The following is a 55,884-nucleotide window of genomic DNA, read 5'->3' on the forward strand; positions in this document are numbered from 1 at the left end:
CGTGAATCAGAAAACCGTCACCGTGTGAATCCCTGATGATTCAGCTCGGCTGAAAAACGCTCTAGCTAAATTAACTTGGAATGCACAAAGCGCACGCTGCCGGAACGGAAGCCTTGCGTTGTTTCCGCTGTTCATTCGGATGAACTGCACGTTTTCTGCCTGTGCCAAGTAGGGCGAGAGACATGGCGCGGCGCAAGCCGACGACCGGACTGTACGGCGGACATTCCACAAACGGATACTGATACGGTACATCGGTTGTGGATCGTTGCGTTGCCGACACGGAACGGCCGGTCGCTTCCCTCGTTGGGGCGAGGTATACGGGGGAACATGATGAACGGCGACGGACAACGGACACCGATCGGCTATGGCCGGTTCGCGGCGATGGTGGTGATCGTCATGGCGTTGGTCGGCGTGGCGTTCGTGCTCGTCGAACTGACGCGGCTGATGATGCTGGTGTTCGCGTCGGTCGTGTTCGCGGTGGTGTTCGACGCGATCGCGGTGCGGCTGCGGCGGTGGACCGGGATGCCACGCGGACTGGCAATCGTCGCCGCCGTCCTGCTGCTGCTCGGCGTCTTCTTCGGCGTGTTCACGATGTTCGGCGCGCAGCTCATCGCCGAATTCGATGAAATCCGCGACAAGTTTCCAGCGGCGCTGGGCGCGATCGAACAGCAGCTTGACCGCTGGGGGCTGGGCGAACCGGCACGCAACCTGATCCAGCAGGGCACGAGCGACCTGTCGACGCTGGCGTCGCGGGCGGGCGGATACGTCATTTCGGCGGGCAGCGGCCTGTCGGACGTCGTGCTGGTGCTCGTCGGCGCGATCTTCTTTGCTGCCGATCCGGCGGTGTACAAGCGTGGGGTGCTGTTGCTGATGCCCGCATCGGCGGAACCGACCGCGCGGGCGGCATTGTCGGACGTGACCGGTGGCCTGCGCGGCTGGATGCGGGGGCAGGGCGTGTCGATGGTGGTTGCCGCGGCGATGACCAGCCTCGGCCTGTGGCTGCTCGGCGTGCCGGCCTTTGCCGGGCTGGGACTGATCGCCGGGCTGCTCGATGTCATTCCGTTCGTGGGTCCGGTGATCGCGGCGATTCCGGCGGTGCTGCTCGCCTTCACCGTATCGCCGATGACCGCGCTGTGGACGGTCGCGATGTTCATCGTGATCCAGCAGATCCAGGGCAATTTCCTGCAACCGATGATCCAGAAACAGGCGGTCGACGTGCCGCCCGCGATCCTGTTGTTCGCGGTGCTGGCGTCGGGCACGCTGTTCGGCTTCCTCGGCGTCCTGCTTGCCGCGCCGGTCACGATCGTCGCCTATGTCCTCGTCCAGCGGATCTATGTGAAGACGCTGCTCGGCAAGGACATCAAGGTCGCCGGGCGCGAAGAGGGGGCGGCGGACTGACGGCGTAGCAACGCTCCCGGTTCCCGGCACTGGCCGGTGGCCGCTAGTCCCTCGGCCGGGTCCACAAGACCGGATCGCGCGGCACCACCGCCGGTCCCCTGGTCAGCCGGGCCTGCAGGAAACTCCGCCCGATCGCGACCAGCTTTTCGGCCTTCGACGTAGTCTGGCGCCGGTCCCATGCCCCGTCGCCGGCCGCCGCGACCTTGCGCGCGATGCCGCCATAGATATCCGCCGCCGCCAGCACCGCCCAGCGCGAACGCCATGGCAGCCGGGCCGCGCCGATCCGCGCGCTGTCCTCGTGCAGCCGCGCCCGCGCGGTCATCCGGCGGGCGAGCATCGTCAGTGCGGCGCGGTTCGCCGGGGCCATGATCGCGTCCTGCGCGATGCCGGTTTCCGCCAGCCAGTCGGTTGGCAGGTAACACCGCCCGGCCGCCGCATCCTCGCCCACGTCGCGCGCGATATTGGCAAGCTGGAACGCCAGCCCCAGATCGCAGGCGCGGTCCAGCGTGTCGGTATCGGCGGGATCGACGCCCATCACCACCGCCATCATCCCGCCGACCGCGCCCGCGACGTGATAACAATACTGATACAGATCCGCCTCGGTGCGCGGCCGCCAGTCGTCGGCGTCGAGCTGGAACCCGTCGATCACGTCGTAGACCAGCGCGTGCGGCAGGTTCGTTTCCGCCGCCACCACGCCAAGCGCATCGAACGACGCATCGCCCGTCGCCCGACCGGCCAGCGCCAGCGCGGTGCGTTCGCGGATCAGCGCCAGCCGGGCCGGGGCGTCGTCCACCCGCTGCATGCCGTGGCCCAGTTCCTGTCCGTCGGCCAGATCGTCGCACGCCCGGCACCATGCATAGAGCAGCCACGCCCGTTCGCGCGTCGCGGGATCGAACAACGTGCTCGCCGCCGCGAAACTCTTCGATCCGCGCGCGATCGTGTCGCGCGCTGCCGCGACCAGCGCGGGGCGATCCGCGATCAGAGGTCGGCGCTCGACATGCGGATGATCGGCACCGTCGGCTGGTACGCCGCCATCCGGTCGAGCAGCACGTCCAGCGTATCGGCGACGATCAGGATGTCGCGATGGACCGGACGCAGGAACCCGACCTCGCCCATTTTCGCCACGAACGCGATCAGGTGATCGTAATAGCCCGCCGTGTTGAGCAGCCCGACCGGTTTGGCGTGATAGCCAAGCTGCGCCCAGCTCATCGCTTCCCACAATTCGTCCATCGTGCCGGTCCCGCCGGGGATGGTGACGAACCCGTCGGACAGGTCGGTGAACGCCTGTTTACGCTGATGCATCGTATCGACGACGTGCAGTTCGGTCAGGCCCTTGTGCGCGACTTCCGCACCGACCAGCGCGGTCGGGATGACGCCGATCACCTCGCCGCCCGCCGCCAGCGCGCCATTGGCGACCGCGCCCATCAGCCCCAGCCGACCGCCGCCATAGACGACGCCGATTCCCCGCGTCGCCAGCGCATGGCCGACCGCTCGGGCGGAATCGATATAGACGGGATCGGCGGGGGTCGCGGACCCGCAATAGACGGCAAGGCGGTTCATGCGAGCGTCGGTAGGCGATGGGCGGGAGGACGACAAGCGCTTCCCGGTCGACCCCGGACCCGTTCGGTTCGAGCAGCTTCGAGCGCAGTCGAGAAGCGTCCGTCGAGAACGCTCAGCCAGCGGAATCCCGTTCTCGATACGCGCTCTCGACTACGCTCGATCGCTACTCGAACCGAACGGCGTGTGGGTGAGGGAAACCCTTACCCCTCGTCGCCCAACATTAGCCCCGCCGTCGCCTTAGCGCTTCCGACTACGCCCGGAATGCCTGCGCCCGGATGCGTTCCCGCCCCCACGACATACAGGTTCGGGATATGATCGTCGCGATTATGCGCCCGGAAATAGGCGCTCTGCGTCAGGATCGGCTCCAGCGAGAATGCCGATCCGTGATAGGCGTTCAGATCCTGCGTGAAGTCGCTCGGCATATAGCTGAACTTGGTCACGATCCGGTCGTGAATGTCGGGGATCAGCCGCCGCCCGACTTCGTCCAGAATACGCTTTTCTAGGATCGGGCCGATTTCGTCCCAGTTCACCGGGAACTTGCCGGTGTGGGGCACGGGGCACAGCGCATAGAAGGTGGAATGCCCCTCGGGCGCCATTGACGGATCGGTGACGGTCGGGTGGTGGAGATACAGCGAGAAATCCTCGCTCAGCACGCCATGGTCGTAGATGTCCGCGAGCAGCCCCTTATAGCGCGGGCCGAACAGGATCATGTGGTGCGGAATCCCCGGCCACGTGCCCTTCACGCCGAAATGGACGACGAACAGCGACGGCGAGAACCGCTTCTTTTCCAGCCGCTGCGCCGTGCGCTTCGCACTACGCGAACCGGACAGCAGGTCGCGATAGCTGTGGACCAGATCGGCATTGGTCGCGACCATGTCCGCACCGATCTTCACGCCGCTTTTGGTCGTCACGCCGGTCGCGCGGTCGCCCAGCGTATCGATGCTCGTCACCGGATCGCCCAGCATCATCGTACCGCCCAGCTTTTCGAACAGCCGCACCATGCCCGCCACCAGTTGATTGGTGCCGCCCATCGCGAACCACACGCCGCCGTCGCGCTCCAGCTTGTGGATCAGCGCATAGATGCTGCTGGTCTTCATCGGATCGCCGCCGACGAGCAGGGTGTGGAACGACAGTGCCTGGCGCAGCTTCTCGTTCTTCACGAACGACGACACGATCGAATAGACCGATCGCCACGCCTGATATTTCGCCAGCGCGGGCGCGGCCTTGATCATCGACGCGAAGTCGAGGAACGGCACATGGCCCAGCTTCACATAGCCTTCCTCATACACCCCTGCGGAATATTCGAGAAACTTGGCATAGCCCGCGATATCGCCGGGATCGAGCTTCGCGATCTCCGACCGCAACTGCGTATCGTCGTTGGTGTAATCGAAATTGGTGCCGTCGGGCCAGTTCAGCCGATAGAATGGCAGCACCGATTGCAGCGTCACGTCCTCGGCCATGTCGCGGCCGGTCAGCTGCCACAATTCCTGCAACGATTCGGGCGCGGTGATGACGGTGGGACCGGCATCGAACACGAACCCGTCGCGTTCCCAGTAATAGGCGCGGCCGCCGGGCTTGTCGCGGCCCTCGACCAAGGTCGTCTGTACCCCTGCCGATTGCAGGCGGATGGCCAGCGCGAGGCCGCCGAAACCTGCGCCGATGACGGCTGCCGTCTTCATGTCCGTTTCCCTGCCAATGCCCGCACCGCGCGCCCGATCGGCACCGGCGGTTTTCCGATAAGTACGCGCGCCTTGTCGATCATCGTCGAGCGCCCCGCATAAAAGCGCCCCACCAGCCCCGCGTCCAGCCGGTAGAAGCGTTCGAGCACGCGGTAGCGTTCCGCCGGTTCCGCCGCACGGAACAACATGGTCGCCAGCGTGCGAAAGAAACGGCGTTCACGCCACAATCGCGCGGCATGATCGTGCGTCAGCGTGTGCAGCGCGCCGCCCGACCAGTCGCCCGATTCCGCGACCAGCTGTGCCAGCCGCACCGCATCGGGCAGCGAATAGCCGGTCAACGGATGGAACAGCCCCGCGCGCATCCCGCCCTTCGCCACGCGATTGCCGCCCGAGCGCCAATATTCCTCGAAATCGCCGCCCATCGCCACCGGCAGCACGCCGGTCTCGGTGCGTCCGACCCGCGCCAGCCGCCATTTCTTCGACAGCGCATATTGCGTGATCCGCCCCGCCAGCACTTGCGTGTCCAGATCGGGGGTGTCGCTGTAATAGGTATCCTCGACGAACAGCGATGTGGCGGTGAAGGGCAGGGTATAGACGAAGCGATAGCCGTCGACCTGTTCGACCGTCGCGTCCATCACGATCGGGCGCTCGACATCGTGCAGCCCGCCGAGCTCCAGCTCCATGCCCATGAACTTCTGCCAGCCCAGATCGAGCAGCGACAGGTCGCCGGGGCCGCGACAGTCGATCACGCCCTGCGCCTCGACCCGGTCGCCATCGGCCAGCACCACGGCGGTCGGGCTGGTGCCCAGCACGCGCGCGCCGGTCATCAGCGCCTGTGCCGGCAACTGGTCGCGCAACACCGCGTCGATCCGTTCGGACGTGATCGAATAATAGGCGGTGTCGAGCGTGCGGGCGTGACCCGGAAACGCGATGTCATAGCCGCGCCAGCCATGCGCGATCAACGGCGCGACCAGCGCGCGGTTCGGATCGGTGACATCGCTGGCAAAGAACGACCACACATGGTTGCCGCCGAACGTCGCGTTTTCCTCGATCAGCCGGATCCGCGCATCGGGCCGCCGCCGCGCCGCCGCCAGCGCGATCAACGCGCCGGAAAGACCCCCGCCGACGATGGCGAGGTCGCAGTGATGAATGGTGGGCATGTCGCCCGACCTAGGGTGCGGACCGGTAAACGGCAATGGCTGTATTGGCCGGATTGGCGGGCGGGGCGGGAACGAAACGCCTTGCCGGACCGGCCGGATTTCCAACGGACCTCAAGGAGATGACGCGGCATGTCCGCGAACCGCTGGTCGGCGTCGCCACGAACCGCTACAGCGACGCGATGACCGTCGCGCTCGCCATATTGCTGTCCGCCGCCGCGATGACGTTGATCGTCGGGGTTCGTTACCTGCTGGCGTCGGCCGGGTTCGCCTTTGCCACCCGCGCGCGGCATCCCGGGCTGTATCGCGGGCTGGATGCACAGATCGCGAAGGAGATTCGCTGGTCGCTGCTATCGGCGGCGATCTATGGCATTCCGGCGGGCGTCGTCGCATGGGGGTGGCAGAATCGCGGCTGGACCGCGATCTATACTGACACCCATGATTGGCCCCTGTGGTATCTGCCGCTGTCGGTGCTGACCTATCTGGTCGCGCACGATACGTGGTTCTACTGGACGCATCGGTGGATGCATCAGCCGAAATGGTTCCGCATCGCGCATGCCGTCCACCATGCCAGCCGCCCGCCCACCGCATGGGCGGCGATGGCGTTTCACCCGATCGAGGCGCTGACCGGGGCTGTTGTAATTCCGGCACTGGTATTCGTTATTCCGATCCATACCGGCGCGCTGGCATTGGTGCTGACGATCATGACCGTTATGGGGGTCACCAACCATATGGGCTGGGAGATGTTTCCGCGTTTCCTGTGGGGGGGAAGGGTCGGCGGCTGGTTGATTACGGCCAGTCACCATCAACGCCATCATGAACGCTACGGGTGCAATTATGGGTTATATTTCCGGGTGTGGGACCGGCTTTGCGGCACCGACGGCGGGTTGGGCGACTTCGAAAAGGAACGCGCGCGGGCGGATCGTCGCGCGGCGCGCGCTGCTGTCCGTGGCGGCGATGGCGACGTTGCCGGGGGCCATGCCGACCGGCACGCTTGACGTCCGGCTGACCGACCTGCGCTCGACCAAGGGCATGATCCGGTTGTGCCTGACTGCCGATCCGAAGAATTTTCCCGGCTGCATCGACGATCGCAACGCCGTTACCCGCAATTTCCCGGCCGAGGATCGCGGCATCCGCATCGCCGGCATCGGGCGCGGCGATTATGCGGTGTCGGTGATCCATGACGAGAACAACAACGCGAAACTCGACACCTTTGCCGGAATACCCCGCGAAGGCTTTGGTTTCTCACGCAATCCTGCAATCGGTTTCGGCCCGCCCAAATTTTCGGCCGCCGAGTTCCCGCTAAAGGGTGATGCGACGATGCAACAGGTTCGAATTCGCTACCTGCTCTGACCGCAATCATGGACCGAACCGCGCCCAGCCACGTTACGCGGGTGCAACATTTTTCGGAGCCACGCCCTTGCGCGCCATTACCGCCGCCGTCCTGACCGCGACCTTCATCTTCGCCACCCCCGCGCTGGCGCAGGACGCGACTGGTTCCACCCCGCCGGCGGTCGACGCCAATGCCGACACCGGCGGCGACTTTGCCGTCGTCGGTCTGGGTGCTGCCGTCCTGCCCGATTACGAAGGATCGGACGACTATTCGTTCAGCCCCGTGCCGGCCGCAACCGGTCGCGTGTCGGGGTTCAACTTCCTGCTCGCCGGCAACCGGCTGAGCGTCGACCTCGTCCCCGATGGCATCGGGCCGACCTGGGATTTCCAGGCGGGTCCGATCGCGGTCCTCAACCTGAACCGCAGCAGCACCAAGGGCATCGACGACGCGCAGGTCCGCGCGCTGGGCAAGGTCGATACCGCGATCGAGTTGGGCGGCTATGTCGGCATCGGCAAGACCGGCGTCATCACGTCGCAGTTCGACCGGCTGTCGCTGTCGGTCAGCTATCGCAAGGACGTAGCCGGCGGGCACAAATCGACCGTCCTCGCCCCGACCGTCAACTATGTTACCCCGCTCAGCACCAAGGCGTTGGTAGGGCTGTTCGTATCGGGCGAACGCGTCGGCGAAGGCTATGCCGACAGCTATTTCTCGATCACCCCGGCGCAGTCGGTCGCCAGCGGCCTGCCCGTTTATAACGCGCGGGGCGGGTGGAAGAACTGGACCGTCGGCGCGCTGGCCGGCCGTTCGCTGACCGGCGATCTGACCGGCGGCCTGCAACTGTTTGGCACCGTCGTGTATCGCAAGCTGCTGAACGACTTCGCCGACAGCCCGATCGTGTCGCGCAATGGATCGACCAGCCAATGGCTCGGCGCGCTGGGCATCGCCTACAGCTTCTGATCCTTCGCCCCCTCTCCATTCGCGTGGAGAGGGGGCGACCGCCGCGCCGCATTGCTAGGCGCGCAAAACCGGCTCATAACAGGAACATGGCCGGCGAAGTCCGCAAGATCATCCATGTCGACATGGACGCCTTCTTCGCGTCGGTCGAACAACGGGATGCCCCCGAACTGCGCGGGCTGCCGGTCGCGGTCGGCGGGTCGAGCGGGCGGGGCGTCGTTGCCGCCGCGTCGTACGAGGCGCGGCGCTTCGGCGTGCGGTCAGCGATGCCGTCGGTCACCGCACTGCGCCGCTGTCCCGACCTCGTCTTCGTCCGTCCCCGGTTCGACGTGTACAAACAGGTCAGCCGCCAGATCCGCGCGATCTTCCTCGACTATACCGATCTGGTCGAACCGCTCTCGCTCGACGAAGCCTATCTGGATGTCACCGCCAACCGCCGCGCGCTGCCCAGTGCCACCGCGACCGCGCAGGAGATTCGCGACCGCATCCGTGCCGACACCGGCCTGACCGCGTCGGCGGGCATCAGCTACAACAAGTTCCTCGCCAAGCTGGCGTCCGACATGAACAAGCCGGATGGACAATGCGTCATCCCGGTCCGCGCCGGCCCCCGCGTCGTCGCCGCGCTGGAGGTGAAGCGCTTTCATGGCATCGGCCCCAAGACCGCCGAACGGATGGCCGCAATGGGCATCCACACCGGCGCGGACCTTGCCGGCTGGGATCTGCCCGCGCTGCAACGCATGTTCGGCAAGGCCGGGCGCTGGTATCACGCCATCGCCCGCGCAGAGGATCACCGCCCGGTCCAGCCCGACCGCCGCCGCAAATCCTCCGGTTCCGAAACCACCTTCGGTCAGGATCTGACCGACCGTGCGGCGGTGGAGGAGCGCGTGCTGGCGATGGCCGACGACGTGTGGGATTGGGTCGAACATGCCGGGCAGCCGGGGCGCACCGTCACGGTGAAGGCCAAATATGGCGACTTCCGCATCGTCACGCGCAGCCGCACGCTGGGGACGCCCGTCGCCGATCGCGCGACGCTGCACCGCGTCGCGCTGGCGCTGATCGCGACGCTGTTCCCGCTGCGCATGGGGTTGCGGCTGGTCGGCGTCACGCTGGCGGGGTTCGGCGAAGCATCGCCCGTGCACCCGCAACTCGATCTGCTTTGACGACCGCCTCCGCGCCGCGTACAACCCCGTCATCCCCGGGGGAGCGTTTCGTCACGCTTGAGAGGAAGGCCGCAGCCTTCGACCCGCTGAACCTGATCCGGCTGACACCGGCGTAGGGAGGGAGCGGCATCGCCCGTATCCCTCCGCATGGAGTGGAATATCATGGCAGACATCCCCGCACGTACCGAAATCGGCGTTACCACCGGCCCCATTCGCGGCAGCCGCAAGATCCATGTCGGTCCCCTGCGCGTCGCGATGCGCGCGATCGACCTCGATCCGTCGTGCGGCGAACCGCCGCTCAACGTGTACGACCCGTCCGGCCCCTATACCGATCCCGCCGCGCGGATCGACATCATGGCCGGCCTGCCGCAACTGCGCCGCGACTGGATCGTCGCGCGCGGCGACGTGGAAAGCTATGACGCGCGCCAGTTGCGGCCCGAGGATAACGGCCAGCTCGGCCCCGACCGGTCGGGCGGGGTCCAGCCCTTTCCCAACGTCGTCAAACGTCCGTTGCGCGCGAAGCCCGGCGCGAACGTCAGCCAGATGCACTATGCCCGTCGCGGCATCATCACGCCCGAAATGGAATATGTCGCGACCCGCGAAAATCTGGGGCGCGAGATGCTGCGCGACTATAAGCGCGACGGCGAAAGCTTCGGCGCGGCGATCCCCGATTACGTGACGCCCGAATTCGTCCGCGACGAAATCGCACGCGGCCGGGCGATCATTCCCAACAACATCAACCACCCCGAAACCGAACCGATGGCGATCGGTCGCAATTTCCTCGTCAAGATCAACGCGAACATCGGCAATTCGGCGGTCGCGTCGAACGTCGCCGCCGAAGTCGACAAGCTGGTCTGGTCGATCCGCTGGGGTGCCGACACGGTCATGGACCTGTCGACCGGGCGCAACATCCACGACACGCGCGAATGGATCCTGCGCAACTCGCCGGTGCCGATCGGCACGGTCCCGATCTATCAGGCGCTCGAAAAGGTCGGCGGCATCGCCGAGGAACTGACGTGGGAGATCTTCCGCGACACGCTGATCGAACAGGCCGAACAGGGGGTGGATTACTTCACCATCCATGCCGGCGTGCGTCTGCCCTACATCCCGATGACTGCAAAGCGCGTGACCGGCATCGTGTCGCGCGGCGGGTCGATCATGGCCAAATGGTGCCTGTCGCATCACCGCGAATCGTTCCTGTACGAACATTTCGACGAGATTACGGAGATCATGAAGGCGTATGACATCGCCTATTCGCTGGGCGACGGCCTGCGCCCCGGATCGATCGCCGACGCCAATGACGAAGCGCAGTTCAGCGAACTCTACACGCTGGGCGAACTGACCCACCGCGCATGGGCGCAGGACGTTCAGGTCATGATCGAAGGCCCAGGCCACGTGCCGATGCACAAGATCAAGGAGAACATGGAAAAGCAGCTCGAAGTCTGCGGCGAAGCCCCCTTCTATACACTGGGGCCGCTCACCACCGACATCGCGCCGGGCTATGACCATATCACCAGCGGCATCGGCGCGGCGATGATCGGATGGTACGGCACGGCGATGCTTTGCTACGTCACGCCCAAGGAGCATCTGGGCCTGCCCGACCGCGACGACGTGAAGGTCGGCGTGGTGACCTACAAGCTGGCCGCCCACGCCGCCGATCTGGCCAAGGGGCACCCGGCGGCCCAGATGCGCGACGACGCGCTGTCACGTTCGCGGTTCGAGTTCCGCTGGCGCGACCAGTTCAACCTGTCGCTCGATCCCGACACTGCGGAAAGCTACCACGACCAGACGCTTCCGGCCGAAGGGGCCAAGACCGCACATTTCTGTTCGATGTGCGGCCCCAAATTCTGCTCGATGAAGATCACGCAGGAAGTCCGCGACTTCGCCGCCAAGCAGAATGCACCGGCCGACACCTTCCTCGCCGTCGACAAGGCGGACGCGGGGCGGGCGGCGTTCGCGAACGGCCCGGCATCGGTCGCCGCTGCGGAGGCCGGCATGGCGGAGATGAGCGAGAAGTTCCGGGAGAAGGGCAGCGAGGTATATCTGCCGGCGGAGTGACACATGATATTTTCCGCTCTACCGAACCTGCTCCGTTTCGTTGAATAATAGATGAAGTCGGCCAGCCTATTCTGGTTGGTCGACTTCAAGGTGGGCTGGACGAGCTACGGATTCGGCTTATATTCCCCCGGCAGACGGGGGCTTGAATGGTATTACAGACAATCAGTTCAGGCGCGATGGCGCTTGTACAATTGTACGGCTTCGACACGGTCGGCGGGTTTGTTCTAAGCCATGTCGAAACCCTGAAGGCGTCCGAGAACGCGTTGGCAAATCGGTGTGGAGAAGTCCTTGATGCTGTCCATGCCGGTTTCGGCGTTGGTGGCGAGAGTTCACTCATCGTGATTGCACTGGGAAGAACCCTGCTTGGCGGCGGCCTTGCTCCTGCCGCGGGTGTTGCAACACTGACCAATCCGGTTACGCTGACCTGCGCAGCCATCGGCGCCATCCATTATGGTTGGAATGCGCTTAGCGAGAATGAGAAGGCGACTGTCCTAGACGCAGTCAGCAAAGCCTTCAGCGTTGGCAAGGAACTGGTGCGTTCGATCGCAGGGTTCGCATTGCGAACGATAAAAGATCTGCTCTCGAAAGAGAATCTTGCTGAGTTGCGGCGAGCGCTGTCCGATGGTGCTTCCGCGTTTGGCCAGCGATTGGGCGATATAACCCGAACCATTGCTGATCGGTCGCGGGATTTTTACGCATCAGGAAGCTTGGCGGTGGTCACTCTCACCGATACGATACCGGCAAGATTGCCCTTTCTGCGACGATCTTCGGCGTCAGTTGAAATTGAACCGCCTCAATAATGATACCGGCACTGCGCCACCTGCAATACCTGTTCAGCCCCACTCCCGGCGACCCGGTACACCAGTCGATGTTCCTGACTGATCCGCCGCGACCACCAGCCTGAAAGATTGCCCCCCAGCGGCTCCGGCTTGCCGGTGCCCTTGAACGGATGCCGTCGACATTCCTCAATCAGTGCGTTGAGTTTCGCGAACAACTTTGGGTCTGCGGTATGCAGGTCGAGATACTCACCCCATGACCGCGACGAAAACCTGACGTTCACGAACGGAAAAGCTCGTGCTCCTCGCCGCCGCCGGCTTCCAGCTCGGCGATGCTCTCCAGCAGCCGCGAGGCATTGGCCGGAGAGCGCAGCAGGTACAGCGTCTCCTCGATCGATGCCCAGTCGCTCGCCGAAATCAGGACAGCCGCTTCGCCGCGCTGACGGGTGATCGTGATCGGCGCGTGATCGGCGACAACCTTGTCGATCATCGCCTTCAGGTTTTCGCGCGCATCGGAATAGCTGACCGTTTCCATGCGACCGAATTGTCCAGTAATCTGGACAATGTCAATCATCCTGACGGATGCCCATCCGCCACACCGTCCCCCGAAAAGCGCCACCAGCCGCAAAACCGCTGTCCTACAGCCCCGCACCCATGATCCTTCCCCGGTCCATGGACAGCATGCAGCCCCGGCTCCCCGAGCCTTCGCCCGCGCCCGTTCCGGCGCACGCCTCCTCCAGCGACCTGACGGTCCCTTCCGACACGCCCTATCTCGACGCCAACGGCTATGACCCCGCCGCCTATCGCTGGGTGCCGGTGCGTCGCAAGCCGCGCGCCGATGGCTGGAGCGACAGCAAACAGCGCGACTTCATCGAAGCACTGGCCGATAGCGGGTCGGTCAGCGACGCGGCGCACGCGGTCGGCATGTCGCCCAGCACCGCCTATCGCCTGCGCCGCTCGCCCGGTGGCGAGGCCTTTGCCGGCGCATGGGACGCAGCGGTCGCGCAGGCGGTGGGCATGCTGGTCGACGTCGCCTTCGATCGGGCGATCAACGGCACCGTCGAACCGGTGCTGGACGCCGAAGGGCGACGGGTCGGATCGAAGCATCGTCCCGGCGACCGGATGCTGATGTTCCTGCTGACCGCGCACTTCCCCGATCGCTATGGCAAGCAGCGCGGTCGCCGGCGCAAGGAAGCGGTCGTGCCGACCGTCGCCGAGGCACTGGAACGGCTCGCGCCGGTCGCGCCGGCCGAGCCGGAGGCGCTGATGCCCCCCGAGGAGTTCGACGTCGCGATCGAGGTCGCCGATATGGCCGACGGCAGGCTGCCCGGCTGGTACGACCCCGACCGGCGCGACGAACCGGTCCGATCGCCGATCGACCCGTCGATCGACCCGCCGATCGGGGAACCACTGCCCGATCATCTGGCGGAGGAGCTGGACCGGCATGACGATATCCATGTGCCCGAACCGGGCGTCATGGGCTTGGCGTTCGAGGTCGAACTGGCGCTGGCCAAACGCGGCATCGCCGTGCGTCCGCCTCGAAAACGTCCATCGCGGAAAACGCGGCGAGTGTGACTTTCGTGACCTTTGGACGCAGAAAGGGCGCCGCATGATCCCACGCGGCGCCCCTTCCGGTCCGGTATTGCTGCGGTGTGTTGCGCCTTACAGGGCGTTCTTCACGGCTTCCTCGACCTGGGCGTTGTCGTTGTCGTCGGCCTTGTCGGCGGCGTCGTCGCCCATTTCGCGGACGTTGTCGGCACGATCTTCCAGCGCGTCCTCGACCTGCTCGTTGCTGGTCAGATCGGCCTGATCCTCCAGTGCGTCGGCACGGTTCTCGGTCATCGCCTCGATGTTGTCGGCAGCCTTGTCGTCGGCATTGCCGCCGCACGCGCCCAGCAGCAACAGGCCGGCCATGCCGGTCGCCTTCAGAATCGTCTTCATTCGGAACCCCTTGTCATGAAGCCCATCGCATGGGCAGCCGCCATCAATGACCGACCATCACGAAGGTTCCGCCAGCGTATCGACCGGGGGTAGCGACCAGTCGATCGACCCACGCCCATGCGCGGTCAGGAACGCGTTGGCTTGCGAGAAAGGCCGGCTGCCGAACCACCCGGTATGCGCCGACAGCGGGGAGGGGTGGGGGGCTTTCAGCACCAGATGGCGTCCGCCCGCCGCGATGTCGGGCACGAACCCCGCCTTCTTCTGGGCATGCGCGCCCCATAACAGGAACACCGTCGGCGCGTCCTGCGCCGCCACGGCATGGATCACCGCATCGGTGAAAGCTTCCCATCCGCGCTTCGCATGCGACGCCGCCTGCGCCTGTTCGACCGTCAGCACGGCATTGAGCAGCAGCACCCCCTGCCGCGCCCAATGCTCCAGAAAGCCGTGACCGGGCGGGGCGATCCCCAGATCGGACTGCAATTCCTTGAAGATGTTCACCAGGCTGGGCGGCACGCGCACCCCCGGCCGGACGGAGAAGCTCAGGCCATGCGCCTGCCCCGGCCCGTGATACGGGTCCTGTCCGAGGATCACGACCCGCACCACGCCCAACGGCGTCAGTTCCAGCGCGCGGAACCAGTCGCGCGAATGCGGAAAGATGCGCTTGCCCGCCGCCTTCTCGGCGGTCAGGAACGTGCGCAGCGCCGCCATCTCCGGCCCGGCCAGCACCGGTTCCAGCGCGGGCAGCCAACTGTCGTCGATCGCGGGCGTCACCGCTTGCGGACGAATTCGGCGCGCAGGACCAGCCCCTTGATCCCGTCGAACTTGCAGTCGATTTCCTGCGCATCGCCAGTCAGGCGGATCGATTTGATGACCGTCCCGCGCTTCAGCGTCTGCCCCGCGCCCTTGACCGTCAGATCCTTGATCAACGTCACCTGATCGCCATCGGCCAGCACGTTGCCCACCGCATCGCGCACGACCGTCGCGTCGTCGTCCGCCGCCACGCCGCCAGCCGCCAGTTGCAATGCCGGCACCCACTCGCCGCTCGCCTCGTCATACACGTAATCGTCGTCGCTCAACCCCGGTCTCCTTCCCGACCGGCGCTACTCCGTCCGCACGGTTCAGAACAGCCCCGGCACGTCGCGCTGCGGCACGGTCGGCCGGTCGGGCTGCAACAGCGTCTGTCCGCCACCCGCGACCGCGCGCAGCCCGGCCTCGCCGCCACGGGTCGATGCGGTGGCGCTGGCGCTGGCCCCGATGCGGCTGCACTGCCGCCCGGCAAGGAAGTCGAGCGCGCGCGCCACCGACGCCTCGCGCGCGTCGCCCAGCGGGAAGTTCAGGTCGTCGCCCGCCTGACAGCTGTTGGGCACCGTCGCGGCGAGGCCGTCATAATAGGCGGCGGACCGTGCGGAGTTCTGCACCGCAATCGCCACGACGCGCAGCCGGTCGTCGCATGCGGGCCGGTCCAGCGCGATCTGTCCGACCGGCTTGCCAAAGGTGTTGGTGCCGACCAGCGCCATGTTGTTGCCCAGATACGGGACGAACGCGTTGATAACCAGTTCGCTGGCCGATGCCGTGCTGCCGGTGCCGATGAACGCGACGCGCGTCGGCGCCACCGACTGTGCGGTCGGTGCGAAATAGCGTGTCTCGTTCTCCGCCGCCTTTTCGGGGCGGAAGGTCGTGTAGCTGTACACTTCGCTGGTCGTGCGGTTGCCGCCCATCAGGTCGCCGACCAGATCCGCGACCGAAATCAGCCCGCCGCCATTGTAGCGAAAATCGATGACGAACTCGGTGATGCCCTGCGCCCGGAACCCGGCGAACGCGTCGCGCAGCGGCTGGTTGGCGGTGGTGATGAAGGTGCGCAGGTTGATGTACCCGACCCGCTTCGCCCCGTCCTGCAACACCTTGGCGCCGTATCGGCTCGATACCGGCAACAGCGTGTAATCGGTCTTGGCGACCGTCGCGGTGCGGGTCGTGCCGTCGATCGTGCGGAACTCGAACACGCGGGTGGTGCCCGGCGTATCGGGGCCGAGCGCGGTGGTCAGCCCCGCAGTCCCCTCGCGGTCGATGATCGTCGATACCGGCCGCAACCCGGCGGACGTGGTGCCGATCTGCGTGATCTCGCTCCCGCGATCGATCCCCGCCGCCAGCGCGCCGGCCCCCTCGAACGCCTCGGTCACCAGCAGCCGTCGTCCGGTCGGGTCGAGCGCGAAGCGTACGCCGAACCCGGCGGTCGTGCCCGAATTATAATAGGCTTCCTCTTCCGCGATCGATTCGCGGTGGGTGAAATACCGGTCGCGGCGTTGGGCGCGGGCGGTGGCGGTCAGTGCGTCTATATAATCGTCTACGCTGGTGTAGGGCGTCGGGTCGAGCGATGCGGGGAGCGTTTCGGGGAACAGATACCATTCGCGCAACTGCGCCGCCGCCCAGTCCTGCCGCTCGCGCAGCGAACAGCCCGCGACCGCCGTGGGCGGCGGCGTGACCCCGCCGGTCGAACCGGGGGTGGTTCCTCCGACGGGGCCGGCGACGCTGCCATTGCCCCCGCCGCCGCCGCATCCCGCCAACATCGCCAGCACACCCAGTGCCGCTCCGAACCGACCACGCATCACACCACTCCGCCTATCGACTTTCGCCGGAGCCTGCGACGCGCGCGGACGAAAGGAAAGGGGTATCGCGATGCAGGGTCGGTAGCGTGCCGGGAGTTTCAGCCCTTCATCGCGTCCAGCAGCTTCTTGACCTCCTGCGACCGGCCTCGCGGCAGGATCAGCACGTCGTTGCCGCTGGCCACGACGATCAGGTCGTCCACCCCGGCCATCGCGATGCGGATGCCATCGGTCCGCACCAGACAGCCGGTCGAATCGATCAGCGTGACATCGCCGCCGACCGCATTGGCCGAATCGTCGCGTTCGCTGATGGCGTGCAGCGCGTCCCAGCTACCGACGTCGTTCCACCCCATCGCCACCGGCGCCACGGCGACGCGGTCGTCGCGCTCCATCACGGCATAGTCGATCGAATCGGACGGGCACCGCGCGAACGCGTCGGCATCGGGCCGGATGCACACTCCGTCGCGGTCGGCGCGGTCCATCGATTCCTGCGCCGCCGTCAGCATGTCGGGTACGAACCGGCCCAGCGCTTCGAGGAAGCGGTCGGCGCGGAACAGGAAGATGCCGCCGTTCCACACGTGATCGCCCGACGCCAGCATCGCCTGCGCCGCATCCAGCGGCGGCTTTTCAACGAAGCGTTCGACCCGGTGCACCCCGGTCGACAGCGGGTCGCCGACCTTGATCCAGCCATAGCCGGTTTCGGGGGCGTCGGGCGTGATGCCGAACGTCACCAGCCAGCCGTCGCCGACCAGCGGCAGCGCACGCTCGATCGCCGCCCGGAACGCGTCCAGATCGGCGATGACGTGATCCGACGGCATCACCAGCAACGGCGCATCGCCCCCGCCGGCCGCGATCGCCGCCAGCGCGATGGCCGGCGCGGTGTTGCGGCCCATCGGTTCGAGAATGATCGACTGCGGCGCCGACCCGACCTCTGCCAACTGATCGGCGACGGCATCGGCGTGCGCGGCATTGGCGACGACGATCGGCGCGGCATAGCCATCGCCCGCCGCGCGCCGCGCGGTCAGCTGCAACATCGTTTCCGCTGCGGTCAGCGCAAGGAACTGCTTGGGCCGTTCGGGCCGCGACATCGGCCACAACCGCGTGCCCGATCCCCCGGACAGGATGACCGGGACGATAGCAGGCTGTGCGGACATGGATGCGGTTCCCCGATAGAGCGCGGACGAGCGAAGACGCCGGCCGACGATGGTCGTTACGACGCTATAACGAGGATCGTCGCCAAGCGTATCCCGCCATTCAGTAATTCTTTGCGCTTTCGTCCCATATGGGCAGGGTGTCGGTCTGCCTTACACCCGCGGGACGCCCAGTATGATTCGGCTGTTCAAGCATTACGTGCCCAACGCCGTTCTTCTGCTCGGCGTTCTCGATTTCGCGATGCTGCTGGTCGCGGCCGAACTCGGCTGGGTGACGCGCGCGGCTCAGATCGGCATGGCGGTCGAACCGACGCATACCCGTATCCCGCAACTGTTGAGCTTCGCCGTGAGCCTCGAACTCGCGATGGTCGCGGTCGGGGTGTACGGCACCGACGCGCTCCAGTCGCTGCGCTTCGCCGCCGCGCGGCTGGCGGTCGCTATCTCGCTCGGTATTATCTTCCTTGCGCTGCTGTTCTTCCTGACGCCGTCGATCACCTTCTGGCGATCCAACCTGCTCTACGCGATGGGTTTCGCGACCGTGCTGCTGTTCGTGCTGCGCATCGTGACCGGCACGCTGCTGGGGGGACAGGCGTTCAAGCGGCGGGTGATTGTGCTGGGGGCGGGGCCGCGCGCGCAACGCCTGAAGCTGCTAGGACAGGGCGCGGGCGCGGGGTTCGTCGTCGTCGGCTATGTCGCGATGAACGAAACGAACCGCGTGATACCCGAAGCCATTTCGCGCGATGCGATCCACAATCTGGCCGACCATGTCGTCCTGCTCAACGCCGCCGAAGTTGTCCTCGCCCTGGAGGAGCGCCGCAACGCGCTGCCGCTCAAGGACCTGCTGCGGATCAAGACCACCGGCGTCCATGTGAACGACATATCGAGCTTTCTGGAGCGCGAGACGGGCCGCGTCGACCTCGACAGCGTCAACCCGTCGTGGCTGATCTTTTCCGACGGATTCTCGTCGGGCCGGATGCTGTCCAGCGTCACCAAGCGGCTGTTCGACATCATCGCCAGCCTGTTGCTGCTAACGCTGGCGCTGCCGCTGGTCGCGCTGGCGGCGATCGCGGTCAAGCTCGACAGCCGGGGACCGGTCTTCTACCGCCAGCGCCGCGTCGGGCTGTACGGCGTCGCGTTCGACATTCCCAAGCTGCGGTCGATGCGCACCGACGCCGAAATCGCGGGCACCGCCTTGTGGGCGGAAAAAGACGACCCGCGCATCACCCGCGTCGGCCGCGTCCTGCGCAAGACCCGCATCGACGAACTGCCGCAATGCTGGAGCGTGCTGAAGGGCGAGATGAGCTTCGTCGGCCCCCGTCCCGAACGCCCGCAATTCGTCGCCGATCTGGAAGAACAGCTACCCTATTACGCCGAACGGCACATGGTGAAGCCTGGCATCACCGGCTGGGCGCAGATCAACTATCCCTATGGCGCGTCGATCGACGATTCGCGGCAGAAGCTGGAATACGACCTGTACTACGCCAAGAATTATTCCCCGTTCCTCGACCTGCTGATCCTGTTGCAGACGCTGCGCGTGGTGATCTGGTCCAGCGGGGCGCGCTGACGCGATGCTGGCGGGTATCCTGATCTGGAGCCATGCGCTGGCCGCGTTGCTGTTCGGCGTGCTGGCGGCATGGACGATCCGCCGCGACGGGGCCGATGACGACGGGCTGCCGCGCGCGCTGCTGGCCGGGGCGTTGGGGACGACCGCGCTGTGGCTGCTGGCCGCCGCCGGCATCGGGACGACCCGGCCGGTGACGCAATTGTTCGAAGGCGCGCGGACGATCGCGTGGCTGTTGCTGCTGGTCGCGATCCAGCGGCGGGCGCGGATCGGCCGCGCCACCGGACTGGTCGCGATGCTGGCGCATGCCAGCGTCGTTGCGGTCGTCGTCGCGCAGATGCTGTTGTCCATCGCCGCCGCCGCGACCGGGAATGCCGCCGCCGCCGCGATGTCGGATGCCGCCGCGCTGCTGCGCGTGCTGACGGCGGTCGGGGCGCTGGTGCTGTTGCAGGCATCGTTGCCGTTCGCGGCTTCGGCATCGGCGCGGATCGTGCTGATCGCGGTCGGCGGGCTGTGGCTGATCGATGCCAACCTTGCCATCGCCGCGCTCGTGCTGGGGACGCCATGGGTCGAATTGTCGGCGGCGCGGGGCGTGGCGGTGGCGGGGCTGGCGGTGATGATCGCGCTGGCGCTGTCGCGGCGCGGCGATCCGGGATTGCAGCTGTCACGGACGGCGACGTTCCATTCGCTGTCGCTATTGGGGCTGGTCGCCTATTTCTCGATCACCATCATGGCGACCAGCCTGATCGAGGCGCTGGGCGGATCGCATGCCCGCATCGCGCAGACCGCGTTCGTGTTCGGATCGACCGCCGCCGCGCTGACCATGGCATCGTCGGACTGGCTGCGGGCGTGGATCAAGGTCAAGCTGGCGAAACACCTGTTCCGCCACCGCTATGATTACCGTGCCGAATGGACGCGGTTCACTGAAACGCTGGGCGAACCCAAGGGCGGCGCGCCGCTGGACGAACGGCTGATCAAGGCGGTCGCCGACCTGACCGATGCGCCCGCCGGCCTGTTGCTGGTCGCCGATGACGACGGGCTGGCGGTACAGGCGTCGTGGCGCTGGGACGGCGCACCGGTCGATGCCGGCGGCGCGGCGCTTGCGGCGTATCTGGCGCGGACCGGCCGGATCGTCGAACTGGACCGCATCCGCGACGGCGATGGCGACGATGACCGAAGCGACGACGGCGTGGGCAGCGATGCCGAAGCGGTGCCGCCCGCGATGCTGGCGCATGACGACGCATGGGTGATCGTGCCGTTGCCGCATCGCGAACGATTGACCGGTGCGATCCTGCTGGCGCGTCCGGTGCTGCCGCGTGCGCTCGATTGGGAGGATTTCGACCTGCTGCGGATCGCGGGACGGCAGGTCGCCAGTTATCTGGCCGAAGCGCGGGCGCAGGACGCGTTGGCCGAAGCGCGCCGGTTCGAGGAATTCAATCGTCGCTTCGCGTTCATCCTGCACGACGTGAAGAACATCGTCAGCCAGCTGAGCCTCGTCGCGCGCAATGCGCAGCGTCACGCCGACAACCCGGAATTCCGTGCCGACATGGTCATGACGCTCAACGAATCGGCGACGCGCCTGACCGATCTGCTCGCGCGGCTGTCGGTCCGCGAGCCGCAACGCGGCGAACCGCTGCGCGCGGTGGCGATGGTGGGCATCGCCGCACAGTCGGCGGCGCGGTTCCGCGCATCGCACGGCGTGGAACTGGCGGGCGATCCCGGCATCCATGCCGTTGCCGACCCGGTGCGATTGCAACAGGTGGTCGACCATCTGGTCCATAATGCGATCGAGGCGGGCGGGACCGCGCCGGTACGGATCGTCACCGGCGGCGACGGCGACAGTGCATGGGTCGAGGTGATCGACGCAGGCGCGGGCATGACGCAGCAATTCGTCCGCGACGAACTGTTCCGGCCGTTCGTGTCGTCCAAGCCAACCGGTTTCGGCATCGGCGCGTTCGAGGCGCGGCAGCTGGCGCAGGCGATGGGCGGGCGGATCGAGGTCGACAGCCGTGTGGGGCACGGCACGCGCTTCCGCGTCACGCTGTCCGCCGCGCCGGTCCCGATGGAGCATGCCGCATGACCGATCCCCGCCGCCTGTTGATCGTCGAGGACGATGTGGGCCTGCAACGCCAGTTGCGCTGGGCCTATGACGGGTATCGGATCGCCGTGGCGGGCGACCGTGAATCGGCGATCGCCGCCGTGCGCGCCGAGGAGCCGCAGGTCGTGACGCTCGACCTCGGCCTGCCGCCCGACCCGGACGGCGTCGCCGAAGGGTTCGCGACGATGGCGGCGATCCTTGCGATGAAGCCCGATACCAAGATCGTCGTCGCCAGCGGACATGGCGACCGTGCGAGCGCGCTGCGGGCGATCGAACTGGGCGCATGGGATTTCTATGCCAAGCCGATCGATATCGACGCGCTGGGCATGATCGTCGACCGTGCGTTCCACGTCCATGCGCTGGAAGCCGAGAACCGCCGGCTGGCGGATCGGATCGAGGGGCAGCGTGTGCTCGGCGGCATGCTGACCGCCGCGCCCGAAATGCTGAAGGTGACGCGGACGATCGAACGGGTCGCCCCGGCCGACGTGTCGGTGATGCTGCTGGGGGCGTCCGGCACCGGCAAGGAATTGCTGGCGCGCGGGCTGCACGATGCGTCGCCGCGCCGGCGCGGCAACTTCGTCGCGATCAACTGCGCGGCGATCCCCGAAACGCTGCTGGAAAGCGAGTTGTTCGGGCATGAAAAGGGCGCGTTCACCGGCGCGATCCGCACGACCGAAGGCCGGATCGAACAGGCAGCGGGCGGTACGCTGTTCCTCGACGAAATCGGGGATGTGCCCTTACCGCTGCAGGTCAAGCTGCTGCGGTTCCTGCAGGAACGGGTGATCGAACGGATCGGCGCGCGCAAGGCGATCCCGGTCGACACGCGCATCGTGTGCGCGACGCATCGGGATATCGATGCGATGGTCGCCGATGGCCGCTTTCGCGAAGACCTGTATTACCGGCTGGCGGAAATCGTCATCCGTATTCCGTCGCTGCGCGAACGGCCGGGCGATGCCGGGCTGCTGGCGCGGGCGTTCCTCGATCGTCACGTCGCGCAGATGGGGTTGGGTGCGAAACGCTTCGCCGCCGATGCGCTGGCCGCGATCGACGCATGGGGCTGGCCCGGCAATGTCCGCGAACTCGAAAACCGGGTGAAGCGCGCGGCGATCATGGCCGATGGCAAGTGCGTCACCGCCGCCGATCTCGACCTGCCGCAGAACGGCGAACCGGACGGGCCGATCAACCTGAAGGCGGTGCGCGAGGCGGCCGACCGATCGGCGATCCGCCACGCGCTGGCCCGGGCGCAGGGCAATATCTCCGGCACCGCGCGCCTGTTGGGGATCAGCCGGCCGACGCTTTACGATCTGATGAAAAGCTATGACCTGCAACCCTGACCGTCCGTTGCGCGCGCTGTTCGGCGTCGCCGGGTTGGCCATGGTCGGCGCGGCGCTGGCGTGGACCCAGCCCGCGCGCGCCGATGCCGCCGACGCGCGCGTCGCGATCGCGCAGGCGCTGGGACAGTTCGAACGCGGACACTGGACGGCGGCGCGCGACCGGGCGCAGGCCGCGACCGCCGCCGACCCCGACTGGGGCTTTGCACAGGCGGTGCTGGCGTGCACCCACCTCGCGCTGGGCGAGGGAGCGGCGGCCGAAGGTGCGATCGACCGTGCGATCCGTGGCGGGTTCGACGCGGCCCGTGCGCATCAGCTTCGCGCGCATGCCCGGCTGTTGCAGGGCGATACGTCCGGCGCGATCGCCGAGGCGGACCGGGCCGCCCCGCGCTATCGTGGCTATGCGGTGCGGGTCAAGGCGCAGGCGCTGGCCGCGCAGGGCGACGTCGCCGCCGCGCTGCCGCTGTTCGACCGGGTGCTGGCGGAACGTCCCGGCGATGCCGGGGCGTGGAGCGCGCTGGGCCGGGTACGGATGACGGCGGGCGACATGGCGGGCGCGATCGATGCGGCGGCGATGGCGGTGCGGGCCGATCCCGCGTCGCCCGACGCGCTGGAACTGCGCGCGGAAACGGTGCGCGCGCAATATGGACTGGTCGCGGCGCTGCCATGGTTCGAAGCCGCGCTGCGCCGCGACCCCCGTCATCACGACACGCTGATCGAATATGCCGCGACGCTGGGCGATGCCGGGCGCAACGTCGCCATGCTGACGGCGGTGCGGCGCGCGATGGCGGTGCGGCCCGAGAGCGCGCAGGGATACTACCTCCAAGCCGTGCTGGCCGCGCGGGCAGGCGACATGGCGACCGCGCGCAGCGTGCTGCAACGCGCGGGCGATCGGTTGTCGGGCGTGCCGGCGGCGCTGCTGTTAAGCGCGTCGATCGACCTGAACGAAGGCGCGCATGCGCAGGCGGCGGCGACGCTTCGCACACTGGTCGCGCGCCAGCCGACGAACGTCACCGCGCGCAAGCTGCTCGCGCTCGCGCTGTTGCGCGGCGATGCGGCGCGCGACGCGCTGGCGTTCATCCTGCCCGCCGCGCAGCGGGACGACGCCGACAGCTATACGCTGACACTGACCGCGCGCGCGCTGGAACGGATCGGTGACCGCGCCGGGGCGGCAACGATGCTCGATCGGGCGGCGTCCGCCGCACGCGGGCGGTCGACCGCTTTCGCACCCGATGCCGCCATCGGCGAACTGGCGGCTCGTGCGCGTACGACGCCGGGCGATCCCGCCGTGGCGGTGCCGTATATCCGCGCGCTGCTGACGACCGGCGACCTCGCGCAGGCGACCCGCGCGGCGCAGATCGTCGCCGATGCCAATCCGGGTGCGCCCGCCGCGCAACTGGTGCTCGGCGATACGCTGGCGGCGGGCGGGCGGTTCGCGGCGGCGGCGACCGCCTATGCCCGTGCGGCGACGACGCGGTTCGACGAGCCGACGATGCTGCGGCTGGTCGACGCACGCAACCGCGCCGGACAGCGGCGCGAGGCGAGAGCCACGCTGTCGCTGTTCCTAGGCCAGAACCCGAACAACGTCACCGCGCTGCGGCTCGCGGGGCAATGGCAACTGGCGGCGGGCGATTCGGCAGCGGCGGTCGATACGCTGGAAACGCTGCGCACCATGGTCAGCGACCGCGATGCGGCGCTGCTGGCGGACCTGTCGGCGGCCTATGCGATGGCGGGACAGAGCGGACCGGCGGTCGACTATGCGGCGGCGGCCTATGCCCTTGCCCCCGCCAATCCGCTGGTGGTCGATGCCTATTCCCGGGCGCTGGTCCGGGCGGGGAATGCCGGGGCGGCGCTGCCGCTGGCGGTGAAGGCGGTGCGGCTGGCACCCGGCCATGCCGGCATTCGCCTGCATCTGGCCGAAATCACCAGAGGGTGACCCGATCATTCCCTCGCGCCCCCGATCGGGCTAGGCCGGGCGGATGACCGATCCCCTGCTTCGTATCGCCGCCGCGCTGGACCGTATCGCGCCGCCCCCGCCGCCCGCCGCCGATCCGCTGGCGCATCCCGCCTATGGCTGGGACGGAGCGACGTTGCGCGCCGCGCGATCCTTTGCCCCGGTGCCGATCGAACGGCTGGTCGGGATCGACGCGCAGAAGGCGGCACTGACCGCCAATCTCGACCGGCTGGCAGCGGGGGCGGCGGCGCACGACGTGCTGTTGTGGGGCGCGCGCGGCACCGGCAAGTCGGCGCTGGTCAAGGCCGGGGTCGGCGCGGTGCAGGCGGCGGGCGGCGCGCTGGCGCTGGTCGAGGCATCGGCAACGTCGCTCGACCGGCTGCCCGGACTGTTCGCGCTGCTGGATGGCGTGCCGCGCGCGTTCGTCGTGTTCCTCGACGATCTGGGCTTCGATACGCCGGCCGACGGCCGTGCGCTGCGCTCGCTGCTGGAAGGCGGTGCCGAGGGACGCCCGGCCAACGTCCGGCTGGTCGTCACCGCCAACCGCCGCCATCTGGTGCCGCGCGACCTGTCGGAACAGGAAAGCGCCATCAACCCGCGCGACGTCATCGACGATTCGCTGGCACTGGCCGACCGGTTCGGCCTGTCGCTGGGGTTCCATGTGGTCGATCAGGACCACTATGTCGCGATCGTCGAACGCTACTGCACCGCGTACGACCTGCCGTTCGACGCACATGAAGCCGTCGGCTGGGCCACGAAGCGCGGCAGCCGGTCGGGGCGGGTGGCATGGCAATATGTCACCGACCTTGCCGGGCGGCACGGTCGGGCGGTGTAGTTCAGACCACCGCCTCGGCTGCTTCCGCCAGTGCCAGCCAGCGTTCCTCCGCCGCGTCCTTGTCGGCCCGCGCCTTCTCGATCTGCGCGTTGAGCAGCGCGAACCGCTTCGGGTCTTTCGCATAGAGCGCGGGATCGGCCAGCAAGGCTTCGTCGCGTTCGATCGCCGCTTCCAGTTCCTGTACCCGCGCGGGCAGGATTTGCAGATCGCGCTGGTCCTTGTAGCTCATCTTGGACGATTTGGGCTTCGGTGCGGTTTCGGTCGCCTTGGTCCGGCCTTTCCCCGCAGTGCGTTCGCGGCGCTTGGCGACCCAGTCGGCATAGCCGCCCGGCACGACGTCGACCGTCCCGCTGCCATCCAGTCCCAGCGTCACCGTCACCGTCCGGTCGAGGAAGTCGCGGTCGTGGCTGACGATCAGCACGGTGCCGGCATAATCGCCGATTACTTCCTGCAACAGGTCGAGTGTTTCGAGATCGAGATCGTTGGTCGGTTCGTCGAGGACCAGCAGGTTCGACGGCCGTGCGAATTCGCGCGCCAGCAACAGCCGCGAGCGTTCCCCGCCCGACAGCGTCGCGATCCGCGCTTCCGCGATCGACGGATCGAACAGGAATTCCTTGAGATAGCCGTGGATGTGCTTCTTGACGCCGTTGACGTCGAGCCAGTCGCCGCCATCCGCCAGCACTTCGCGCACCCGCTTTTCGGGGGCCATCAGCTTGCGTTGCTGGTCGATCACGATGCCGTTCAGCGTCTTCGCACGCATCAGCTTGCCGCTGTCGGGTTCCAGATCGCCCATCAGGATGCGCAGCAGCGTGGTCTTGCCCGCACCATTGCCGCCGACGATGCCGATCCGGTCACCACGCCGCACCCGCAGCGTGAAATCCTTCAGCACCATGCGGTCGCCGAACGATTTGGAGACGTGCTCGGCGTCGATCACGACCTTGGTCTTGGTATCGTCGGCCTCGACCTGGATCTTCGCCGTCCCCTGCGGTCCCTGCATCGCCGCGCGCTCGGCGCGCAGGTCGTGCAGTTTTTCGAGGCGGCCCATGTTGCGCTTGCGCCGCGCGGTGACGCCCCGGTGCAGCCAGTGTTCCTCGATCTTCAGCTTGGCATCCAGCCGCTGCGCCGCGCGTTCCTCTTCCGCCGCAGCCTGTTCCATCCACGCCTCGAACCCGCCAAAGCCGATTTCGGCCCGGCGGATGCCCCCGCGATCGAGCCATAGCGTCGATTTGGTCAGCCGCGTCAGGAAGGTGCGGTCGTGGCTGATGACGATGAACGCGCCGTTGAAGCGGTTCAGCCATTCCTCCAGCCATTCGATCGCCGACAGGTCGAGATGGTTGGTCGGTTCGTCGAGCAGCAGCACGTCGGGACGTTCGGCCAGCGCGCGCGCGATCGCCGCGCGCCGCCGTTCGCCGCCCGACGCGGTCGATGCCTCGCGGTCGAGGTCGATGCCAAGCTGGTCGGCGATCGCGTCGACCTCGTGTTCGGCCGGCGCGCGCGGTCCGCGCAGCGCGAATTCGCGCAACGTGGCATAGCCTTCGACCTTCGGATCCTGTTCCAGCAGCACGACGTGCGTGCCCGGCACGATCGTCCGCCGCCCTTCGTCCGCATCCAGCGCACCCGCGATCAGTTTGAGCAGCGTGGTCTTGCCCGCGCCGTTGCGCCCGATCAGCGCAAGGCGATCGCGCGCGCCGACATGGATGTCCAATCCACGGAACAACCATCCATTGCCCTGGACAACGCCAAGGCCTTCGTACGACAAAACAGGTGCAGCCATGTGTGGCAGGTAAGCCGCACTCGGCCCGCAAGCAAGTTACCGCAGCCTGTCCGACCTATTCACAGGCTGTTCAACGCATTTTCCCTATGCCACCCCCTATGACGATGTTCGTTCGGATCCTTGCGGCATGGTTGGTGGCTTTACCGGGCGTCGCGCAGGCGATCCCCGCACAGCAGCTGCGCGACCATCAGGCGGCGCGCGCCGCGCGGACGCAGGGCAAGATATTGCCATTGCGCGAGATCGAACGTCGCGTCGTGCCGCAGATGCGCGGCGCACAGTATCTGGGCTTCGATTACGATCCCGACACCGGCATTTACACGCTGAAGTTCCTGCGCGATGGGGCGGTGATCTGGATCGACGTCGATGGCCGGACCGGTCAGGTGATCGGCCGCAGCCGATAATAACAGGGAGAGAGCGATGCGCGTTTTGATCGTGGAGGACGAGCCCAATCTCGGCCGTCAGCTGCGCGCCACCCTAGAGGGCGCGGGCTATGCCGTCGATCTGGCCACCGATGGCGAGGAAGGGCATTTTCTTGGCTCGACCGAGACCTATGACGCGATCATCCTCGATCTGGGCCTGCCCGAGGTCGATGGACTGACCGTGCTCGACCGCTGGCGCAAGGAAGGTCGCAGCGCGCCCGTGCTGGTGCTGACCGCGCGCGACAGCTGGTCGGACAAGGTTGCCGGGCTGGATGCGGGTGCCGACGATTATGTCGCCAAGCCGTTCCAGACCGAGGAACTGATCGCCCGTCTGCGCGCATTGATCCGGCGCGCCAGCGGCAACGCATCGGCCGAACTGACGGCGGGCGACATTCGCCTCGACACCCGGTCGGGCAAGGTCACGCGCGCCGGCGAACCGGTCAAGCTGACCGCGCAGGAATACAAGCTGCTCAGTTACCTGTTGCATCACAAGGGCAAGGTCGTGAGCCGCACCGAGTTGATCGAACATATCTACGATCAGGATTTCGACCGCGATTCGAACACGATCGAAGTGTTCGTGACGCGTATCCGCAAAAAGCTTGGCGCCGACGTCATCACCACCATCCGTGGCCTTGGCTACAGCCTCGACGAACCGGGCGCGCCGAAGCCGGCGGGTGCCGAAGCCTGAACGACCCGCGATGACGACCGGCGATCCCGCGCCCCGCGCCTATGTGCAGGTGACGGGATCGCTGTCGCGGCGGATGATCGTGATCGCCGCCTGCTGGATCATGCTGTTGCTGGCCGGCGGCGGCTTCGCGCTCGACAGGGTGCTGACGTCGTCGGTGACGCGCAATACCGATGACGGGCTGGAATATTTGCTCAACTCGCTGATCGTGTCGGCCGAGATCGGCCCGGATGGCGAGGTGCGGTTCAACCGTCAGTTGAGCGACCAGCGGTTTCTGGAACCCTATTCGGGGCTGTACTGGCAGGTCAGCGGCGCGGGGTACGAACCGTTTCCGTCGCGATCGCTGTGGGACGACCGGCGTTTGCCGACCGGGAGCAAGCACCGCGACACCGAAATCCACTTGTACGACGCCAAACCGTTTCCCGAAGAAACGCTGCGGATCGTCGAGCGTGACCTGACATTGCCCGGATCGCCGACGGTATGGCGGTTCCAGGTCGCCGAATCGCGCGACGTGCTCGACGGACAGATCGGCGCGCTGCGCAAGACGCTGGTGCGATCCTTCGCATTGCTCGGGCTGGGGCTGATCGTGATGGCGGCGTTGCAGACATGGTACGGGCTGTTGCCGCTGCGCGCGGTGCGCAACGCGATCGTGCGGCTGCGCGCCGGGCAATCGGCGCGGGTCGAAGGATCGATGCCAGCCGAGGTCGCGCCGCTGGTCGAGGAACTGAACGCGCTGGTCGAACATAACGACCGGCAGGCGGAGGAGGCGCGGCGTCATGCCGGCAACCTTGCCCATGCGCTCAAGACCCCGCTGACCGTCATCATGAACGCCGCCGCCGCCGGGCAGGACGATCTGGCCGACACCGTGATCCGCGAGGCGCGGACGATGCGGCGGCAGGTCGATCACCATCTGGCGCGTGCACGCGCGGTGGGGCGGCGCGGATCGGCGCACAGCCGTGCCGATGTGTGGACATCGGTCGAGGCGGTCGAGCGCGCGGTTGGGCGGCTCTATCCCAACGTCCGTATCGACGTGGACGGACCGAAGGACATGGTCGCACGGATCGAACGGCAGGATCTGGACGAAATCCTCGGCAATCTAGTCGAAAATGCCGCGAAATACGGCGGCGGGAGCGTGTTCGTGACGGTGCGCGCCGATATGGGCTTCGTCGAACTGCTGGTCGAGGACGACGGGCCGGGCATCCCGGAGGCCGACCGGCTGCGCATCTTCGATCGCGGCGTGCGGCTCGATTCGGGCAAGCCGGGAACGGGGCTCGGCCTCGCGATCGTGCGCGACGTGGCCGAAATCTACGAAGGCACCGCTTCGCTGGAGGAAAGCGAGGATCTGGGCGGGTTGATGGTACGGCTGCGACTGCCGGCGGTTTGAGCGGGCCGGAGCCTACAACGCCTTGAATGCCGCCGCCGCGATCGATGCGCTCCGCCGCCGCGCCGCCGGATCGAACATCGCGCCGGTCACGATCACTTCGTCCACACCGGTACGCTGAACGAACGCCGCCAGCCCGGCGCGGACCGTGTCCGGCCCGCCGATCGCCGAACATTCGAGCACGTTGTCGAGGATCGTGCGCCCCTGTACGCCGATCGTGTCGCGATAGTCGGCGACCGGTGGCGGCAGCTCGATCGCCTGACCGGTGCGGATCGCGAGGAACATCTGTTCGGTCGAACTGGCGAGGAAACGCGCCTCGTCGTCGGTATCGGCGGCCAGTACGTTGAACGCGGCGGCGGCATAGGGCTTGTCCAGCACCACCGACGGCCGGAAGTTGCGGCGATAGGCGTCGAGCGCCTGATCGAGCGCGGCGGGCGCAAAGTGCGATGCGAACGCATAGGGCAGGCCCAGCATCGCGGCGAGCTGCGCCCCGAACAGCGACGATCCGAGCAGCCACAGGTCGACCTTCGCCCCCGCGCCCGGCACCGCGCGGATGCCGGTGCGGCCATTGTCGGCGAAATAGGATTGCAGCTCGACCACGTCCTGCGGAAAGGCGTTGGGATCGCTGTCCAGCGTACGGCGCAATGCGCGGGCGACGATCTGGTCCGATCCGGGCGCACGGCCCAGCCCAAGATCGATCCGGCCGGGAAACAGCGCGTCGAGCGTGCCGAACTGTTCGGCGATCGTCAGCGGCGCGTGATTGGGCAGCATGATGCCGCCCGCGCCGACGCGGATCGTGCGCGTCGCGGCGGCGATATGGCCGATCACCACCGCCGTCGCCGCGCTGGCGATGCCCGGCATGCCATGATGCTCGGCGACCCAATAACGATGATATCCCTCCGCCTCCGCATGGGCCGCCAGATCGGCGGCGGCGGCGAGCGCCTCGGTCGTGGTGCCCCCCTGACGGACGGGGACTAGGTCGAGCATCGAATATCGGGTCATGGACGTAAGATGGGGAGCGGGTTGCGATTTGCCACCGAAGTCCGTCTTGGGGGACCAGAAGCCATGGTTTGAACGGCGACTTGCGCGGCAAGCGACTGGCGGTCAGAGGTCGATCAGCACCTCGCCCCGCATGACGGTGACGCAGTTCCCGCCAAGGATCGCGCGCTCGCCGGCCAGCGTGCAGGTCAGGTGCCCGCCGCGAGCGCTCGCCTGATACGCGGTGAACCGGTCGCGGCCCAGCCGTTCGGCCCAGAACGGCGTCAGCGCGGCGTGCGCCGATCCGGTCACCGGGTCTTCGTCGACCCCCCATGCCGGTACGAACACACGGCTTTCGATATCGGCGACCTCGCCCGGCGCGGTGACGATCGCCATTATCCGCGTCGCCGCCAGCGCTACCATGTCGGGGCGCAGACCGCGTACCGTCGCCGCATCGCGGACCGAGATGATGCTGGTCGCCTCGGCTCCGCTGACCGATGCGAACACCTCTCCCTCGCAGCCCAGCGCGGCGAGCAGCGCGCGGTCGTCCACGGCGCGGACGCGCGTCACCGGCAGGTCGAGCGTATAGCCGCCATCGGCGCGCCGGACCTCCAGCACGCCGGACTTGCGGGTGCGGAAGCGGATGGACGGCGCGTCGCCGATCAGGACGTGCCCGCTCGCCAGCGTCGCATGGCCGCACAGCGCGACCTCGACGGTCGGCGTGAACCAGCGCAGTTCATATGCGGCATCGCCGTCGGTCGGCACGGCGAACGCGGTTTCCGACAGATTATGCTCCGCCGCGATCGCCAGCAGCGTCGTGTCGTCCGGCCATGCGTCCAGCGGCATCACCGCCGCCGGGTTGCCCGCGAACGGCCGGTCGGCAAACGCGTCGACCACGGTGAACGGCAATGGCATCAATAACTCCCGATGCGTTTGCCGAACCAGTGCGGCGTGACGTCCGTCTCCGCGAGCGGATCGTCGGTGTCCTCATGCCCTTCGGGATCGAGGTGGATCAGAACCTCCACCTTCGGAAAGGCGCGGTGCAGCGCGCGCTCCACCCCTTCGACCACGTCGTGGGCGGCGGCGACGGTCAGGGTGCGGTCGACCTCCATATGGAACTGCGCGAAGTCGTGGCTGCCCGACCGGCGGGTGCGGAAGTCATGGATGCCGCGCAGCCCGTCCTGTCGTGCGGCGACTTCGAGGAACGCGGCGCGCTCCGCCTCCGGCCATTCCTTGTCCATCAACTGGTCGATCGCCTGGCTCGACGCCTGGAACGCGCCCCAGCCCAGCCATAATGCGATGGCGATGCCCATCACCGGATCGGCGTTGCGTACCCCCGCCACCTGATCCAGCACCATCGCGACGATGACCGCGAGGTTGAGCAACAGGTCCGACTGATAATGAACATTGTCCGCCCGGATCGCGACCGATCCGGTGCGCGCGATGATCGACCGCTGATAGGCGAGCAGCGCGAACGTCGCGACGATCGCGATCACCGACACGCCGATGCCGAATTCGACGTCCTGCGTCTTGCCCGGCGCGCCGAACGCCGCGATCGCGCGCCACGCGATGCCCGCCGCCGATGCGGTGATGAGCATGACCTGGAACAATGCGGCCAGCGCCTCCGCCTTGCCATGGCCGAACCGGTGGTCGTGATCGGCGGGGGTCGCGGCCAGCCGCACGCCGTACAGCGTGACGAGGCTGGCGAGCAGGTCGAGCGCGGTGTCGGCAAGGCTGCCGAGCATCGCGACCGATCCGGTATGCCATGCGGCAAACCCTTTCAGTGCCAGCAGGAACAACGCCATCGTCACCGACGCGATCGCGGCGCGCGTGGCCAGCGGGATCACCCGTTTTCGTTCGGTCTCCGTCACGGGAACAGCAATCCTTCGGACCACCCGTCGCCTTCGCGCGTGAACAGGCGGCGTTCGTGCAGCCGGTGCGCGCGATCCTGCCAGAATTCGATCGAGGTCGGCGTGACGCGATATCCGCCCCAGTGCGGCGGGCGCGGCACGTCGCGGTCCTCGAAGCGCGCTTCCACTTGGGCGAAGCGCGTCTCGAACGTTTCGCGCGACGCCAGTGGCCGCGACTGGTCGGATGCCCATGCGCCGAGTTGCGAGTCGCGTCCGCGCGAGGCGAAATAGGCGTCGGATTCGGTGTCGCTAGCGTGGCTCACCGGGCCCTCGACGCGAACCTGACGACGCAGCGATTTCCAGTGGAACAGCAGCGCGGCATGGGGATTCGCGGACAGATCATCAGCCTTACGGCCGTCGCGATTGGTATAGAATACAAAGCCTTCAGGGCCGTGGCCCTTTAACAGCACCATCCGCACCGATGGCCGTCCGGCAGCATCGGCGGTGGCCAGCGCCATCGCATTGGGATCGTTCGGCTCGCTGGCCTGCGCTTGCGCGAACCAGTCGTCGAACAGCGGGAAGGGATCGGTCATGGGCATGGCCCATACGCCGTTTTCCACGCCAACGCACGTCCGGCCATGGAACGGTTTTTTCTACCGCGAATTGAATCGCTTGCGCAACAAGGGGACGGCGACATGGCGGCACGGGCATATTGGCAGGGGCAGATCCGCCTCGCGCTCGTCTCGATCCCGGTCGAGATCTACAGCGCCAGCAAATCGGGCGCGGCGGTCAGTTTTCGCCAGATCCACGAACCCAGCGGCAAGCCGATCCAGTATGAGAAGTCGGTCGCGGGCATCGGTCCGGTCGATACCGACGAAATCATGAAGGGTTATGAGATCGAGAAGGGCGAATATGTCCTGCTCGAACAGGACGAGATCGACGCGGTCAAGCTGGAGTCCAAGAAGACGCTGGAGCTGACACAGTTCGTCGACGCGCATGAAATCGACGTGATCTATTACGAGAAACCGTATTTCGTCGTGCCCGCCGACGATCTGGCGGAGGAAGCGTTCATCGTGCTGCGCGAGGCGTTGAAGCGCACGAAGAAGGTCGGACTGGGCCAGTTGGCACTGCGCGGACGCGAATATGTCGTCAGTCTGAAACCATGCGGGCGCGGGCTGGTGCTCGAAACGCTGCGCTATGCCGACGAGGTGAACAAGGCGCAGAGCTATTTTCGGGAGATACCCGATACCAAGCCGGACGAGGATCTGCTCGACCTTGCCGAAACGCTGATCGCGAAAAAGACGGCGGCGTTCGATCCGCAGGAATTTCACGACCGGTATGTGGACGCGCTGAAGGACCTGATCCAGCGGAAGGTAAAGGCCAAGGGGCGCAAGATCGTCGACACGCAGGACGACGACGCGCGCCCGAGCGGCAGCAATGTCGTCGACCTGATGGCCGCGCTCAAGAAATCGCTGGAAAAGCCCGGCAAGGCACCGGCGAAGAAACCGGCGGCCAAGAAAGCGCCTGCGAAAAAGCCGGCGGCGCGCAAACGTGCCTGATCGCGCCGATCCGCTGGCGACCTATAACGCCAAGCGCGACTTCGCGAAGACCGCCGAGCCGGCGGGGACGCTGGCCCCCGGTCACGGCAACCGATTCATCGTGCAGAAGCACGATGCGACACGGCTACACTATGATTTCCGGCTGGAGGTCGACGGTGTCCTGAAAAGCTGGGCGGTGACGCGCGGCCCGAGCATCGATCCGGGCGAAAAACGCCTCGCGGTACGCACCGAGGATCATCCGCTGTCCTACGGCGATTTCGAGGGGACGATTCCGAAGGGCGAATATGGCGGCGGCACCGTCATGCTGTGGGACGACGGCACCTGGGCACCGGTCGCGGGCAAATCGGCGAAGGATATCGAGAAGGGCCATCTGCATTTCGTGCTGGAAGGACAGCGGATGCGCGGCGAATGGCTGCTGATCCGCCTGAAACCGCGCGCGAAGGAGAAGCGGGAAAACTGGTTGCTGCGCAAGATCGAAGATGCGGCGGCGGGCGGACCCGACGTGTTGACCGAGACGATGCTGACCAGCGTCAAGACCGGGCGGACGATGGACGAGATCGCGGCGGGGCAAGCTGTTTCAGACAGCCGCAAGGCGGGAGGACGCGGGAGCGCGCGCAGTGACCGTGGGAAAGGAAAACCCCCGCCCCCTGCCGCCGGACGATCCCGCGCCGCCGCTGCGCGACCGGCCTTTGCCGAGCCGCAGCTGGCGACGCTGGTCGATTCCGTTCCGGCGGGCAACGCATGGCTGCATGAGGTGAAGTATGACGGCTATCGTGCGCTGATCGCCACCGGCAAGGGCGGCGCGCGCGTGTACACCCGCACCGGGCTGGACTGGACGGCGAAGTTTCCCGACGTGGCGCGCGCCGCCGACGCGCTGCCGCCCGGTCTGTTGATCGATGGCGAGGTCGTGGCGCTGCGCGATGGTAGGCCCGATTTCTCGACGTTGCAGGCCGCGATCAATGAAGGCGGACCGATGCGGTTCTTCGCGTTCGACCTGCTGATGGCCGATGGCGAGGACCTGCGCGACCTTTCGCTGGTCCAGCGCAAGCAACGGTTGCGGGCGTCGATCCCTGCAGACGATCCGTGCGTCGCGTTTTCCGATCACGTCATCGGCGCGGGCGAAAAGCTGTTCGAGGCGATGTGCCACGAGGGGTATGAAGGCGTAGTGTCGAAACAGGTCGACGCCCCCTATCGCGGCACCCGGACGAAGGCGTGGGTGAAGGTCAAATGCATCCGGCGGCAGGAGTTCGTGATCGTCGGCTGGCTGCCCAGCACCGCTGCGACGCGCGGATTGCGGTCGTTGTTGCTGGCGGTCAACGGCCCCGACGGGCTGGTCTATACCGGCAAGGTCGGCACCGGCTTTGAAGCGGCGACGATTGCCGATCTGCGCGAACGGCTGGACCGGCTGTCGCGCAAGACGCCGCCGGTCGAGGTGCCGCGTCCGGTCGCGAAGGGTGCGCACTGGGTCACGCCGACGCTGGTCGCCGAGGTCGCCTTCGCCGAGTTCACCGCGGACCGGATCGTGCGCCACGCGAGCTTCATCGGCCTGCGCGGCGATAAGTCGGCGGCGGACGTAGTGCTGGAAACGCCCGATCCGGTCGCGGGCGGGACGACGCATCACCGCATCACCAGTCCCGACCGGGTGATCTTTCCCGGCGATGCGCTGACGAAGGGGGATCTGGCGCGCTATGTGGAAACGGTCGCGCCGCTCTTGTTGCCGTGGGCAGGCGAACGACCGATCAGCCTTGTCCGGTGTCCGCAGGGCCGGGGCAAGGCGTGTTTTTTCCAGAAACACGATGCCGGCAGCTTCGGCGATGCAGTGGGCAAGATCGATATCGTCGGGAAGGACGATTCCGCCGAACCCTATCTCTACATCCGCGATGCCGACGGGCTGATGGCGTGCGTACAGATGGGGACGATCGAATTCCACGGATGGGGCGCGCGGATCGGCGATGTCGAGCGGCCCGACCGGCTGGTGTTCGACCTCGATCCCGACGAGGGGCTGGATTTCACCGATACGAAGCGCGCTGCGGTGGAAGTGAAGCGGCATCTGGCCGACCTCGGGCTGGCGAGTTTCGCGATGCTGTCGGGCGGAAAGGGTATCCATGTCGTCGTGCCGCTGACGCCGCAGGCGCAGTGGCCGGCGGTCAAGGACTTCGCCGATCGCTTTGCGCGCGCGCTGGCGCAGGCCGAGCCGGACCGCTTCACCGCGACCATGAGCAAGGCGAAGCGCAAGGGACGCATCTTCATCGACTGGCTGCGCAACCAGCGCGGCAGTACCGCGGTGATGCCCTATTCGGCGCGCGCCCGCGCCGGTGCGCCGGTCGCCGCACCGGTCGCGTGGAGCGAACTCGACGCGATCGACACGGCCGCACGATGGACGATCCGCGACGCGGCCGAGTTGATCGACCGTGCGAACGGGCGGTTGCTGGCGGGGTGGGGTGTGGCGGATCAGGTGCTGCCGGATTTCTGACGCGGTCAGCGCGGTCAGCGCGGTCAGCGCGGTTTGCGCCGCCCTCCCCGAAACGTCATCCCAGCGAAAGCTGGGATCGCTGGCGTTTGTGCGTTGCGCTTCCAACGGGAGATCCCAGCTTTCGCTGGGATGACGTCGGGGGCGGGGGCGGGGGCCGGCCCCAGCGCCAGCGCCACCGGCGCCCGAGTCCCCAGGCACACCCGGCCAATGCCGCGCCGTACGCCCTTATCCCTGCCGGTCGCCCAGCTTGCGTTCCCAAGCCAGCGCATCCGCCACGATCTTGTCCAGATCGGCATGTTGCGGCCGCCATGGCAGCGTGGCGAGGATCGTGCTGTTGTCGGCGACCAGCGCGTCGGGATCGCCCGCGCGGCGACCCTCCATCCGGCGATCGATCGTCAGGTTGGTCGCGCGGTCGACGGCGTCGAGCACTTCCAGCACCGAATAGCCACGGCCATAGCCCGCGTTCATCGTGTGGCTCTTCGCCGGATCGGCGACCAGCAGGTCGAGCGCATGGACGTGCGCTGCCGCCAGATCGCTGACATGGATGTAATCGCGCACCCCGGTGCCGTCGGGCGTGGCGAAATCGGTGCCATAGACGCCGACATGGCTGCGCTTGCCGATCGCGGCCTCGACCGCGACCTTGATGAGATGCGTAGCGCCCGCCGTCGACTGGCCGGTTCGTCCCTGCGGATCGGCACCCGCGACGTTGAAATAGCGGAGCGCGGCATAGTTGATCGGGTGCGCCGCCGCGATGTCCGCCAGCATGATCTCGGTCATCAGCTTCGACATGCCGTACGGATTGATCGGCTGTTTCGGCGCATCCTCGCGCACCGGCACCATTTCGGGAATGCCATAGGTCGCGGCGGTGGACGAAAAGATGATGTGGCGCACGCCTTCGGCAACCGCGCTTTCGATCAGGCTGCGCGAGGCGGCAGTGTTATTGCGATAGTATTTGAGCGGATCGGTGACCGATTCAGGCACCACCACCGACCCGGCGAAGTGCAGGATCGCATAGACGCCATGTTCGCGGATCGCCGCACGGATCGCCGCATCGTCGGCGATGTTCGCGACGACCAGCGCGGCGCGCGGATCGACAGCCCAGTCGAACCCGGTGACGAGATTGTCGACCACCACGACGTCATGCCCCGCATCCAGCAACGCCAGCACCGCATGGCTGCCGATATAGCCTGCGCCGCCCGTCACCAGAACCTTGCCGTCGCCCATTCCCGTCCCCTGTCGCATTGTACCTGCGCCGTGCGCGCCTATGTCGTCATGTACGAAGGAGATTACGTAATGGCTACCGAAGAGGCGACCTTTGCCGGCGGATGTTTCTGGTGCACCGAAGCGGTGTTCCGCGACGTGATCGGCGTGGAGCGCGTCGAGAGCGGCTATATCGGTGGATCGGTCGAGCATCCTACCTACAAGCAGGTGTGCGGCGGCAATACCGGCCATGCCGAAGCGATCCGCGTGACGTTCGATCCGTCGGTGATCGGATATGGCGACATGCTCGAAATCTTCTTTGCGACGCATGATCCGACGCAGCTGAACCGGCAGGGCAACGACGTCGGCACGCAATATCGGTCGGCGATCTTTCCGTATTCGGCCGAACAGGAAGCGGCGGCCCGGGCCGCTGTCGAACGCGGCGCGGGCTTCGTGACGACGATCGAACCGCTTTCGACCTGGTATCCGGCAGAGGGGTATCATCAGGAATATTGGGACGGCGAAGGGCAGCGTAACTCGTACTGCATTGCCGTGATCCCGCCCAAGCTGCAAAAGCTGCGCAAGAGTTTCGCGAATCGGGTCAAGTCGACAGCCGACGCGTGAACTGACCTGCGTTAAAATAGTTTTGCAAGGGTCGTGCCAAAGTGGCGCGACCCTTGTGTCCCGCGCGGCCGGTTGCTATCCGTCACTTTGCCGGCAGGGGGGCGGCGGACATGGGGGCGACACTCGATTCGGCTGGCGATTCGGCCGGGCGCGACCGGCGGCTGGCCGCGATCCATGCCTATGGTCTGGCGTGCGACGGTAATGATCCGGCACAACAGGATCTGGTCGTGCTGGCGGCGCGTGCATGCGACGCACCGATCGCGCTGATCACCGTCATCGGCGCTGAATACCAGACCTTCACGGCGCGTGTCGGCACCGACCTGCGGGGAACGCACATCGACCGCGCACTGTGTATTCACGCGCTGAACGAACCCGACCTGTTGGTCATCCCCGATCTGTCCGCCGACCCACGTACCGTCGCCAATCCGCTGGTGACCGCTGATCCGGGGGTATGTTTCTATGCGGGCGTACCGTTGCGCGTCGCCGACGGCACGGTGGTGGGAACGTTGTGCGTGCTCGACGTCGAACCGCGCCCCGCCGGACTGACCGACGTGCAGCGCGATACCCTGATGCGGCTGGCGCGGCAGGTTGGGACGACGATGGAGCTGCGCCGGTCGCTGCACGAGCGCGATGCCGGACTGGCGCGTGCGGCGGACGCGGAAGCGATGCTGTCGGGCGAGGAACGCCGCTGGCAACGCGTGTTCGAGAATATCGGCGACGGGTTTGCCGTGGGCGAAGTGATCCGCGACACTGCCGGGCAAGTCATCGACTGGCGCTATCTGGATGCGAACCCGGCGTGGTTCGCACTATCGGCGTTCGATCGCGCCACGATGCTGGCGGGCACCGGACGCGGACTGGACGACCATGCCCCCGCGCATTGGGCGGACGACCTCCACCGACTGATCGCGACGGGTGACCCGGTCGGGTTCGTGCATCACGCCCCCCGGTTGCGCCGCTGGTTTCGGGGACGCTGTTTCCGCATCGAGGGCGAACGGTTCGGCGTGATCCTGCACGATACGACGGAGGAAGTCGCTGCGGCGACGCGGCAGGCTGCACTCGTCGATCTGGGCGATGCGTTGCGCGATTGTCGCAACGTCGCCGACGTAACACGCGTTGCATCGGCACTGGTCGGCGAAACGCTGCGCGTCGACCGCGCCGGATTCGGTCGGATCGACGCCGGGGTCGAACATGTCGAGATCGAGCCCGACTGGACGGCGCATGGCGTCGTCTCGATCGCCGGACGGCATCGTTTCGCCGATTATGGCGACCTGCGCGACGGGCTGGCCCGCGGGGAAGCGTTGGTGATCGACGATCCACGCACCGATCCGCGCACCGCCGCCGACCCCGCCGCGATGCTGGACAAAGGGGTCGGCGCGCTCATCAACATGCCGGTGCGCCGCGATGGCCGGATCGCCGCGATCTTTCTGGTGCACAGCACGACGCCGCGCCGCTGGACGGCGGACGAGGTGACGTTCCTGCGCAAGGTGGCGGACCGGGTAGAGGTCGGAGTGGCGCAGGTCGAGGCGGAGGCGCGGCAGGACCTGCTGGTCCACGAACTCGCGCACCGGTTGAAGAACACCTTGTCGGTGGTGCAGGCGATCGCGTCGCAAACGTTGCGGGGATCGGTCGATCGCGCACCGCTGGATGCGTTCGAGCAACGGTTGCAGGCGCTGGGCGTCGCGCACGACGTGCTGGTCCAGCGCAACTGGATGGCGGCGGACATGCGCACGACCGCGCAACAGGTCATTGCCGTGTTCGGGTGCGACGATCGTATCGCGCTGTCGGGACCGGACGTGGCGCTGGGCGCGAGCGCGGCGCTGGGGCTGGCGCTGATCCTGCACGAACTGGGCACCAATGCGGTCAAATATGGCGCATTGTCGAACAAGACCGGATCGGTGGCGCTCGACTGGCGGGTGGACGACGATCAGGTGCTGACGATGGAATGGCACGAACGCGGTGGTCCGCCGGTCATGGAGCAGCCGAGCCGCCGCGGGTTCGGGTCGCGCCTGTTGCGACTGGGGCTGGCGGGCACGGGTAACAGCGAACTGGTCTATGCCAGCGACGGCCTGCACGCAGTGATGCGCGCGTCGATCGCGCAACTGGCGAGCGGATAGCACGACGCGAGGCACGAAAAAGGGCCGCCCCATACGGGACGGCCCTGTTCACGTCGCCGAAGCGGTCAGATGCTTAGCGCACCGACCCGCGACGGACGAGGTTCACGATCGCCAGCAGCACGACCGCGCCGATCAGCGAGTAGATGAAGCTCATCACCGTGACGCCGTTGTTGATGTTCGCACCGGTCACGAAGCCTGCGATCACCGCGCCGACGATGCCGACCACGACGTTGAGGATGATGCCCTGCTGCGCGTCGGTGCGCATGATGATGCTCGCCAGCCAGCCAACGACGCCGCCTACGATGAGCCAGATGATGAATCCCATGTCACTTCCCTCCGTTAAATCAATGCGCGCCAGTCACTTGTTCGTCCCGGGCGTACTGAGGGAAAGACTCTTTTAACGCTGGCTTGTTCCGCCTCCGTTTTGACTATTTGGATCAGTACTTCGATTGCTGACGTTCGTAGAGCGTCTTGTAATGCTGAATCCGCGTGACGCGCAGGCCCGGCATACCCGACCGATCGATCGCGCGTTGCCACGTGGCGAACTCCTCCGCCGACAGATTGTACCGCCGGCACACGTCGTCCACGCTCAACAGCCCGCCATTGACCGCTGCCACGACCTCCGCCTTGCGGCGCACCACCCACCGGGTCGTGTCGGGCGGCGGAAGCGAATCGACCGTCAGCGGTTCGCCGAGGGGGCCGATAACTTTTGCCGGACGGATTTTCTGGTTCTCAATCATACTGGACCTCGGAGCCGGGGCTGATGCCCCCTGAAACCTGTGTACCCGGTCTTAGGTGAAGGTGATTGAACATCGCTAAAACGGCGAGGTAAACATGGTCTTCATCCACGTTGCGGAACCGTTACGATCGGTGCCGAACGGGGTTTCCGTGGTGGCGGATGCCGCCAGCAGCGCGGCGGTCCAGCCGTCGAACGCACCGTCGGCCGGGTGCATCAGCGATACGGTGGCGCGCTTCCATGCCAGCCGCGTCTGCAATCGCGCGGTGCGCGTCGCCGCCTGCCGCCCGGTCACAGCGGCGAGCAGCACCGCCAGATCGGTCGGCAGGGCGGTGATGGCGGTCCCGCGATCGAGGCGGGCGAAACTCAAATCCACATCATTGTCCCGGCATCGACACGCCAATATGACGTATCCGATACGGTTCGTGCACCATAAGTGTTGAAGGTCCGGTAAATAGACGCATATTTTTGCAACGTCTCGTGCAAGCGCCTATCTGGCCCGATCATGACCACCAACCTGTTCCAGATCGAATCGCCCGCGTCCGCCCGCCGCATCGTCGTGGCGATGTCGGGCGGGGTCGACAGTTCGGTCGTCGCCGCGCTGGCGCACGCGACGGGGGCGGAGACGATCGGCGTCACGCTGCAACTCTACGACCATGGTGCGGCGGTGGGGCGGGCGGGATCGTGCTGCGCCGGCCGCGACATTCGCGATGCGCGTGCGGTGTGCGACCGGCTGGGCATCGCGCATTACGTGTTCGATCACGAAACCAGCTTCCGCGCGACGGTGATCGACGACTTCGCCGACGAATATCTGGCGGGCCGCACGCCGATCCCGTGCGTGAAGTGCAACATGGGGCCGAAATTCACCGATCTGTTCCGGCTGGCGCGCGATCTGGGCGCGGATTGCCTTGCCACCGGTCATTATATCCGGCGCGTGGTGGGGCCAGAGGGCGCCGAGCTGCACCGCGCGGTCGATCCGGCGCGCGACCAGAGCTATTTCCTGTTCGCCACGACGCAGGACCAGCTCGATTTCCTGCGCTTTCCACTGGGCGGGATGCCCAAGGCGCGGGTGCGCGAGATCGCCGCCGAACTGGGGCTGGGCGTCGCGGGCAAGCCCGACAGCCAGGATATCTGTTTCGTCCCCGACGGCGATTATGCCGGGCTGGTGCGCAAGCTGCGCCCGGAGGCGAACGACGGCGGCGAGATCGTCGATATGGCGGGGAACGTCCTCGGACGGCATGGCGGGCTGGTCGGCTATACCGTGGGACAGCGGCGCGGGATCGAGATCGGCGGACAGGCCGAACCGCTGTACGTCGTGCGGCTGGAACCGGCCACGAAGCGGCTGGTGGTGGGGCCGCGCGCCGCGCTGGCGGTCGGCGCGGCACGGCTGTCCGGGATCAACTGGATCGGCGGCGACCATGCCGGTCCGGTCACCGCGAAGGTGCGGTCGATGGCGAAGCCGGTGGCGGCGGCGCTGGCGGACGGGCGGCTGGTGTTCGACACGCCCGAATATGGCGTCGCCCCCGGACAGGCGGCGGTGCTGTATGCGGGCGAGCGGGTGCTGGGCGGCGGATGGATCGAGGCGACCGAAGCCGCCTGACGCGGATCGGCATCCAGTCGCACCGGACTGCACCTCTGCCGCACCTGTTGCGAGGGCGATAACGCAGGGCCGGTGCCGATGCATGTCGACCGGACGTTGGTCGGTCCCGACGGGGGGAACCGCAATCGTTCCTTCTGTCGGAACGGCCGTCGTAGATCCTGTGCCGGGCGGCACCGTTCCCGGCAGGCGCTTGCTCCGCCCGTCCCGCTTCCCTACAGCCCGCGCCGATGCTGCCTGCGCTCGCCCATGTCCGTGACTGGATCTTCGATCTCGACAACACGCTGTATCCGGCGTCGAGTAACCTGTTCGCCGCGATCGACGCGCGGATGGGCACCTATATCTGCAACCTGCTGGACTGCGATCCGCAGGAAGCGCGCCAGGTGCAGAAGCTGCATTTCCACGCGCACGGCACCACCCTGTCGGGATTGATGGCCGACCACGCGATCGATCCGCACCATTTCCTCGATTTCGTCCATGACATCAACATGTCGCCGCTGGTCGCCGACCCTGCGCTGCCGGGATTGCTGGCGGCGCTGCCGGGTCGCAAGCTGGTCTTCACCAACGGCGATATCGATTATGCCGGGCGCGTGCTCGAACGACTGGGCCTGTCGGACAGTTTCGCGGGCATCCACGATATCCACGCCACCGCCTATCGCCCCAAGCCGCAGGCCAGCGCCTATGCCGGGTTGTGCGCGGTGTGGGACGTCGATCCGCATGCCGCGCTGTTCGCCGAGGACATGGCGCGCAACCTCGTGCCGGCCAAGGCGATCGGCATGACGACGTTGTGGGTCGACAACGGGTCCGAACAGGGGCCGGGCGACGCCCGCGACCATATCGATTACACCACGCACGATATCGTCGCGTGGCTACGCTTCGTGGAGGAATCATGACCGACCTTGCCACCCGGATCGACGCCGCATGGGATGCCCGCGCCGACCTGACCGTCCACACCCAGGGTGAGGTCCGCGATGCCGTGGATGCCGCGCTGGCGCTGCTCGACAGCGGTGAAGCGCGGGTCGCCGAGCCGGTGGGCGACGGGTGGCAGGTCAACCAGTGGCTGAAGAAGGCCGTGCTCCTGTCGTTCCGGCTGAACGACAATGTCGTGATGGACGGCCCCGGCACGACCAACTGGTTCGACAAGGTGCCGAGCAAGTTCGGCGGATGGGGCGAGCATCGCTTTCGCGAAGCCGGGTTCCGTGCGGTGCCAGGCAGCATCGTGCGGCGGGGCGCTTTCATCGGCAAGGGCGCGATCCTGATGCCCAGTTTCGTCAACATCGGTGCCTATGTCGGCGAAGGAACGATGGTCGACACCTGGGCGACGGTCGGGTCGTGCGCGCAGATCGGCCGCAACGTCCATCTGTCGGGCGGGGTTGGCATAGGCGGCGTGCTGGAGCCGTTGCAGGCCGATCCGGTCATCATCGGCGACGGCGCGTTCATCGGCGCGCGGGCCGAAGTGGCGGAGGGCGTCCGCGTCGGCGAAGGCGCGGTGCTGTCGATGGGCGTGTATCTCGGCGCATCGACCAAGATCATCGACCGCGCGACCGGCGAAGTGTTTCGCGGCGAAGTACCGCCCTATTCGGTGGTCGTGCCCGGATCGATCGGCGGCGGCGACGGCAAGCCCGCGCTGTACTGCGCGGTGATCGTCAAGCGGGTCGATGCGCAGACGCGGTCAAAGACCAGCATCAACGACCTGTTGCGCGACTGACCGTTTCGATCTTCCCCGTGGCGGGACGTATCTGGTAGCGGACGGGCATGACCCGTCCGCGCTCCGCCCTTCGCAGTTTCCTTACCAGCGAGGCCGCCGGTGGCGTCGCGCTGATGGTGGCTTCCGCGCTCGCGCTGGTGCTGGCCAATGTGCCGGGCACCGCCGACGCCTATTTCCATGCGCTGCATCTGGTCACCGGCCCGGTGATCGGCGCACGCCATGGGCCGATGACGATCCATCTGTGGATCAACGACGCAGCGATGGCGGTATTCTTCCTGCTCGTCGGGTTGGAGATCAAGCGCGAGCTGGTCGATGGCCGCCTCGCGACGTGGGAACAGCGCCGCCTGCCGGTGATCGGCGCGGTCGCCGGCATGGCGCTGCCGGCCGCGATCTACCTGATGGTCGGACACGGTACGCCGGGCATTGCGCAGGGATGGGCGATCCCGGCGGCGACCGATATCGCCTTTGCCGTGGGCGTGATGGCATTGCTGGGCCGCCGCGTGCCGGCGGCGCTGAAACTGTTCCTGACGACGCTGGCGATCGTCGACGACATGGGGGCGGTGATTATCATCGCACTGGCCTACACCAGCGATCTCGATCCGGTGGCGCTGGGCGGCGCCGCGGTGGTGCTGGCGACGATGGTTGCGCTCAACCGCGGGGGCACGATGCGGTTGACGCCCTATCTGCTGCTGGCCGTATTGCTGTGGTATTGCGTGTTCCTGTCGGGGATTCACGCCACGGTCGCGGGTGTGCTGGCGGCGATGACGATTCCGGTCAAGCCGACGCCCGGCGCGCCGGAGGCGGTCGATTCCCCGCTCCATCGGCTGGAACATATCCTGCATCCATGGGTCGCGTTCGCGATCGTGCCGCTGTTCGGCTTCGTCAATGCCGGCGTCGCGTTCGTCGGGCTGCCGCTGTCGATCCTGTGGGCGCCGTTGCCGCTGGCGGTTGCCGCCGGGCTGTTCGTCGGCAAGCAGGTCGGCGTGCTGGGCGCGGTGTGGCTGGCCGTCCGCACGGGTATCGCCGGACAGCCGGGCGGCGCGGGCTGGGTTCAGCTATGGGGCATCGCCGCGCTGGCCGGGATCGGCTTTACCATGAGCCTGTTTATCGGCGGCCTTGCCTTTGCCGGGAACGCGGCGGCGATCGATCAGGTGAAGATCGGGGTGCTGGCGGGGTCGGTGCTGTCCGCGCTGCTAGGTGCGGCGTTGCTGGGCCTTACGGGCGATCGGTCGCGTCGACCGGCGGCATCGCGCTGAGCGACCGCGCGACCGCTTCGGCGCGGGCCAGCACGCGCAGGACATTGCCCTGCGCCAGCCCCGCCAGATCGCGGTCGGACCAGCCGCGTCGCGCCAGTTCGGCGAACAGCAGCGGATAGCCGTCGACTCCGGTCATTCCCTCCGGCCCCGTGCCTGAAATACCGTCGTAATCGCCACCGATGCCGACATGCGCGCGCCCTGCGACCGTGGCGATATGATCGACATGATCGGCCATCGTCGCGGCGGTGACGTGCGGTTCGGGATGGGCGGCGATCCAGTCGCGCAACGCCACCGGCGTACGCCCGCCGTACCGATCGGTCGGCACGCCCAGCGCCCTTGCGGCGGCGATTCGTGCATTGTCCCAGTCGTTCCACGTGCCCGACAGGAAGGCGGGATAGGCGTTTACCATCACCACCCCGCCATTCACCCCGATCGCGCGCAACAACGCATCAGGGATGTTGCGCGGCCGGTCGGCGACGGCGCGGGCGTTGGAATGCGATGCGATCACCGGTGCCTTCGTCACCGCCAATACCGCCGCCATCGTCGCGTCGGAGACATGCGCGACGTCGACCAGCATCCCCAGCCGGTTCATCTCCGCCACCACCTGTCGCCCGAACGGGGTTAGGCCGTTTGCCCGTGGCGCATCGGTCGAACTGTCGGCCCAGCCGACGCTCTTGCCATGGGTCAGCGTCAGATATCGCACGCCCAACGCGTGATACTGCCGCAGCACCGACAGCCGCCCGTCGATCTGATGCCCGCCCTCCACACCGATCAGCGACGCGACGCGACCGCCGCGCGCGATGCGCGCCATATCCGCCGCGCCGGTCGACAGTGCCATCCGCGCCGGATTGGCCGCGATCATGCGATGAACGATGTCGATCTGCTCGATCGTCGTTTCCACCGCCGCCGGCCCCGTGATCGTCGCGGGAATCCACACCGACCAGAACTGTCCGCCGACATGCCCGTTCGCCATGCGCGGCAGGTCGGTCTGGAGCGGCGGGTCGATCCGGCTGGTATTGGCAGTCAGGTCGACCGCCTCGACCGCGCCGTGATGGCCGTCGCGAATCTCCCATGGCAGGTCGTTATGCCCGTCGATGATCGGCGTGCGCGTCAGCACCCGTTCGGCACGGGCGATATCACGCCGCGACGGCACGGGTGCGAACGCCTGCGTTTGCGCGGGCAATGACCCGGGCATGGGCGCGGACGCTTGCGCGGCGAGGAGCAGGGCAACGAGCATCGGACAAGGCTATCGCGCGGTGGCGGCGATCGGCAAGCGCTTTACCTGTGCGGTCGCGCGTGCTTGGCTGTGCATCCGTTGCCCGGAGGTCCGCCGATGCTCGCCCTGCTCCTGTTCGCTGCCCAGGCCGCCGCCGCACCGCCCCCAGACCGGATTTCGATCCTTGTCGATCCGTGCGCGTCGCAACGGCGAATGTCGCAGGACGACGAGATACTGGTCTGCGGCGACCGGCCCGATCCGCGCCTGCCGCTGCCGCTCGATCGTGGTCCGCCGGACCGGCCGCTGGCATCGAACCCCTATGCCGACGGGCGGGGCGCGATGGCGGCGTCGGCGTCGCCCTGTGGTACCTTGTCGCAAGGCTGCGCCACCGGTGTCGACCTGATCGGCGGTGGCGTGTTCGCGATCCGCGCGCTGGGCAAGCTGGTCGATCCGGCCAGTTGTTGCGAGGAACCGGGCGAATACAAGGATGTCGGCAAGCTGATCGGCGACGTGGTGCGCGGCGCGAAGGGCGGGCCGTCGAAAGCCGAACGCGCCAAGCGCGTCGCGATCCCGCTCGATCCGGCAGTGCCGTTGCCGGTCGCGGCGCGATGAGGCAGCAGGCGTAAGGGGCTGGGCGTGGGACGAAGCCCGGTAGTATGGGGTCCGTCGGTCGCGGTGGCCATCCGGGATGTGAACCGGGCGATCCCATCGCCTGCTTGCGGTGTTCACCGAACCTACCGTGACGACGGGTTTGAAAAACCCGCCTGAGTTCCGGTCATAAAGCGCTTGCGACAACGGCAGTCGGGCCGATCGGCTTCGGGGGTCGAGGCATCGCGGGATGCAACGGGACCGGTCGCGGCATCCGCACGGGCGCTCCTGTCGGCCCGCATCCGTTGCGAAAGCGGACGACACGGGACCATAGCCCGCGTCGTCCGCCTGCGCTGCACGCCTCAAAGCTTGGCGGTCAACTCCGGCAACAGCGTGAACAGATCACCCACCAGCCCGACATCGGCGACCTGGAATATCGGCGCGTCCTCGTCCTTGTTGATCGCGACGATCACCTTCGAATCCTTCATCCCGGCCAGATGCTGGATCGCGCCCGAAATGCCGACGGCGATATAGACTTCGGGGGCGACGATCTTGCCGGTCTGGCCGACCTGATAGTCGTTGGGAGCATAGCCCGCATCGACCGCCGCGCGCGATGCGCCGACCGCCGCACCAAGCTTGTCGGCCAGCGGATCGATCAAAGCATGGAATTGCTCTTCCGATCCCAGCGCACGACCGCCTGACACGATGATCTTGGCGCTGGTCAGCTCCGGGCGCTCCGATCCTGCGATCTCCGACCCGACGAAGCGCGACAGTCCCTGATCGCCGCCTGCCGTCACCGCTTCGATCGTGGCCGATCCGCCGGTGGCGGCGGCCTTGTCGAACGCGGTCCCGCGCACGGTCAACACCAGCTTGGCATCGCCGGTCTTCACCGTCGCGATAGCGTTGCCGGCATAGATCGGGCGGGTGAAGCTGTCCGGCCCTTCGACCGACAGGATCTCGCTGATCTGCATCACATCTAGCAGCGCGGCGACTCGCGGCGCGATGTTCTTGCCCGTCGTGGTGGCGGCGGCAACGAACGCGTCGCGGCCGCCCATCAAATCGACCACGAGCGGCGCGACGTTTTCGGCGAGATTATGCGCATAGGCGGCATCGTCGGCCACCAGCACCGTCGTCACGCCCGCGATCCCCGCCGCCGCCTGCGCAACGCCATCGACACCCGAACCGGCGACCAGCAGGTCGACGTCGCCGAGTTTCGCGGCAGCCGTTACTGCGGCAAAGGTCGATTCCTTCACGGTGCCGCCATCATGTTCGACCCAGACCAGCGTCTTCATGCGACCACTCCCAGCGTCTTCAGCTTGCTTACCAGTTCGTCGGTGTCGGCCACCTTCACGCCCGCCTGCCGCTTCGACGGCTCTTCGACCCGGACGGTCGTCAGCCGCGGCGTCACGTCGACGCCGTAATCGGCGGCGGTCTTGGCCGCGAGCGGCTTCGACTTGGCCTTCATGATGTTGGGCAACGACGCATAGCGCGGTTCGTTCAGGCGCAGGTCGGTGGTGATGATCGCGGGCAGCGCCAGCGATACCGTTTCCAGTCCGCCGTCGATCTCGCGCGTCACGTCGACCCGGTCGCCGGTCAGCTCGACCTTGCTGGCAAAGGTGCCCTGCGCCCAGCCGGTCAGCGCGGCCAGCATCTGTCCGGTCTGGTTGTTGTCATCGTCAATCGCCTGTTTGCCGAGGATCACCAGTCCCGGCGCCTCCTCGTCCGCAATCGCCTTCAGCAGTTTGGCGACGCCCAGCGGTTCGACCTTCGTATCGCTCACGACGTGGATCGCGCGATCGGCACCCATCGCCAGCGCGGTGCGCAGCGTGTCCTTCGCCTTTTCCTCACCGATCGACACGACGACGATCTCGGTCACGACGCCCTTTTCCTTCAGGCGGATGGCTTCCTCGACCGCGATCTCGTCGAACGGGTTCATGCTCATCTTGACGTTGGCAAGGTCGACGCCCGTTCCGTCGGCCTTCACCCGGGGCTTCACGTTGTAATCAAGCACGCGCTTGACCGGCACCAGCACCTTCATGGGCACTCCCTCTCAAAACTCTTTGCACGGCGGCATCGGCGGTTTCTGTGGCGGTTTCGCGTGGTTTTCGCAAGTCCGGTACGGGAATACAGCGCGCTGCGACGACCGGGGGCGATCCAATTGCGGATCGCCTTGCCAACCCAACGAAAAAGGGCCCGGACGTTTCCGTCCGAACCCCTTTGTATCGATCATCGGTTCAAAACAACCGGACGATCACCGTGGCCAGCAACGCACCCGCCGCCGCGCCCTTCATCAGGGTCAGCGCCAGCCGCCAGCCGCCCGGCGAGCGCCGGACCGCCATCGATCAGGCTGCCTTCTGCACCTCGGCAACGATCTTGCGGGCGGCATCGCCCAGATCGTTCGCGGGGACGATCGCCAGACCCGAATTGGCGAGGATGTCCTTGCCAGCCTGCACGTTGGTCCCTTCGAGGCGGACGACCAGCGGTACCGACAGGTTCACTTCCTTGGCGGCGGCGACGATGCCCTCGGCGATGATGTCGCACTTCATGATGCCACCGAAGATGTTGACGAGGATGCCCTTCACCGCCGGATCGGCGAGAATGATCTTGAACGCCGCCGTCACCTTTTCCTTGTTGGCGCCGCCGCCCACGTCGAGGAAGTTGGCGGGGAACATGCCGTTCAGCTTGATGATATCCATCGTCGCCATGGCCAGGCCGGCGCCGTTGACCATGCAGCCGATGTCGCCGTCGAGCTTGATGTAGGCGAGGTCGTACTTCGACGCCTCCAACTCCATCGCGTCCTCTTCGGTCGTGTCGCGCAGTTCCAGCAGATCCCTGTGACGGAACATTGCGTTGCCGTCGAACGCGACCTTCGCGTCCAGCACCATCAGCTTGCCATCGTCGGTGACGGCGAGCGGGTTGATCTCGATCTGCTCGGCGTCGGTGCCAAGGAATGCGTCGTACAACTTCGACGCGGTCGACGCGGCCTGCTTGGCAAGGTCACCGGTCAGTCCGAGCGCAGCGGCGACGGCGCGGCCGTGATGCCCCTGGAACCCGGTGGCGGGATCGATATCGATCGAATGAATTTTTTCGGGCGTGTCATGCGCCACGGTTTCGATGTCCATGCCGCCTTCGGTGCTGGCAACCATCGAGACGCGGCCGGTCGCGCGGTTGACGAGCAGCGCGAGGTAGAATTCCTTTGCGATGTCGACGCCGTCGGTCACGTACAGGCGGTTGACCTGCTTGCCCGCATCGCCGGTCTGGATCGTCACCAGCGTGTTGCCGAGCATGTCGGTCGCGGCCGCACGCACGTCGTCGGCAGTCTTCGCGAGGCGGACACCGCCCTTGGCATCGGGGCCGAGTTCCTTGAACTTGCCCTTGCCGCGGCCGCCGGCATGGATCTGTGCCTTCACGACATAGAGCGGCCCGGGAAGCTTCGCCGATGCTTCGACGGCTTCCTCGACGGTCATGGCGGAGTAGCCGGCGGGAACCGGCACACCGAATTTCGCGAGCAATTCCTTGGCCTGATATTCGTGGATGTTCATGCTGCCGCCTTCCGCCTCTCGGGTGGTTGTTTGCAAAGTTGCCGCGCTAAAGCACATGCAGCCGGTAGAATCCACCCCGAAACATGTTTATTGATAATGCGTCGCAAGCTCCGTTGGTGAAATTTGGCGGGCGTCGGTGGGGCGAACGTACCGGTCGCTGCCAGATCCCTTCGCATTCAGAACGCGGATCGCTATAGTCGTGCAATGCATCGGGTAATCGTCATCCCCCTGTTCACCAGCACAATCGGCTACATGGCAAGATACCCCTATCCCGCGCCTGGCCGCCCACGGGAGAGGGCCGCTCATGTCCGGTGCCCTTATGTCGGACAGCGAGACCGTCCGGCTCGTTCCCATATTCCGATGTTGTCACGATGCGGGGATTGGAAGGCGGAGGTAAATCGCGACGTGCGTCGTCCCGCCGCCGTCACGCTGAATCCGGTCAGCCATCCGTGAACGCGGAAGGGTGGCAAGCCCGGGCGCTGTCATGGCTGCTGGCGATTCTGGCGACGCTGGCAATCGTCGGCGCAGTCGCGACGATGTCGACGAACGGCAGCGGTGCCATTGCCGATCGTAGCGACGTGGGCACGCCCGTTATTTCGACCGATCCGCGTACTGGCGACCCGGTAAGTGCCGAAGCCGCCGCACCGTTCACCACCGGTGCAGCGCGCGAGCCGACCATCGTTGAGGCAACGCTGCGCCAAGCGGATGCGTTACGCGACGTCGCGGGCTGGCTGGCGGCGCTGACCTATGCGGTGCTGGCGCTGGTCGCGGTGGCGGCGGTCGGCGTGCTGGCGCTGTTCCGTATCGGTCGCCCGCCCGAGCGATGATCGACGATCCGGCATTCTACGCGCTTGCGGTGCCGGCGGTGGTGTTGCTCGGGCTGGCCAAGGGCGGTTTTTCGGGCATGGGTGCACTGTCGCTGCCGATGCTGGCGCTGTCGGTCGATCCGGTGCGGGCCGCCGCGATCCTGTTGCCGATCCTGATCGTGCAGGATGTGGTGGGAATGTGGGCGTTCCGCCGCACGGTCGACTGGCCGGTACTCGGATGGATGCTGCCCGGTGCGGTGGCGGGCATCGCGCTGGGCTATGGGTTCGCGTCCGCCGTGCCGGCGTCGGCGGTGCTGGCGGTCGTGGGCGCGATCTCGATCGTGTTCGGGCTGTGGCGGCTGTGGGTCGAACGGCGCGGCATGCCTGCCGCCAGCCGTTCGCCGGGCTGGGTCGGTACGTTGTTCGGCGTCGCGTCCGGCTTCACCAGCCAGGTCGCCCATGCCGGACAGCCGCCGTTCCAGCTATGGGTGCTGCCCCGCCGGCTGGAGCGCGACGTGCTGGTCGGAACGACCGCGCTGTTCTTCGGCGCGGTCAACTGGCTGAAAGTGCCGGCCTATATTGCGCTGGGTCAGTTCGGGCGTGCGAACCTGACCACGGCGGCGGTGCTGTTGCCGGTTGCGATCGCATCGACGCTGGCCGGGGTGTGGCTGGTGCGGCGGGTCGCGGCGAAGCGCTTCTATACCGCGATCTATGTACTGATGATCGCGGTAGGCGCGAAGCTGGTGTCGGACGGGGTAGCGTAGGGCGTACGGGCGACCGTTCGACGCGAGACCGGTTGTTGCAAACGCGGACTATCACTTCCGACTTAAACCGCGCATTTACTGCGGTGGCTCGTCTCTGGCCACACGTGCGAGTTCCATGCTCTCGCGCTTCAACGGACGCGCTACCGGACAGATCTCCTGAACGAAGCCGTGCAGGGTGTTCGTCAGGCTTTCGGGAACGAGCCGATAAAAGACGAATTGCCCCCGTTTGTCGCTTCGCACCAAACCGGCATTCTCGAGTATCGTCAGATGTTGGGAAATGGACGGTCTGGACATGGCGAAGCGAGACGCGATGTCCCCCGCGCTCAGTTCGCTGTGAGCGAGATAGGCGAGCATCTGCCGCCGAACGGATGAAGAAAGGGCTTCGAATACGCGCTGCATCCAGATTATTTAGGCGATGAACTAAGCATTGACAAACAGAACCGCATATTTAGGAATATACCTAAATAACGAAGGGTGTAGGCATGGCCCGTTTGTCAACGGATCGAATGCTGGCATTGCCGTCCAGCGATGCACGAGAGGGATATGTGCGGTGGTCGCCGACGCGTTCGCTCTGGATATCGGGGATGACGGTATGCGCAGTGGTGCTGGCACCATTATATGTCACGCCGGGTGCGGTGGTGCTCTGGCTCTGCACGTCGGCCGTCACTCTTTGCCTCGGCCATTCGATTGGGTTGCACAGGCTTTTGATTCACCGCAGCCTTGATGCGCCGCGCTGGTTCGAGCGGGTGCTAGCCTATCTCGGTACGTTGGTCGGCATGGCGGGGCCGCTGGGAATGGTTCGGTTGCATGACACCCGCGATTGGGCGCAGCGTCAGTCGGAATGCCACGACCTGCATGCGCACCGCGCGTCATTGTTACGTGATGCGTGGTGGCAGATGCACTGCCGCCTCGATCTTGCGCATCCGCCGCAGTTCAATCTCGAGCCGCGATTGCGAGACGACAAGGTGTTGCGCTTTCTCGAACGGACCTGGATGGCGCAACAGCTTCCCTGGGCGATACTTTTCCTGTGGGTCGGCGGGCTGCCGTGGCTGATCTGGGGCATCCCGGTGCGCGTGGCCGTCGGCGTGACCGGGCATTGGCTGGTCGGACACATCACCCATCGACGCGGGCCGCAGGGATGGAGCATCGACGGGGTCGCCGTGCAGGGGCATGATCTGTCAGCAGCAGCGCTTATCACCTTTGGAGAAGCGTGGCATGGGAACCACCACGCATGGCCAGACTCGGCGAGACTGGGCGTCGAGCCGGGCCAGCACGATCCTGGATGGTGGGTGTTGCTGGCGTTGCGACGTGCGGGACTAGTATGGGCCCTGAAAGAACCCGGTATGCTCACGCCAAGACCGGGATTACGCCGGGCTAGATAAGTGCATATCCCGGCGGCGCCCGTCAGTCGAACAGGCTCGACACCGACGCTTCGTCGGCGATGCGGCGGATGGCTTCGGCGAGCAGCGGGGCGATCGTCAGGTGGCGGGTCTTCGTGCCGCCCGCGATCACGTCGTGGTTGCCGATCGAATCGGTGATGACCAGTTCTTCCAGCGCCGACGCCTCGACCCGCGCCACCGCCCCACCCGACAGGACACCGTGGGTGCAATAGGCGACGACGCCAACCGCGCCCGCTGCCTTGAGCGCGGCGGCGGCGTTGCACAGGGTGCCCGCCGAATCGACGATGTCGTCGATCAGTACGCAGAAGCGTCCCTCGACGTCGCCGATGATGTTCATCACTTCCGATTCGCCCGCGCGTTCGCGGCGCTTGTCGACGATGGCCAGCGGGGCGTTGTGAAGCCGCTTGGCAAGGCTGCGTGCGCGGACCACGCCGCCGACGTCGGGCGAGACAACCATCAGATTATGTTCGCCGAACCGCGTCTTGATATCCTCCGACATCACCGGCGCGGCATAGAGATTGTCGGTCGGGATATCGAAGAATCCCTGGATCTGTCCGGCATGCAGATCGACGCACAGCACGCGGTCGGCCCCCGCCTCCGTCACGATATTGGCGACCAGCTTCGCAGAGATGGGCGTCCGCGGGCCGGGTTTGCGGTCCTGCCGGGCATATCCGAAATAGGGGATGACCGCGGTGATGCGCCGTGCCGACGCGCGCTTGAGCGCGTCGATCATGATGAGCATTTCCATCAGGTTGTCGTTGACCGGATAGCTGGTCGACTGGATCACGAACACGTCCTCGCCGCGCACGTTCTCCAGCACCTCGACGAAGATTTCCTCGTCGGCGAAGCGCCGCACGCTGGCCTTCGTCAGCGGAATTTCCAGATAGTCCGCGATCGCGGTCGACAGGGGAAGGTTGGAATTGCCCGCCAGCAGCTTCATGGGTGCGCCCGTATCCATGAGGAATGTAATGCGCGCGCCATAGAGCGCGCAGAGGATTTGTGAAACCCATGTGACGCGAAGGAGGCAGGAATGGTCGAGGTCACGTTCACGCCGAGTGCGGACGATTATGTCCGGTTGCAGCGGGCGATGTACCTGCGCCAGTTGCGATCACGGCGGTTCGTTACCCGAATTGCAGTGTTGGTCGTGGTGGCGGCGATGATGGCATTCCTGATCGTTACCGGGGAACGGGTAGACATCGCGACGCTGATCGCGAGCGGTGGCGCGATCGCTGGTGTTGTCGGACTGGCGGCATGTATTTTCGTCAACTGGCTGTTCCTGCCGCGTCGCTCGCGGGCGCTGTTCGCGCAGCAGCGCACGCTCCACCACGAACATCATACCATCTTCGACGCATGGGGCATGCGGCAGCACAGCCCGCGTGCCGATATCGCGCTGCCGTGGGACGAGTTTCCATACTGGCATCTGGCGCGCGACGTCCTGTTGATCTTCAGCAACGATCTGCTCGCCTATTTCATTCCGCGCCGGGCAATGTCCGACGAACAATTGGCGCAGGCGGTGGCGATCCTGACGGACGCCGGGGTGCCGCGCCGCTGATCCGGTTGCCGCGCTGCCGGGCACCGCCTACACGCCGCGCCATGACCGTCACCCGTTTCGCCCCTAGCCCGACCGGGCACCTGCACATCGGCAATCTGCGCACTGCGCTCCACAAC

At 66.6% G+C, this 55,884-nt stretch carries 56 protein-coding genes and 1 riboswitch (1 of these 57 only partly in view); of the genes, 30 read left to right on the forward strand and 26 right to left on the reverse strand.

All coding sequences use genetic code 11. From position 1 onward, the window contains the following. Positions 1–327: 327 nt before the first annotated feature. Entirely contained in the window at positions 328–1,398 is a 1,071-nt protein-coding gene (locus IFT55_RS15025; protein WP_192093172.1) for an AI-2E family transporter, read from the forward strand. A gap of 43 nt (positions 1,399–1,441) precedes the next feature. On the opposite strand, the gene IFT55_RS15030 is transcribed toward IFT55_RS15025, so the two are convergent. From IFT55_RS15030 to crtY, 4 genes are all read right to left on the reverse strand, one after another. Beyond that, positions 1,442–2,377 carry a phytoene/squalene synthase family protein gene (locus IFT55_RS15030; protein ID WP_446740733.1) on the reverse strand — a complete coding sequence of 312 codons (936 nt, stop codon included), beginning with the start codon at positions 2,375–2,377 and terminating at the stop codon, positions 1,442–1,444. Further along, entirely contained in the window at positions 2,377–2,958 is a 582-nt protein-coding gene (locus IFT55_RS15035) for an LOG family protein (protein WP_192093173.1), read from the reverse strand. The genes IFT55_RS15030 and IFT55_RS15035 overlap by 1 nt, the downstream gene beginning before the upstream one ends. Before the next feature lie 200 nt (positions 2,959–3,158). Continuing rightward, on the reverse strand, positions 3,159–4,637 hold the full coding sequence (locus IFT55_RS15040; RefSeq protein WP_192093174.1) for a phytoene desaturase: 1,479 nt from the start codon (positions 4,635–4,637) through the stop codon (positions 3,159–3,161). Next, positions 4,634–5,797: a lycopene beta-cyclase CrtY gene (gene crtY / locus IFT55_RS15045; protein ID WP_192093175.1), complete on the reverse strand. Its 1,164-nt coding sequence runs from the start codon at positions 5,795–5,797 to the stop codon at positions 4,634–4,636. Before crtY ends, IFT55_RS15040 begins: the two co-directional genes overlap by 4 nt. 179 nt (positions 5,798–5,976) lie before the next feature. Here crtY and IFT55_RS15050 point away from each other — a divergent pair, with 179 nt between their 5' ends. The 6 genes from IFT55_RS15050 to IFT55_RS15075 all read left to right on the forward strand — a co-directional run bounded on the left by IFT55_RS15050 (position 5,977) and on the right by IFT55_RS15075 (position 12,099). Next, positions 5,977–6,792 (forward strand): sterol desaturase family protein, encoded by an 816-nt coding sequence (locus IFT55_RS15050; protein ID WP_192093285.1) that lies wholly within the window; start codon positions 5,977–5,979, stop codon positions 6,790–6,792. Next, entirely contained in the window at positions 6,773–7,147 is a 375-nt protein-coding gene (locus tag IFT55_RS15055) for a DUF2141 domain-containing protein (RefSeq protein ID WP_249403862.1), read from the forward strand. The genes IFT55_RS15050 and IFT55_RS15055 overlap by 20 nt, the downstream gene beginning before the upstream one ends. Before the next feature lie 67 nt (positions 7,148–7,214). Next, positions 7,215–8,084 carry a MipA/OmpV family protein gene (locus tag IFT55_RS15060; RefSeq protein ID WP_249403863.1) on the forward strand — a complete coding sequence of 290 codons (870 nt, stop codon included), beginning with the start codon at positions 7,215–7,217 and terminating at the stop codon, positions 8,082–8,084. 86 nt (positions 8,085–8,170) lie between these two features. Continuing rightward, positions 8,171–9,241: a DNA polymerase IV gene (dinB, locus tag IFT55_RS15065; RefSeq protein WP_192093178.1), complete on the forward strand. Its 1,071-nt coding sequence runs from the start codon at positions 8,171–8,173 to the stop codon at positions 9,239–9,241. Positions 9,242–9,273: 32 nt separating this feature from the next. After that, positions 9,274–9,364, forward strand: a riboswitch (TPP riboswitch). A 39-nt stretch (positions 9,365–9,403) separates the two neighbouring features. After that, positions 9,404–11,299, forward strand: coding sequence for a phosphomethylpyrimidine synthase ThiC (thiC, locus tag IFT55_RS15070; RefSeq protein ID WP_192093179.1), 1,896 nt, complete (start codon positions 9,404–9,406; stop codon positions 11,297–11,299). 146 nt (positions 11,300–11,445) lie between these two features. Beyond that, positions 11,446–12,099, forward strand: coding sequence for a hypothetical protein (locus IFT55_RS15075; protein WP_192093180.1), 654 nt, complete (start codon positions 11,446–11,448; stop codon positions 12,097–12,099). Here the strand turns inward: IFT55_RS15075 and IFT55_RS15080 are convergent. Together IFT55_RS15080 and IFT55_RS15085 are read right to left on the reverse strand one after the other, a co-directional pair. Further along, complete coding sequence (locus tag IFT55_RS15080; protein WP_192093181.1) at positions 12,093–12,359, reverse strand: Txe/YoeB family addiction module toxin; 267 nt, start codon at positions 12,357–12,359, stop codon at positions 12,093–12,095. The two genes, IFT55_RS15075 and IFT55_RS15080, sit on opposite strands and share 7 nt — an antisense overlap. Further along, a complete protein-coding gene (locus IFT55_RS15085) occupies positions 12,356–12,610 on the reverse strand; it encodes a type II toxin-antitoxin system Phd/YefM family antitoxin (protein ID WP_192093182.1) in 255 nt (84 codons plus the stop codon). The genes IFT55_RS15080 and IFT55_RS15085 overlap by 4 nt, the downstream gene beginning before the upstream one ends. A 146-nt stretch (positions 12,611–12,756) precedes the next feature. Between IFT55_RS15085 and IFT55_RS15090 the strand changes: the two genes are divergently transcribed. Continuing rightward, positions 12,757–13,650 carry a hypothetical protein gene (locus IFT55_RS15090; RefSeq protein ID WP_192093183.1) on the forward strand — a complete coding sequence of 298 codons (894 nt, stop codon included), beginning with the start codon at positions 12,757–12,759 and terminating at the stop codon, positions 13,648–13,650. An 87-nt stretch (positions 13,651–13,737) separates the two neighbouring features. On the opposite strand, the gene IFT55_RS15095 is transcribed toward IFT55_RS15090, so the two are convergent. The 5 genes from IFT55_RS15095 to IFT55_RS15115 form a co-directional block, all read right to left on the reverse strand. Continuing rightward, positions 13,738–14,016, reverse strand: a complete 279-nt coding sequence (locus IFT55_RS15095; RefSeq protein ID WP_192093184.1) for a hypothetical protein — start codon at positions 14,014–14,016, stop codon at positions 13,738–13,740. Positions 14,017–14,073: 57 nt separating this feature from the next. Then, positions 14,074–14,787, reverse strand: coding sequence for a uracil-DNA glycosylase (ung, locus tag IFT55_RS15100; RefSeq protein WP_192093185.1), 714 nt, complete (start codon positions 14,785–14,787; stop codon positions 14,074–14,076). Then, positions 14,784–15,092 (reverse strand): alkylphosphonate utilization protein, encoded by a 309-nt coding sequence (locus IFT55_RS15105; protein WP_192093186.1) that lies wholly within the window; start codon positions 15,090–15,092, stop codon positions 14,784–14,786. Before IFT55_RS15105 ends, ung begins: the two co-directional genes overlap by 4 nt. Positions 15,093–15,134: 42 nt before the next feature. Beyond that, the gene (locus IFT55_RS15110; protein WP_192093187.1) at positions 15,135–16,619 is read right to left on the reverse strand and encodes a S41 family peptidase; all 1,485 of its coding nucleotides are present in this window, start codon (positions 16,617–16,619) and stop codon (positions 15,135–15,137) included. Positions 16,620–16,717: 98 nt separating this feature from the next. Then, on the reverse strand, positions 16,718–17,770 hold the full coding sequence (locus IFT55_RS15115; RefSeq protein ID WP_192093188.1) for a mannose-1-phosphate guanylyltransferase/mannose-6-phosphate isomerase: 1,053 nt from the start codon (positions 17,768–17,770) through the stop codon (positions 16,718–16,720). A 172-nt stretch (positions 17,771–17,942) separates the two neighbouring features. Between IFT55_RS15115 and IFT55_RS15120 the strand changes: the two genes are divergently transcribed. From IFT55_RS15120 to IFT55_RS15140, 5 genes are read left to right on the forward strand one after another with little or no spacing between them, the layout of a single operon-like run. After that, positions 17,943–19,331, forward strand: a complete 1,389-nt coding sequence (locus IFT55_RS15120) for a TIGR03013 family XrtA/PEP-CTERM system glycosyltransferase (RefSeq protein WP_192093189.1) — start codon at positions 17,943–17,945, stop codon at positions 19,329–19,331. Positions 19,332–19,335: 4 nt separating this feature from the next. Then, positions 19,336–21,408, forward strand: a complete 2,073-nt coding sequence (gene prsK / locus IFT55_RS15125; RefSeq protein WP_192093190.1) for an XrtA/PEP-CTERM system histidine kinase PrsK — start codon at positions 19,336–19,338, stop codon at positions 21,406–21,408. Beyond that, positions 21,405–22,760, forward strand: coding sequence for a PEP-CTERM-box response regulator transcription factor (gene prsR, locus IFT55_RS15130; protein ID WP_192093191.1), 1,356 nt, complete (start codon positions 21,405–21,407; stop codon positions 22,758–22,760). Before prsK ends, prsR begins: the two co-directional genes overlap by 4 nt. After that, on the forward strand, positions 22,744–24,693 hold the full coding sequence (locus IFT55_RS15135; protein WP_192093192.1) for a tetratricopeptide repeat protein: 1,950 nt from the start codon (positions 22,744–22,746) through the stop codon (positions 24,691–24,693). Before prsR ends, IFT55_RS15135 begins: the two co-directional genes overlap by 17 nt. Positions 24,694–24,736: 43 nt before the next feature. After that, positions 24,737–25,546 (forward strand): ATP-binding protein, encoded by an 810-nt coding sequence (locus IFT55_RS15140; protein WP_192093193.1) that lies wholly within the window; start codon positions 24,737–24,739, stop codon positions 25,544–25,546. 1 nt (position 25,547) lies between these two features. Here the strand turns inward: IFT55_RS15140 and IFT55_RS15145 are convergent, their stop codons facing one another. Further along, positions 25,548–27,320, reverse strand: coding sequence for an ABC-F family ATP-binding cassette domain-containing protein (locus IFT55_RS15145; RefSeq protein ID WP_192093194.1), 1,773 nt, complete (start codon positions 27,318–27,320; stop codon positions 25,548–25,550). Positions 27,321–27,418: 98 nt separating this feature from the next. Between IFT55_RS15145 and IFT55_RS15150 the strand changes: the two genes are divergently transcribed. The 3 genes from IFT55_RS15150 to IFT55_RS15160 are packed head-to-tail and all read left to right on the forward strand — an operon-like array spanning position 27,419 to position 29,808. Continuing rightward, positions 27,419–27,721, forward strand: a complete 303-nt coding sequence (locus IFT55_RS15150; protein WP_249403864.1) for a hypothetical protein — start codon at positions 27,419–27,421, stop codon at positions 27,719–27,721. A gap of 16 nt (positions 27,722–27,737) precedes the next feature. After that, entirely contained in the window at positions 27,738–28,427 is a 690-nt protein-coding gene (locus IFT55_RS15155) for a response regulator transcription factor (protein ID WP_192093196.1), read from the forward strand. 10 nt (positions 28,428–28,437) lie between these two features. Then, entirely contained in the window at positions 28,438–29,808 is a 1,371-nt protein-coding gene (locus tag IFT55_RS15160; protein ID WP_192093197.1) for a sensor histidine kinase, read from the forward strand. A gap of 12 nt (positions 29,809–29,820) precedes the next feature. Here the strand turns inward: IFT55_RS15160 and IFT55_RS15165 are convergent, their stop codons facing one another. From IFT55_RS15165 to pdxH, 4 genes are all read right to left on the reverse strand, one after another. Next, a complete protein-coding gene (locus tag IFT55_RS15165) occupies positions 29,821–30,807 on the reverse strand; it encodes an LLM class flavin-dependent oxidoreductase (RefSeq protein ID WP_192093198.1) in 987 nt (328 codons plus the stop codon). Positions 30,808–30,909: 102 nt separating this feature from the next. Beyond that, on the reverse strand, positions 30,910–31,698 hold the full coding sequence (locus IFT55_RS15170; protein WP_192093199.1) for a PhzF family phenazine biosynthesis protein: 789 nt from the start codon (positions 31,696–31,698) through the stop codon (positions 30,910–30,912). Next, positions 31,698–32,654: a cation diffusion facilitator family transporter gene (locus IFT55_RS15175; RefSeq protein ID WP_192093200.1), complete on the reverse strand. Its 957-nt coding sequence runs from the start codon at positions 32,652–32,654 to the stop codon at positions 31,698–31,700. The genes IFT55_RS15170 and IFT55_RS15175 overlap by 1 nt, the downstream gene beginning before the upstream one ends. After that, the gene (gene pdxH / locus IFT55_RS15180; RefSeq protein ID WP_192093201.1) at positions 32,651–33,226 is read right to left on the reverse strand and encodes a pyridoxamine 5'-phosphate oxidase; all 576 of its coding nucleotides are present in this window, start codon (positions 33,224–33,226) and stop codon (positions 32,651–32,653) included. Before pdxH ends, IFT55_RS15175 begins: the two co-directional genes overlap by 4 nt. A 102-nt stretch (positions 33,227–33,328) precedes the next feature. Here pdxH and ku point away from each other — a divergent pair, with 102 nt between their 5' ends. After that, on the forward strand, positions 33,329–34,192 hold the full coding sequence (gene ku, locus IFT55_RS15185) for a non-homologous end joining protein Ku (RefSeq protein ID WP_192093202.1): 864 nt from the start codon (positions 33,329–33,331) through the stop codon (positions 34,190–34,192). Further along, positions 34,185–36,665, forward strand: coding sequence for a DNA ligase D (gene ligD, locus IFT55_RS15190; RefSeq protein ID WP_192093203.1), 2,481 nt, complete (start codon positions 34,185–34,187; stop codon positions 36,663–36,665). The genes ku and ligD overlap by 8 nt, the downstream gene beginning before the upstream one ends. A 225-nt stretch (positions 36,666–36,890) precedes the next feature. On the opposite strand, the gene galE is transcribed toward ligD, so the two are convergent. Continuing rightward, positions 36,891–37,889: a UDP-glucose 4-epimerase GalE gene (gene galE, locus IFT55_RS15195; RefSeq protein ID WP_192093204.1), complete on the reverse strand. Its 999-nt coding sequence runs from the start codon at positions 37,887–37,889 to the stop codon at positions 36,891–36,893. A 69-nt stretch (positions 37,890–37,958) separates the two neighbouring features. Between galE and msrA the strand changes: the two genes are divergently transcribed. Then, on the forward strand, positions 37,959–38,489 hold the full coding sequence (gene msrA, locus IFT55_RS15200; RefSeq protein ID WP_192093205.1) for a peptide-methionine (S)-S-oxide reductase MsrA: 531 nt from the start codon (positions 37,959–37,961) through the stop codon (positions 38,487–38,489). Positions 38,490–38,599: 110 nt separating this feature from the next. Continuing rightward, positions 38,600–40,603, forward strand: a complete 2,004-nt coding sequence (locus IFT55_RS15205) for a GAF domain-containing protein (protein WP_192093206.1) — start codon at positions 38,600–38,602, stop codon at positions 40,601–40,603. A gap of 73 nt (positions 40,604–40,676) precedes the next feature. Here IFT55_RS15205 and IFT55_RS15210 read toward each other — a convergent pair whose 3' ends face one another. The 3 genes from IFT55_RS15210 to IFT55_RS15220 all read right to left on the reverse strand — a co-directional run bounded on the left by IFT55_RS15210 (position 40,677) and on the right by IFT55_RS15220 (position 41,709). Continuing rightward, on the reverse strand, positions 40,677–40,928 hold the full coding sequence (locus tag IFT55_RS15210; RefSeq protein ID WP_192093207.1) for a GlsB/YeaQ/YmgE family stress response membrane protein: 252 nt from the start codon (positions 40,926–40,928) through the stop codon (positions 40,677–40,679). Positions 40,929–41,040: 112 nt separating this feature from the next. Then, positions 41,041–41,343, reverse strand: a complete 303-nt coding sequence (gene sciP, locus IFT55_RS15215; protein WP_192093208.1) for a CtrA inhibitor SciP — start codon at positions 41,341–41,343, stop codon at positions 41,041–41,043. Between the two features lie 75 nt (positions 41,344–41,418). Further along, entirely contained in the window at positions 41,419–41,709 is a 291-nt protein-coding gene (locus IFT55_RS15220) for a hypothetical protein (RefSeq protein ID WP_192093209.1), read from the reverse strand. A 135-nt stretch (positions 41,710–41,844) separates the two neighbouring features. Here IFT55_RS15220 and mnmA point away from each other — a divergent pair, with 135 nt between their 5' ends. From mnmA to nhaA, 4 genes are all read left to right on the forward strand, one after another. Then, positions 41,845–42,939, forward strand: a complete 1,095-nt coding sequence (mnmA, locus tag IFT55_RS15225; protein ID WP_192093210.1) for a tRNA 2-thiouridine(34) synthase MnmA — start codon at positions 41,845–41,847, stop codon at positions 42,937–42,939. Positions 42,940–43,166: 227 nt separating this feature from the next. Beyond that, a complete protein-coding gene (locus IFT55_RS15230) occupies positions 43,167–43,829 on the forward strand; it encodes a pyrimidine 5'-nucleotidase (protein WP_192093211.1) in 663 nt (220 codons plus the stop codon). Then, positions 43,826–44,644, forward strand: coding sequence for a 2,3,4,5-tetrahydropyridine-2,6-dicarboxylate N-succinyltransferase (dapD, locus tag IFT55_RS15235; RefSeq protein WP_192093212.1), 819 nt, complete (start codon positions 43,826–43,828; stop codon positions 44,642–44,644). Before IFT55_RS15230 ends, dapD begins: the two co-directional genes overlap by 4 nt. Before the next feature lie 47 nt (positions 44,645–44,691). Next, positions 44,692–45,900 (forward strand): Na+/H+ antiporter NhaA, encoded by a 1,209-nt coding sequence (gene nhaA, locus IFT55_RS15240; RefSeq protein ID WP_192093213.1) that lies wholly within the window; start codon positions 44,692–44,694, stop codon positions 45,898–45,900. Here the strand turns inward: nhaA and IFT55_RS15245 are convergent. Then, positions 45,860–47,095, reverse strand: coding sequence for a dipeptidase (locus IFT55_RS15245; RefSeq protein WP_192093214.1), 1,236 nt, complete (start codon positions 47,093–47,095; stop codon positions 45,860–45,862). The two genes, nhaA and IFT55_RS15245, sit on opposite strands and share 41 nt — an antisense overlap. A gap of 138 nt (positions 47,096–47,233) precedes the next feature. On the opposite strand from IFT55_RS15245, the gene IFT55_RS15250 reads away from it, so the two are divergent. Then, the gene (locus IFT55_RS15250; protein WP_192093215.1) at positions 47,234–47,728 is read left to right on the forward strand and encodes a hypothetical protein; all 495 of its coding nucleotides are present in this window, start codon (positions 47,234–47,236) and stop codon (positions 47,726–47,728) included. Positions 47,729–48,066: 338 nt separating this feature from the next. On the opposite strand, the gene IFT55_RS15255 is transcribed toward IFT55_RS15250, so the two are convergent. The 3 genes from IFT55_RS15255 to sucC form a co-directional block, all read right to left on the reverse strand. Continuing rightward, positions 48,067–48,996, reverse strand: a complete 930-nt coding sequence (locus IFT55_RS15255) for an electron transfer flavoprotein subunit alpha/FixB family protein (protein WP_192093216.1) — start codon at positions 48,994–48,996, stop codon at positions 48,067–48,069. Further along, complete coding sequence (locus IFT55_RS15260) at positions 48,993–49,742, reverse strand: electron transfer flavoprotein subunit beta/FixA family protein (protein ID WP_192093217.1); 750 nt, start codon at positions 49,740–49,742, stop codon at positions 48,993–48,995. The genes IFT55_RS15255 and IFT55_RS15260 overlap by 4 nt, the downstream gene beginning before the upstream one ends. A gap of 304 nt (positions 49,743–50,046) precedes the next feature. Further along, positions 50,047–51,246: an ADP-forming succinate--CoA ligase subunit beta gene (gene sucC, locus IFT55_RS15265; protein WP_192093218.1), complete on the reverse strand. Its 1,200-nt coding sequence runs from the start codon at positions 51,244–51,246 to the stop codon at positions 50,047–50,049. Between the two features lie 449 nt (positions 51,247–51,695). Here sucC and IFT55_RS15270 point away from each other — a divergent pair, with 449 nt between their 5' ends. Both IFT55_RS15270 and IFT55_RS15275 read left to right on the forward strand, forming a co-directional pair. Continuing rightward, a complete protein-coding gene (locus IFT55_RS15270; protein ID WP_192093219.1) occupies positions 51,696–52,073 on the forward strand; it encodes a hypothetical protein in 378 nt (125 codons plus the stop codon). After that, complete coding sequence (locus IFT55_RS15275) at positions 52,070–52,816, forward strand: sulfite exporter TauE/SafE family protein (RefSeq protein WP_192093220.1); 747 nt, start codon at positions 52,070–52,072, stop codon at positions 52,814–52,816. The genes IFT55_RS15270 and IFT55_RS15275 overlap by 4 nt, the downstream gene beginning before the upstream one ends. Positions 52,817–52,891: 75 nt before the next feature. On the opposite strand, the gene IFT55_RS15280 is transcribed toward IFT55_RS15275, so the two are convergent. Further along, complete coding sequence (locus IFT55_RS15280) at positions 52,892–53,215, reverse strand: metalloregulator ArsR/SmtB family transcription factor (RefSeq protein ID WP_192093221.1); 324 nt, start codon at positions 53,213–53,215, stop codon at positions 52,892–52,894. An 83-nt stretch (positions 53,216–53,298) separates the two neighbouring features. On the opposite strand from IFT55_RS15280, the gene IFT55_RS15285 reads away from it, so the two are divergent. Further along, positions 53,299–54,198 carry an acyl-CoA desaturase gene (locus tag IFT55_RS15285; RefSeq protein ID WP_192093222.1) on the forward strand — a complete coding sequence of 300 codons (900 nt, stop codon included), beginning with the start codon at positions 53,299–53,301 and terminating at the stop codon, positions 54,196–54,198. Between the two features lie 22 nt (positions 54,199–54,220). Here the strand turns inward: IFT55_RS15285 and IFT55_RS15290 are convergent, their stop codons facing one another. Next, complete coding sequence (locus tag IFT55_RS15290) at positions 54,221–55,156, reverse strand: ribose-phosphate pyrophosphokinase (protein ID WP_192093223.1); 936 nt, start codon at positions 55,154–55,156, stop codon at positions 54,221–54,223. 90 nt (positions 55,157–55,246) lie between these two features. Between IFT55_RS15290 and IFT55_RS15295 the strand changes: the two genes are divergently transcribed. Together IFT55_RS15295 and gltX are read left to right on the forward strand one after the other, a co-directional pair. Then, a complete protein-coding gene (locus IFT55_RS15295; RefSeq protein WP_192093224.1) occupies positions 55,247–55,768 on the forward strand; it encodes a YcxB family protein in 522 nt (173 codons plus the stop codon). A 41-nt stretch (positions 55,769–55,809) separates the two neighbouring features. Beyond that, positions 55,810–55,884, forward strand: partial view of a glutamate--tRNA ligase gene (gene gltX / locus IFT55_RS15300; protein WP_192093225.1) — the beginning only. Its footprint extends 1,242 nt past the window's final position; only the first 75 of its 1,317 coding nucleotides appear in the window; its start codon is at positions 55,810–55,812; its stop codon lies beyond the right edge, outside the window.

Origin of the sequence: Sphingomonas sp. CFBP 13720 (assembly GCF_014842075.1) — a bacterium.
In the GTDB taxonomy this organism is placed as follows: domain Bacteria; phylum Pseudomonadota; class Alphaproteobacteria; order Sphingomonadales; family Sphingomonadaceae; genus Sphingomonas.

What these genes read in the sequence shown, in the direction of transcription:
- IFT55_RS15025 (WP_192093172.1), top strand. Translation starts at nt 328, where the DNA reads ATGATGAACGGCGACGGACAACGGACACCGATCGGCTATGGCCGGTTC.
- IFT55_RS15035 (WP_192093173.1), bottom strand. Translation starts at nt 2,958, where the DNA reads ATGAACCGCCTTGCCGTCTATTGCGGGTCCGCGACCCCCGCCGATCCC.
- IFT55_RS15040 (WP_192093174.1), bottom strand. Translation starts at nt 4,637, where the DNA reads ATGAAGACGGCAGCCGTCATCGGCGCAGGTTTCGGCGGCCTCGCGCTG.
- crtY (WP_192093175.1), bottom strand. Translation starts at nt 5,797, where the DNA reads ATGCCCACCATTCATCACTGCGACCTCGCCATCGTCGGCGGGGGTCTT.
- IFT55_RS15050 (WP_192093285.1), top strand. Translation starts at nt 5,977, where the DNA reads ATGACCGTCGCGCTCGCCATATTGCTGTCCGCCGCCGCGATGACGTTG.
- IFT55_RS15055 (WP_249403862.1), top strand. Translation starts at nt 6,773, where the DNA reads ATGCCGACCGGCACGCTTGACGTCCGGCTGACCGACCTGCGCTCGACC.
- dinB (WP_192093178.1), top strand. Translation starts at nt 8,171, where the DNA reads ATGGCCGGCGAAGTCCGCAAGATCATCCATGTCGACATGGACGCCTTC.
- thiC (WP_192093179.1), top strand. Translation starts at nt 9,404, where the DNA reads ATGGCAGACATCCCCGCACGTACCGAAATCGGCGTTACCACCGGCCCC.
- IFT55_RS15075 (WP_192093180.1), top strand. Translation starts at nt 11,446, where the DNA reads ATGGTATTACAGACAATCAGTTCAGGCGCGATGGCGCTTGTACAATTG.
- IFT55_RS15085 (WP_192093182.1), bottom strand. Translation starts at nt 12,610, where the DNA reads ATGGAAACGGTCAGCTATTCCGATGCGCGCGAAAACCTGAAGGCGATG.
- IFT55_RS15090 (WP_192093183.1), top strand. Translation starts at nt 12,757, where the DNA reads ATGCAGCCCCGGCTCCCCGAGCCTTCGCCCGCGCCCGTTCCGGCGCAC.
- IFT55_RS15095 (WP_192093184.1), bottom strand. Translation starts at nt 14,016, where the DNA reads ATGAAGACGATTCTGAAGGCGACCGGCATGGCCGGCCTGTTGCTGCTG.
- IFT55_RS15110 (WP_192093187.1), bottom strand. Translation starts at nt 16,619, where the DNA reads ATGCGTGGTCGGTTCGGAGCGGCACTGGGTGTGCTGGCGATGTTGGCG.
- IFT55_RS15115 (WP_192093188.1), bottom strand. Translation starts at nt 17,770, where the DNA reads ATGTCCGCACAGCCTGCTATCGTCCCGGTCATCCTGTCCGGGGGATCG.
- IFT55_RS15120 (WP_192093189.1), top strand. Translation starts at nt 17,943, where the DNA reads ATGATTCGGCTGTTCAAGCATTACGTGCCCAACGCCGTTCTTCTGCTC.
- prsK (WP_192093190.1), top strand. Translation starts at nt 19,336, where the DNA reads ATGCTGGCGGGTATCCTGATCTGGAGCCATGCGCTGGCCGCGTTGCTG.
- prsR (WP_192093191.1), top strand. Translation starts at nt 21,405, where the DNA reads ATGACCGATCCCCGCCGCCTGTTGATCGTCGAGGACGATGTGGGCCTG.
- IFT55_RS15135 (WP_192093192.1), top strand. Translation starts at nt 22,744, where the DNA reads ATGACCTGCAACCCTGACCGTCCGTTGCGCGCGCTGTTCGGCGTCGCC.
- IFT55_RS15140 (WP_192093193.1), top strand. Translation starts at nt 24,737, where the DNA reads ATGACCGATCCCCTGCTTCGTATCGCCGCCGCGCTGGACCGTATCGCG.
- IFT55_RS15145 (WP_192093194.1), bottom strand. Translation starts at nt 27,320, where the DNA reads ATGGCTGCACCTGTTTTGTCGTACGAAGGCCTTGGCGTTGTCCAGGGC.
- IFT55_RS15150 (WP_249403864.1), top strand. Translation starts at nt 27,419, where the DNA reads ATGACGATGTTCGTTCGGATCCTTGCGGCATGGTTGGTGGCTTTACCG.
- IFT55_RS15155 (WP_192093196.1), top strand. Translation starts at nt 27,738, where the DNA reads ATGCGCGTTTTGATCGTGGAGGACGAGCCCAATCTCGGCCGTCAGCTG.
- IFT55_RS15160 (WP_192093197.1), top strand. Translation starts at nt 28,438, where the DNA reads ATGACGACCGGCGATCCCGCGCCCCGCGCCTATGTGCAGGTGACGGGA.
- IFT55_RS15165 (WP_192093198.1), bottom strand. Translation starts at nt 30,807, where the DNA reads ATGACCCGATATTCGATGCTCGACCTAGTCCCCGTCCGTCAGGGGGGC.
- IFT55_RS15170 (WP_192093199.1), bottom strand. Translation starts at nt 31,698, where the DNA reads ATGCCATTGCCGTTCACCGTGGTCGACGCGTTTGCCGACCGGCCGTTC.
- pdxH (WP_192093201.1), bottom strand. Translation starts at nt 33,226, where the DNA reads ATGACCGATCCCTTCCCGCTGTTCGACGACTGGTTCGCGCAAGCGCAG.
- ku (WP_192093202.1), top strand. Translation starts at nt 33,329, where the DNA reads ATGGCGGCACGGGCATATTGGCAGGGGCAGATCCGCCTCGCGCTCGTC.
- galE (WP_192093204.1), bottom strand. Translation starts at nt 37,889, where the DNA reads ATGGGCGACGGCAAGGTTCTGGTGACGGGCGGCGCAGGCTATATCGGC.
- msrA (WP_192093205.1), top strand. Translation starts at nt 37,959, where the DNA reads ATGGCTACCGAAGAGGCGACCTTTGCCGGCGGATGTTTCTGGTGCACC.
- IFT55_RS15205 (WP_192093206.1), top strand. Translation starts at nt 38,600, where the DNA reads ATGGGGGCGACACTCGATTCGGCTGGCGATTCGGCCGGGCGCGACCGG.
- IFT55_RS15210 (WP_192093207.1), bottom strand. Translation starts at nt 40,928, where the DNA reads ATGGGATTCATCATCTGGCTCATCGTAGGCGGCGTCGTTGGCTGGCTG.
- sciP (WP_192093208.1), bottom strand. Translation starts at nt 41,343, where the DNA reads ATGATTGAGAACCAGAAAATCCGTCCGGCAAAAGTTATCGGCCCCCTC.
- mnmA (WP_192093210.1), top strand. Translation starts at nt 41,845, where the DNA reads ATGACCACCAACCTGTTCCAGATCGAATCGCCCGCGTCCGCCCGCCGC.
- IFT55_RS15230 (WP_192093211.1), top strand. Translation starts at nt 43,167, where the DNA reads ATGCTGCCTGCGCTCGCCCATGTCCGTGACTGGATCTTCGATCTCGAC.
- dapD (WP_192093212.1), top strand. Translation starts at nt 43,826, where the DNA reads ATGACCGACCTTGCCACCCGGATCGACGCCGCATGGGATGCCCGCGCC.
- nhaA (WP_192093213.1), top strand. Translation starts at nt 44,692, where the DNA reads ATGACCCGTCCGCGCTCCGCCCTTCGCAGTTTCCTTACCAGCGAGGCC.
- IFT55_RS15245 (WP_192093214.1), bottom strand. Translation starts at nt 47,095, where the DNA reads ATGCCCGGGTCATTGCCCGCGCAAACGCAGGCGTTCGCACCCGTGCCG.
- IFT55_RS15250 (WP_192093215.1), top strand. Translation starts at nt 47,234, where the DNA reads ATGCTCGCCCTGCTCCTGTTCGCTGCCCAGGCCGCCGCCGCACCGCCC.
- IFT55_RS15255 (WP_192093216.1), bottom strand. Translation starts at nt 48,996, where the DNA reads ATGAAGACGCTGGTCTGGGTCGAACATGATGGCGGCACCGTGAAGGAA.
- IFT55_RS15260 (WP_192093217.1), bottom strand. Translation starts at nt 49,742, where the DNA reads ATGAAGGTGCTGGTGCCGGTCAAGCGCGTGCTTGATTACAACGTGAAG.
- sucC (WP_192093218.1), bottom strand. Translation starts at nt 51,246, where the DNA reads ATGAACATCCACGAATATCAGGCCAAGGAATTGCTCGCGAAATTCGGT.
- IFT55_RS15275 (WP_192093220.1), top strand. Translation starts at nt 52,070, where the DNA reads ATGATCGACGATCCGGCATTCTACGCGCTTGCGGTGCCGGCGGTGGTG.
- IFT55_RS15280 (WP_192093221.1), bottom strand. Translation starts at nt 53,215, where the DNA reads ATGCAGCGCGTATTCGAAGCCCTTTCTTCATCCGTTCGGCGGCAGATG.
- IFT55_RS15285 (WP_192093222.1), top strand. Translation starts at nt 53,299, where the DNA reads ATGGCCCGTTTGTCAACGGATCGAATGCTGGCATTGCCGTCCAGCGAT.
- IFT55_RS15290 (WP_192093223.1), bottom strand. Translation starts at nt 55,156, where the DNA reads ATGAAGCTGCTGGCGGGCAATTCCAACCTTCCCCTGTCGACCGCGATC.
- IFT55_RS15295 (WP_192093224.1), top strand. Translation starts at nt 55,247, where the DNA reads ATGGTCGAGGTCACGTTCACGCCGAGTGCGGACGATTATGTCCGGTTG.